The following is a 56,297-nucleotide window of genomic DNA, read 5'->3' on the forward strand; positions in this document are numbered from 1 at the left end:
GCGGGTCGACCGTCGCGGACCGGCCGCCGCCACGCCGCCGTCCGCCCTCCCCGTCGTTCCAGAAGCCGTCGCCGCCGGTGCTGTTCTCTCCCCAGAAATCCGACATCGTTTCCCTCGATCGGCCTTCCGGGGCCCCGGGCAGGCGCTCTCTTCGGTCCGCCGACCACCGGCGCCCGGCTTCCTCGCGGCCCGGGCAGGGCATGACACATCGGCAGCTTTTTTATAAAAAGCCCTATTAGGGCGGCGAGTATACGGGGGGAGCTCCTCTCCGCACCCGTCCACTTCTGTGACAGATAGGTCACTTAATGTGATATGCACCCGATGGGTCGGTCGAACTGTTCTCCCTTTCGAAAAGAGAATTCGACGCGCGCCCGTGCCCCGGCCGCGGGCGCGCGTTCCTCCCGCCGGGCGGGCGCGGTGTGTTGGAGAGGGTCACCGACTGTCTTAAAGTGAGCGTATGTCCACGTCACGCCGGTTGCCCCGGGGGAGGAACGCGCTGCCCCTGGAAGAGGTGGCGCGACTGCAGAGCGAACGGCTGTGCAAGGCCATGGCCGAGGTCATGTCGGAGAAGGGGTACGTCGCCACCTCCGTCGAGGACGTCCTGAAGCGTGCCGGGGTGTCGCGGCTGAGCTTCTACCGGCTGTACGACTCCAAGCTCGACTGCTTCCTGGCGGCCCTCAAGCGTTCGAGCGGGCTGCTCACCGAAGAGGTCCTGGCCGGGATCGAGGCGCTCGGCACGGACGGCGGTCCGCTGGAGCGCTACGAGCGGGCCCTCGCGATCTACTTCGAATGGCTCGAGAAGGAGTGGGCCTCCACCCACATCTGCCTGATCGAGGCCTTCGCCGCGGGCCCGGAGGCCGCCGCCCACCGGCGCGTGATCCAGTCGATGATGGTCGACCTCCACGCCGGCATGCTGGGCGTCACAGACGAGCGGGGCCTGCTGGCCTGCCGTATGGTCGTCGCCGCCCTCCAGAACCTCGTCACCATCCCGGTGGCGGAGAACGACCGGGAGACCCTGCGCGCCGTGGCTCCCCAAATGGTCGCCCATGTGCGTTTCCTCTGGAACTCCGGGGCCTTCGGCGAGGGCACCGGCCCCGCCTGACCGGGCGTTCACGGGGCCGCGGCCCCTTCAGGGATTTCCCGGCATGAACGCGGCCGTCGGGTGTGCCGTGAGTCTCGTCGCCGATTACAGACCGGTACAGAATCAATCGCTCCGTATATGGGCTCCGGGAAGGTAAGGTGTCGCGCTCGGTCGGAACCTCCGGAGGGACACGGTCGAGTGACTTCCCGGGTTCGGCTGAGAACGCACCGTCCATGCCCGGGCGGCGCCGAGTACCTGTATTGCGTCCGGGTCGGACCGGTCTGCTTCACTAGTGCTAAAGACATAAGCTCCTATAGGCCGCGTAAGGACGATCGTGTACGCATCGGGGACCCCGGCGGCATGAACCATTGGACGATGCCCGTCATCGCGCGAGCCGTGTGAAACGAGAGGACGACCGATGCCCCCCGAGCCCGCCTCGGTGTCCTTGCCCCCGGGGCTGCCGCCCGACCTCGCCGACGTGTCGCCCGGCCTGCGGGTGCCGGCGGGCCTGGTCCACGTGCTGCTGGTGGAGGACGACGAGGCAGACGCGGTCCTGGTGGAGGACCTGCTCGAAGACTGCGAGATGGCCGTCCGCCTGACCTGGGTGCGGTCGCTGGGCGAGGCGCGGGCGCACCTGACGGGCAAGGACGCGCCGGACTGCGTGCTGCTGGACCTCCACCTGGGCGACGCCCACGGTGTGAGCGCGGTCACCCGGCTGCTGGAGTGGGCACCCCACGCCGCGGTGGTCGTGCTGACCGGTCTGGCCGAGGCCCAGGCGGGCCTGGCGGCGGTCGCCGCCGGCGCGCAGGACTACCTGGCCAAGGGCCAGGTCGACCCGTTGTGGCTGGGCAGGGTGATCCGGTACGCGGTCCAGCGCCGGCAGGTCCAGCAGACCGCCTCGCAGCTGCAGGCCGAACGGATCAGGAGCGAGGAGAACGCGCGTCTGGAGCGCGGCCTGCTCCCGCGCCCCCTGGTGACCGGTTCCCAGCTGGAAGTGGTCAGCCGGTACCGGCCGGGCCGCGACTACTCGGTGCTGGGCGGCGACTTCTTCGACGTGGTGGAGGCCGACGACGGGGTGCACGCGGTCATCGGCGACGTGGCCGGGCACGGTCCCGCCGAGGCGGCCCTGGGCGTGTGCCTGCGGGTGGCCTGGCGGTCGTTCATCCTGTCCGGCGTGCGGGGCGTCCGGCTGCTGCAGCTGCTGGAGGAACTGCTCATCGCCGAGCGCGACGAGCCCGAGGTGTTCGTCACCGCGACCAGCGTGACGGTCCTCCCCGACGAGCCGGCGGCGCGGGTGATGCGGGCCGGGCACCCCGGCCTGCTGCTGCACACCCCCGGCAGGGTGGAGTGGTACGAGCCGGAGGGAGGCCTGGCCCTGGGCATGATCCCGGGCCTGGACACCTGGAGCGAGCACGTGGTGCCGTTCGACGACGAGGTCGGGATGGCTCTGTTCACCGACGGGCTCTTCGAGGGCCGGATCGACGCGGACGGACAGCGCCTGGACGCCCCCGGACTGCTGGACCTGGCCCGGAGCCACGCCCATCGCAGGAGCAACGACTTCGTGGACTCCCTGATCACCGGGGCCGAGGACGCCTCGGCCCCCTACGGCGGACTGGCCGACGACGTCGCCGTCCTGTACCTGAAACGGAATCGACCATGACCTCTCTCGGCGACACGGATCGGTCGCGCCGCCGTGGTCTGACCGTTCCCTCCTCGTTCCGCCTGGCCCTGACGCTGCTGGCGCTGCTGGTGCTGGCCGCCTCACTGGGCGTGAACGCGCTGCTCGACCGCACCGCCGACGCCTCCGACCGCCTGACCACCCAGATCATGCCGGCGCACGTGCAGGCCGCCCAGCTCCAGGCGTTCCAGCGGGACCAGGAAACCGGGTTCCGGGGATACGTCCTCACCAGCGACAAGCGTTTCCTCTCCCCGTACACGTCGGGGCTGGAAGGCGAGCGGGAGACCCTGGAAACGCTGCGGGAGCTGGTGAAGGACGAGCCGCAGCTGCGCGCGGACCTCGAGCAGGTCGCCGCCACCGCCCAGCGCTGGCGGGAGGAGTACGCCGAACCCGTCCTCGCCCGGGCCGAGGCGAACGGCGGCGCGGTCGAGAAGCCCGACACCGCGAAGGGCAAGACCAACTTCGACGCCCTGCGTGCCACCTGGGACGTCCAGAACCGGAATCTGACGCGCACGCAGACCGAGGCCCGCTCGGACCTGGCCGACACCCGGCAGCTGCGCGACTGGCTGCTGCTGGCCATGCTGGCGGTGTTCCTGATCGTCGGGGTGGCGCTGGCGACCCTGCTCCACTTCACCGTGGTGCGCCCCCTCAACTCGCTGCGCATCGCCTCCCGCCGGGCCGCCGAGGGCGACTTCACCCACCCGATCCCCTCTCACGGACCGGTGGACGTCCAGGACGTCGGCCAGGCGGTGGAGGCCATGCGCGCCCGGCTCGTCGAGGAGCTGGACGCCGCCACCGAACGCGAGAAGCTGCTGCTCAAGCAGGCGTCCGACCTCGACTCCCAGGCGACGGAGCTGCGCCGCTCCAACACCGAGCTGGAGCAGTTCGCCTACGTGGCCAGCCACGACCTGCAGGAGCCGCTGCGCAAGGTCGCCTCGTTCTGCCAGATGCTGGAGCGCCGCTACAACGACCAGCTCGACGACCGGGGCCGCCAGTACATCGCGTTCGCGACCGACGGCGCCAAGCGCATGCAGATCCTGATCAACGACCTGCTGACGTTCTCGCGCGTCGGCCGCATGAACAGCCACCGCCGGCCGCTGGAGCTGGACGAGGTGCTGGACCGGGCGCTGACCAACCTCAACAGCGCCATCACCGACACCGGCGCCCGCATCGAGCGTCCCGAGAAGCTGCCGCAGCTGACGGGCGACCCGACCCTGCTGACGATGCTGTGGCAGAACCTGGTCGGCAACGCCATCAAGTTCCGCAAGCCCGACACCGTGCCCGAGATCAAGATCGAGTGCGAGGAGCAGGAGGCGGGCAGCTGGCTGCTGACCGTCACCGACAACGGCATCGGCATCCCCGCGGAGTACTCCGACAAGGTCTTCGTGATCTTCCAGCGGCTGCACAGCCGCGAGGCCTACTCCGGCACCGGGATCGGCCTGGCCCTGTGCAAGAAGATCATCGAGTACCACGACGGCCGGATCTGGCTGGACACCGACCACGTCGACGGCACCCGCCTGCACTTCACCCTGACCGACGTACCAGAGAACGAGCCGGTCGCCGTACCCGCGGCCGCTGAGGAGAGTGTCTCGTGACCTTTTCCGAGATCCAGCCCATCGAGGTCCTGCTGGTCGAGGACGACCCGGGCGACGAGCTGATGACGCGCGAGGCGTTCGAGACCAACAAGATCGGCAACCGGCTCCACGTCGTCCGCGACGGCGCCGAGGCCCTGGACTTCCTGTTCCGCCAGGGCGACCACGCCGACGCGGTCCGCCCCGACCTGATCCTCCTGGACCTCAACCTCCCCAAGCGCGACGGCCGCGAGGTCCTCGAGCAGATCAAGACCACCCCCGAGCTGTCCATGATCCCCGTCGTGGTCCTCACCACCTCCTCCGCCGAGGAGGACATCCTGCGCAGCTACCACCTGCACGCCAACGCCTACGTCACCAAGCCGGTCGACTTCGACCAGTTCATCGCCGCCATCCACAAGATCGACGAGTTCTTCGTCACCGTCGTCCGCCTCCCCCGCCACCACGACCAGAACTGAGGGGCTCACCCGCCGCACGGCTCAGGGCTCGCGGGCGATCCCGCCGTACTCCCCGAGGTGCAGGCGGCGGGACGCCGTACTCCTGCGGTCTACGGACGGGCGGAGAAGGATCGGTCTCATGGAGGAAGCCGGTCGATCACGGGCTTCGTAGGATGTCGGGCATGGTGAACAGGGCCTTCCGTCCGCGGGGACGCCCGTGGGGGCGCGGGGCGGACGCCTCGGTCGCCGGGCTGGTGTTCGTCCTGGTGGGGCTGGGCAGCATGCGGTCGCTGGTCGGGGCGAGGCTCGAACCCTGGGGGGTCACGGCTTTCGGATGGTCGCTGATCGCGGTGGCGTGCGCGGCGCTGTGCTTCAGCCGGCGCAGGCCGGTCGCCGTCGCGGGCCTCGTGCTGGTGGCCGTCATCTCCTACTACCTCGTCAGCTCCTATGACGGGCCGCTGCTGCTCGCGCTCGTCGTGGCGCTGTACTGGGTCGCCGCCGAAGGGCACCTCCGGGCGGCCGTCGGGCTGGGCTCCGCGACCGTGATCGCGACGGGCGCGGGAACGCTGTGGGGGAACGAGGACGTCAACGGCGTCGCCCTGTTCATGCTGACCGGCTGGCTGGTGGCGGTCGTCGCGATCGGATGGCTGCGGTACGGCAACCAGGCGCACGCGCTGGAACGGGAGCGGCGGGCGGCGACCGAGGAGCGGCTGCGCATCGCCCGCGAACTGCACGACGTCGTCGGCCACCACCTGTCGCTGATCAACGTCCAGTCGGTGGCGGCGCTGCGCCGTCTCGCGAAGCATCCGGAGCGCGGTGTCGCCCAGGCCGAGGAGGCGCTGGAGGCGGCCAAGGACTCCAGCGGGGAGGCGCTGCGCGAACTGCGGGCCACCCTGGGGGTGCTCCGGAAGGCCGGCGAGGAGGCGCCCACCGCGCCCGCCGCGGGACTGGACCGGCTCGGCGACCTGGTGGCGTCGGCCCGCGTCGCGGGACTCGACGTGCGGACGCGCGTCGCCGGCGAGCCCGTCCCGCTGCCGACCCAGGTCGATCTGGCGGCCTACCGCATCGTCCAGGAGTCCCTCACCAACGTCACCCGCCACGCCCGGGCCGGCGGGGTCGTCATCAGCGTCGAGCACGAGCACGGGCTGGTGACGGTGGAGGTCGCCGACGACGGGCGCGGCCCGGCGGAGGACACGTCCGGCACCGGAATCACGGGCATGCGCGAACGCGCCCGCGCCCTGGGCGGAGACCTGACCGCGGGCCCGCGCGAGGGCGGCGGCTTCACGGTGCGGGCCCGCCTGCCCCACGAGAACGGAGCACGTGGATGATCAGGGTGGTACTGGCCGACGACCAGCGCCTGGTGCGCGCCGGATTCCGGTCGATCCTCGAGGACGAGGACGACATCGAGGTGGTCGGCGAGGCGGGGGACGGCGACCGGGTCGTGGCGGTCTGCCGGGAGCTGCGCCCGGACGTGGTCCTCATGGACATCCGCATGCCCGGCACCGACGGCCTGGAGGCCGCCCGGCGCATCGCCGCCGACCCGCGGCTGGACGGCGTCAAGGTCGTCATCCTCACCACCTTCGACCTGGACGACTACGTGTACGGCGCGCTGCGGGCGGGGGCCAGCGGCTTCCTGCTCAAGGACACCGACCCCGACGAACTGCTGCACGCGGTGCGGGTCGCCCACCGGGGAGACGCCCTGATCACCCCGTCGGTCACCCGGAGGCTCGTCGCCGAGTTCGCCGGGCGGGTCAGGCCTCCGGAGGCCGCTCCCGCCGCCCTCAACGCCCTCACCGCGCGGGAGCGCGAGGTCATGGAGCTGGTCGCCGCCGGGCTGACCAACGACGAGATCGCCGCCCGTCTGGTCCTCAGCCCGGCGACCGCCAAGACCCATGTCAGCCGGATCCTGACCAAGCTGAACGTCCGGGACCGCTCCCAGCTCGTCATCCTCGCCTACGAGTCAGGCATGGTGCGGCCGGGCCGGCTCGGCGGCTGACGCCTTCCGGAGTATCCCCCGGGCCGGCATGCGACCGGGGGAGTAGGCCGGGTGACGCCTCCGGGCCGATGCCTCCGGAGGAGCCGTCCGCAGACCCTGGACGGCATGCGCACAACTCAAGTCCATGCCAGGGCCCGGAACGGGCTCGTCGGTCTGCTCGGCGGCGGGGCCGCCGGCTTTCTCCTGCTCGACGCGGTCGCGGCACTCCTCGTGGTCGTCCTCGGACGGCCTCCCGTCGGCGACGGCGAACCGGTCGCCCTGATCGTCGGAGTCCCGTCGGTCTGCGCGGTGCTGGGCTGCCTCGCGGCCCTGCGGGCGACGCGGCGGAAGGAGGGCCGGTAGCCATGGCGACGACGAAGGGCGGACGACCCGCCCGGCTCGCCTCCTGGGCGCAGCGGCACCGCTGGAGCGCCCTCCTCCTGTGGATCCTCACGGTGGCGGTGGTCACCGCAGGCGCGCAGACGGCGGGCGACTCCTACCAGAACGACTTCTCGCTCCCCGGCACGGACTCGCAGGCCGCCCTGGAACTGATGGAACGGCACGGCGCCGTCCAGGCCGGCGCGAGCGTCCAGATCGTCCTCCAGGACGACGGCGGGCTCCAGGACGACCGGACGCGCGTCGAGCGGATGCTCACGACGGTGCGGGGGCTGCCCTTCGTCACCGATGTCCGCGGCCCGTATGACGGCGCGCTGTCGGAGGACGGCACCATCGGATACGCCTCGGTCGCACTGGACGGCGAGTCCGAGGACGTGCCGGCGGAGGACGTCGAGAAACTCATCGACACCGCGCGTTCGGCCGCCGGGGACAGGCTGCGTCTCGAGTTCGGCGGAGGGCCCGTGCAGAACTCGGAGGAGTCGGGCGGCGGGGGCGCCGAAGGGGCGGGCATGCTCGCCGCCCTGGTCATCCTCGTCCTGCTCTTCGGCTCGCTGCTGTCGGCGGCGGTGCCGCTGGTCACCGCGGTCTTCGCGGTGGGCGGCTCGCTCGGCCTGATCGCCCTGGCGTCCCACGTCTTCACGATCGCCGACTTCACCCCGCCCATCATGATGCTGGTGGGGCTGGGCGTCGGCGTGGACTACGCCCTGCTCATCTTCTACCGGTACCGGCACCAGCTCCTCGAAGGCGACGATCCGCGCACCGCCGCCCGTACCGCTCTGGACGCCGCGGGCCGGACGGTCTTCTTCGCCGGATGCACCGTCATCATCGCGCTGCTCGGCCTGGTCGTCCTCGGCCTCGGCTCGCTGCAGGGCGTCGCGCTGGCCGTGGCCCTGACCGTCCTGGTCACCATGGCGGCCTCGCTGACCCTGCTCCCCGCCCTGCTGGCGTTCTTCGGCGGCCGCATCCAGCGCCACGTGCGCAAGAGCGCCGCGAAGGCCGAGGCCAAGGGCAGGCGGGAGGGCCGCCGCTGGCACGCGCTCGCCGCCGCCGTGCAACGACGCCCGCTGGCCGCCCTCCTGGTCTCCGCCATCGCGCTGCTGGCGCTGTCGGCACCGGCGCTGGGCCTGCGTCTGGGCTTCGGCGACGCCGGGAACAACGCGCCGGAGAGCACCACGAGGAAGGCCTACGACCTGCTCGCCGACGGCTTCGGACCCGGTTTCAACGGCCCGCTCGTCCTGGTCGTCCAGGGCGGCGAGGACGCGGCCCGGCACCTGCGGGCCGCCCTGGAGCGGACCGACGGCGTCGCCGCGACCGTCCCGCCGCGACCCACCGAGGACGGGAGGCTGCACACGCTCATCGCCTTCCCCGACACCGCCCCGCAGGACGAGGCCACCGCCGACCTCGTCCACCGGCTCCGCGACGACGTCCTGCCCTCGCTGGCCGCGGAGCACGACGCCCGCTACCTGGTCGGTGGACCGACCGCCGCCACCCAGGACTTCGCGGACGCCGTCGCGTCACGCATGCCGCTGTTCGTGGCCGTCGTCGTCGGCCTGTCCTCGCTGCTCCTGCTGCTGGTCTTCCGCTCGCTGCTGATCCCCGTCAAGGCCGCCGTCCTGAACCTGCTGTCGGTGGCGGCGGCCCTCGGCACCATGGTCCTGGTCTTCCAGCACGGCTGGTTCGGCGTGCCCGAAGGCCCCATCGAGGCCTACCTCCCGGTCATGATCTTCGCGATCGTGTTCGGCCTGTCCATGGACTACGAGGTCTTCCTCATCTCCCGCATACACGAGGAATGGGAGCGCACCCGCGACCACTCCGAGGCCGTCCGCGCGGGCTTGGCCGCCACCGGCAAGGTCATCACCGCCGCCGCGGCCATCATGATCGTGGTCTTCGCCGCCTTCGTCCTCAGCCCCACCCGCATGCTCCAGCAGTTCGGCCTGGGCCTGGCCGCCGCCGTCCTCCTGGACGCCGTCGTCATCCGCTGCATGATCGTCCCCGCCGTCATGCAGCTCCTGGGCGCCCGCGCCTGGTGGCTCCCGTCGCCCCTGGCCCGGCTCCTTCCGAAGGTCGAGCTGGAGCGCAGGGAGACGTCCCCCGCCGCCCGGGTGCCGGCCCCCGCCGAATCCCGCGACCCGGAACCGGAACCCAGAACCTGAGTCCGGTGAAAGGGNNNCCCCCGTCCGGCGTCAGCGCCGAAGGGCGGGCTTGTCGCCGCCGCCGCTGCGGGTCCAGACGTAGACGGCGTTCAGCTCGTACACCGAGAAGGCGAGCTCGTTGCGGCGGTCGCGGTCGAAGTCGGCCACGATCGCGCCGCCCGCCTGGCCGTGCGCCTCGGCCAGCACGTGCGTGGTGAACGTGCCGTTCTTCGCCTGCTCCAGCCAGAACAGGCGCGGGTCGCCGTCGCCCGACACCAGCAGGTCGACGTCGCCGTCACCGTCGATGTCGCCGTCGCCGAACACGCCGGGAGCCGCCTGGCCGGGACGGCCCCGGGAGACGATCCCGCTGGAGACCGCGGTCGGCGTCCAGGCCTCGGTCTCGTCGCGAGGCACGTCGAAGGTGACGATCTGCGACGCCGGGTCGGTGGAGCCGGGCGGGAAGGACGTGTTGGTGTGGTTGGACCCCACCCACACGTCCTTGCGGCCGTCCAGCTTCCTGACCAGCTTGATCTGCATCGACTTGCCCTGCGTGGCGTCGATGACGTGCGGGACGTACTTGCCCTTGCGGCGGGTCTCCAGCCAGACGTAGGACGCGCCGGACTGGAAGTACTGGGCGCTGGCGACGTCCAGGTCCCCGTCGCGGTCGACGTCGGCCACCTCGGGCAGCGCTCCGCCGCCCGGACCGAGGGTGAGGGGGGTGGTGGAGAAACCGCCGCCGCGCACGCCCCTGAAGACCTGGATCCAGGCGTTGGACGGGGCCTGCCCCTCGATCAGCGAGACGGGGCCGGGGAAGGACTCGCCGATCGTGACCAGGTCGAGCCTGCCGTCCTTGTCGAAGTCGACCGGCACGGCGCGGTGGTAGAAGAGCGGCTGGGTTCCGGGCGCGACGAGGTCGTGCCGCTTCCAGTCTCCGGAGGTCTGCTCCCACCAGGTCAGCGAGCCGCACAGCTGCGGTCCGCACTGGAAGAAGCCGCCGGGGACGGCGATGTCCATGTCGCGGTCGCGGTCGAAGTCCGCGACCGCGGGCTCGTTGGGGTAGCGGATCCCGGCTTCGGGCCCGAAGACGCGGGTCTTGGTCCAGGCGTCGATGGAATCGCCGAGGGCGTAGACGGCGACCTCGCCGTACGGGGCGGGAGCGCCGGGGACGATGGTCCCGAAACCGGTGGCGACGATCTCCTTCTTCCGGTTCCCGACGACGTCGGCGGCGACGGAGAACGCCGCGCCGGGCAGTGCGGCGTCGACGGTGTGCCGGGTGAACGAGACCGGCTTCGGGGACTTGTCGCGGTCTTCGGCCAGGGCCGGGATGGCTCCGGCGCATGCGAGGACGCACGCGGTGGCTATGGCGAAGGGACGGATGGAGCGCAAGCTCTCACCTCCAGGAATGTTCCCGTGTAGGAGCCCATTGATACCAGTCGTTTCCCTCAGCGGAATAGTGTTTCCCCTTACCGAATCGGTTGCGGCTGGACCGGGCGCGAGCTGCTCACCGCCGCGACCTCTGTTTCCGGCCTTTCCCGGGTAGGGATCTCCCAGCCGGTGGCGTGGCGCGCAGGGCCGAGGGCCCCGCGCCCGGTCGGCGGGGAACCGAACCAGGGGGACGGACATGAAGATCGTGGTCATCGGGGGCACCGGGCTCATCGGCTCGAAGGTCGTGCGGAGGCTGACCGGGCGGGGGCATGAGGCCGTGGCCGCCTCGCCCCGCACCGGAGTCGACACGCTCACCGGGAAAGGGCTGGCCAAAGCCCTGGAAGGAGCCTCGGTGGTGGTGGACGTGTCGAACTCGCCGTCCTTCGAGGCCGCGGCGGTGCTGGAGTTCTTCGAGACGTCGACGCGCAACATCCTCGACGCGGAGGCCGCGGCGGGCGTCGGCCACCACGTCGCGCTCTCGATAGTGGGAGTCCGTCGCCTGCCGGACAACGGCTACTTTCGCGCGAAGATCGCCCAGGAAGATCTGATCAAGGGCTCCGGGATCCCCTACTCGATCGTCCAGGCGACCCAGTTCTTCGAGTTCGGCAAAGGCATAGCCGACACCGCGGCCGCCTCCGACGGCACGGTCCGGATGCCCTCCGTGCTCTTCCAGCCCATGGCGGCGGAGGACGTCGCCGAGGCGGTCTGCGGGGTCGCCGTGGGCGCGCCCCTGAACGGCACGCTCGAGGTGGCCGGCCCCGAGCGGTTCCGCTTCGACGAGTTCATCCGCGAGGTCCTGAACGCGAACGGCGACCCCCGCGAGGTCGTCGCCGACCCGCACGCCCCCTACTTCGGCTCGGAACTCCGGGAGCGCAGCCTCATCCCCGACGACGGCGCCGCGACCCTGACCACGACCCGCTTCGAGGACTGGCTGCGCGGCTCCGGCCCGGGCGCGTGAGGCTCACGGCATCAGGCCGCCGACGGGCCCGGCGGTTCCAGCATGGGCACGAGGAACCGCCGGGCCAGCTCGGCGAGCTGCTCGTCGTCGTCGAGGTCGACGAGGTGGCTGGGGACGGCCAGGAAGGAGGCGGAGATCCGGACCATCATCTCGGCGACGAGGTCGGTGTCCAGGTCGTCCGGCGCGTTGCCGGCGCGCTGCTCGTAGCGGAGCTGGCCCGCGACGAACTGGCGCACGGTGGCGAGGGTCCGCCCCCCGTCGCTGATCATGGAGGGCACGACCACGTCCGGTTCCGTGGCGATCATGCCGCCGATCAGAGGGTTGCCCCGGATGGCGCGCAGCGAGCTGACGAAGCCCAGGACCACCCGGTCGGCGGCGGTCTCGGCCTGTTCGATCTCGACGAGGAACCGGTCGAAGTAGCGGCGGAACTCCCGGCGCACCACCTGCTCGATCAGCGCGTCCTTCGTGGTGAACCGCCGGTAGACCGTGATCCGTGAGACGCCGGCCCGCCGGGCCACGTCCTCCATGGTGGACCGCTGGATGCCCATCCGGCAGAACTGCTCGTACGCCGCGTCGAGTATGCGCGCGCGGGTCTCGTCGGTGTCGTCGATCCGTTCGACGGCGTCGGTGTACGCGCGCTCGATCAGAGAGTCCTGGCCCTGGTCTGTCGCTAGGAAGGGCAGAGCGGATTCCATGGTCTCCTCCGGAACGGCTGATTCCGCATACATCTCCCACAGCCTCCCACGAATAGGCCTTGTGATGTCCGCCACAGTGTGTTGTCATGAGGGCCACGAGCAATGATACGTGGATGCAAGCAGTGTTTCATAGTATCAGGGCTCTCGGTTCCGAGGAGGAGCAAGGAATGGAGACACCCAGCAGACGAGGATTGTTGATGGCGGGTGGGACGCTCGGCGCGCTCGGCGCACTGAGCGTCGCGACCCCCGCATGGACCTGGTCCCCCATGGGCTCGGTGGTCGGCGCGGGCGCCGGCGCCGACCCGCGGACGGTGTGGGACCCGGAAGCCGACCAGCTGGTCGCCTCGCTGATCCAGCGGGGCGAGGTGCCCAGGGTCAACACGCTGCTGCGGACCTGGACGAAGAACGGCCAGGCGCTGCCGGCCGGGCTGCCCGCGGACCTGAAGGCCTTCATGGAGAAGGCCCGCAAGCTGCCGGCGTGGTCCGACCCGAGCAAGCTCGACACGGCCTTCCGGTTCAACGAGAAGCGCGGGCTCTACCTCGGCGTGCTCTACGGCTTCGCCAGCGGCATGATGAGCACCGTCATCCCCAGGGAGGCGCGCGCGGTCTACTACTCCCAGGGCGGCGCGGACATGAAGGACCGCATCTCCAAGACCGCCAAGCTCGGGTACGACATCGGCACCGCGAACGCCTTCAAGCCCGACGGCTCGATGATCGTCACCTGCGTCAAGACCCGGCTGGCGCACGCCGCGGTGCGCCACCTGCTGCCCAAGTCCCCGTACTGGGACAAGGTCGCCGACGAAGCGGTCCCGATCAGCCAGATGGACCTGATGGTCACCTGGCACAGCCTGCCCACGACCGTCATGCGGCACCTGAAGAACTGGAAGGTGCCGATCCCCGCCAACGAGGCCGCGGCCTTCCTGCACTCGTGGCAGCTGACCGCGTACATGCTCGGCATCAAGGAGGAGTACATCCCCGCCTCCTGGGACGCGGCCGAGTCCCAGGCCAAGCAGTCCCTGGACACGCTCCTGGCCCCCACCCCCGAGGGCATCAAGCTCGCCGACATCCTGCTCGGCCTCGGCGCCCAGATCGACGGCACCATCCTCAGCAAGCCCATCCTCGGCGCGTTCACCCGCTTCCTGCTCGGGGACGAGATCGCCGGATGGCTGAAGATCCCCCGCTACCTGCTGTGGGACAACCTCCTCAAGACCGCCTGGGGCCCGTTCATCGCCGTCCGAGAGGGCCTGCTCCCCTTCCCCCTGGCGCCGGCGGCCTACTGGACCTTCGACGAGTTCCTGCGCAAGTTCGCGCTGCTCTTCCTGTCCGAGGCGCAGGAGATCAGCATCGAGATCCCCGACAGCAACAACCCGAACTACCCGTGACGGCCCCCTGACCCGCCCCGCGGCGGGCGCCCCCGCGAACCCGGGCTCGGAATCCACCGGATTCCGAGCCCGGGGCGTCGCGGCCGTCAGAAGCGGATGACCCCGCGGAGGATGGTGCCGTTGCGCATGTCCTCGTAGCCCTGGTTGACCTCGTCCAGGGTGTACTCCTTGGTGATCATCTCGTCGAGCTTGAGCTGGCCCGTCTTGTAGAGCTCCAGCAGGCGGGGGATCTCGTGGTGGGCGTTGGAGGAGCCGTAGAGCGAGCCGCGGATCTGCTTCTCCAGCATGGTGAGCATGAAGAGGTTGCCGCTCATGTCGGCGTTCGCGAAGTTGGCGACGGCGGTGACGATGACCTTGCCGCGCTTGGTGACCAGGTCGAGGGCCGGGGAGATGTAGGAGCTCTCGGCGCGGTCGGTGGTGATGATGAAGGAGTCGGCCATGTTGCCGCGGGTCAGCTCGACGACCAGCGGGCCGGCCTCCTCGACGCTGGCCACGGCGTGGGTGGCGCCCAGCTCTAGGGCCTTGGTGCGCTTGAACTCCACCGGGTCGATGGCGATGATGTTCCGCGCTCCGGCGATGCGGGCGCCCTGGACGGCGCTGGCGCCGATGCCGCCGATGCCCTGCACGACGACGGTCTCGCCGGCCTTGACCTCGGCGGTCCGCACGGCGCTGCCGTAACCGGTGGGCACGCCGCACCCGAGCAGGGCCGCCTTGTCCAGCGGGGAGCCGTTGTCGATCTTGACCACCGAGGCGATCGGGACGACCGTGTACTCGGCGAAGGCGCCCAGCAGGGACATCTGCCCGATGTTCTGGCCGCGGGCGTGGAAGCGGTAGGTGCCGTCCAGCTGCGGGCCGTTGATGAGGTGCGCGCCCAGGTCGCACAGGTTCTGCATGCCCCGCGCGCAGTACGAGCAGCGGCCGCATGAGGGGATGAAGCTGAAGACGATCGAGTCGCCCTCGGCGACCTCGGTCACGCCGGGACCGGTCTGGACGACGACGCCGGCGCCCTCGTGACCGCCGATGACCGGGAGGGGCATCGGGATGTCACCGGTGACCAGGTGTTCGTCGGAGTGGCACAGACCGGTGGCGACGAGCTTGACCAGGACCTCGCCCTCCTTCGGCGGGTCGAGCTCGACCTCCTCGATCTGCCACTTCTCGTTCTGGCCCCACAGGATCGCGGCCTTCGTCTTCATCGTGTACATCCTCTCTGATGTCTCACACAGGGGGTGGGTCGCCGACCGTGTTTCCCACGGGTTTCATGCAACATACAAATTATGGATGATGTATGGCAATAGGGATCCGGCTGCCATACTGAGGTCATGGCCGGTCGAGGGTGGAAGGGACAGCCTCCGCGCACGGAGGAGGAGGCGCGGCAGCGCATCCTGGAGGCGGCCAACCGCTGCCTGGACCGTTATGGACCGGCCAAGACGAGCCTGTCCGACGTGGCGGCCGAACTCGGGGTGACCCGCCAGACGGTCTACCGGCACTTCCCCAGCACCACGGACCTCCTGCTGGCGAGCGCGGTGGCGTCGGTCGAGCCCTTCCTGGACCGCGTCGCCGAGCACTGCGCCTCGCTCTCCGATCCGGGTGAGATCGTCGTCGCGGGCCTCGTGTACATCCTGAGGCACCTGCCCGAAGACCCCCGCCTGTCCCTCCTGCTGGCCGTGGACCGGGCGGACCTCTTCACCGTCGGGATCACCTCTCCGACCGCGTTCGAGTTCGGCCGCGCCATACTGCGGCGCTACCCCGTCGACTGGGACGCCCTGGGATACGGGGAGGAGGAGTTCGACGAGCTCGTCGAATACCTCCTGCGCCTCGTCCAGTCGCTGATGATCGACCCCGGCCGCCCTCCGCGCTCCCCGGAGGACCTCACCCGCTTCCTCAACCGCTGGCTGGCCCCCGCGGTCACCCGCTTCTCTCCTCGCCCGGAAGAAGGCGCCGCCTCCCCGGGCGCGTGAGTACCGCCGAAGACGCCCGGAAGGACGTGCGGTCAGCGGTCGGCGTGCCGGCCGCTCCACCAGGGCAGAGTCCCCAGCACCCCGGCCAGGCCGGTGCCGGGCGGCATCGGGTGAACGGGAGGCCCGGGAGGCGGGCGAGGCCGACGTTCGGTCTTCGGCCGGGGGCTCCGGGCGAGGCCGCCGTCCGCCTGCGCGGCGGATGCGAATGAAACGGCGCTCCGGGAGGGGAGGGGGCCGGGGAAATGCATCCGGGGACCGGCCGGATCTTCCTTCACATTTTTCTTCCAGAAGGCCGACGGGGTGACGAAAACGGATCCGTCGGGTCTCCCCTTAACACGGGGCGGGCGCCTTGGGGAATTGCCTTTCCGGTGCTCATAAAGTGAGGGTGTTTTTGGCTTGGGCGGCCGAAAAGAACGGTCGATTGGGTGAATTGTTCACTATGTCTATTTTATTCTAGGGTAGTTTTACCAGTATGCCGATGTTGTCGTGATTAATTTACGCGTGTCGGACAGCATTCGAACATTCTTTACGGACACCCCCTTTGACCAGGTAGTCCGTAGGTGGCCACGGGGCTGTCACGGCCGGCCCGGGAGTGCCTACGATGCGACCTGTTCCACATTTCCGGGTACGTGATCGTGAGGAGGCCTCCGCCTGTGACGGATTCACTCGCCAGAATGCAAATAGCGGACGGCGGTTCGGGGAACGGCGAGAAATGGAATTCGGTCGACGGGGATCTGGCCGAGGTGTTCGATCCGCTGAATTTTCACCAGGCCGCCGCGCAGTGCACCCTGAGGCTGTGGCGGTATCTGGACGACTCCGCGGTCAAGGGGCTCGACCTGGTCGAGCCGGCGGTGCTGATGAAGGCCGCACGGGAACTGATGACGGACGAGCGCGAACGCGTCGCCGACTTCGACGAGGGCCGGCTCGGCCAGATCGTCGACCTCTACCTGAACACCGGCATCCAGGTGCACTCGCCCGGGTACATGGGGCGGCAGTTCTCCGGAGTGGTGCCGCTGGCGGGCCTGGTGGACCTGGTGAGCTCGGTGGCCAACCAGCCGTCGTCGTTCTACGAGGCGGGCCAGCTGCCGAACGTCGCCGAACGGCTCATGGCCGAGGAGCTCAACCGCCTCATCGGCTGGGACCCCGCGGAGTTCGCGATGGTGACCACCTCGGGCGGCTCGCTGGCCAACCTCACCGCGCTGCTGGCCGCCCGCAACCGGGCCTTCCCCGGCATCTGGGCCCGCGGCGTCGCGGAGGAGGGCGGCCGTCCGGCCGTCGCGATCAGCGAGGAGGCCCACTACAGCGTGAGCCGTGCCGCCGGAGTGCTGGGCATCGGCGAGGAGCAGATCGTCCGGCTCCCCGTCGACGGGCAGGGCCGTATCCGCCCTGACGGCGTGGTCCCCGTCCTCGACGCCGCCGCCCGGCGCGGCCTGAAGGTGTTCTGCCTGGTCGCCTCATCGGGGACGACCTCGATGGGCGCGTTCGACCCGCTCGACGAGCTGGCCGCGCTGACCCGCCCGCGCGGCATCTGGCTGCACGTGGACGGCGCCCACGGCGCGAGCCTGCTGGTGTCGGAGCGGCACCGCGACCGGCTGCGCGGGCTCGCCGAAGCGGACTCGCTGACCTGGGACGCGCACAAGATGCTGTTCGTGCCCGCCCCGTGCACGCTCCTCTTCTACCGGGACGGCGACGCGGCGCGCGGAGCGTTCCAGCAGCGCGCCAGCTACGTGTTCGACGAGGAGCCGGACGTCTACAGCGACTTCGACAGCGGCGACAAGAACCTCGAATGCACCAAACGCCCGATGATCATGCCGTTGTGGACGCTCTGGTCGGTCTACGGGCCGGCGCTGTTCGCGCGGAAGATCGACCACCTGTGCGCCATGACCGGGCAGGCGCACCGGATGCTGCGGGCCGAGCCGGACTTCACCGTCCTGCACGAGCCGGAGGCGAACATCCTTTGCTTCCGGTACGACCCCGCGGGCCTCGACCGGACGGCCCTGCACCGGCTCCAGCTCGCGATCCGCAACCGCGTGCGCGCCGACGGGCGCTTCTTCATCTCCAAGGTCGACCTCGACGGCGTCGCGGCACTGCGCGTCGTGCTGATGAACCACCGGATCGGAGCCGAACACCTGGCCATGCTCATCACCGAGATCAGAACGACCGGACAGCGGGTGCTGCGCGAGAACGCGGCCCGCGACGACCAGAAGGACGGAGACCAGCGATGACCACGACGATGACGAGACCCGACGCCGCTGAACTGGCCGAGCGGCTGATCCCCGCTGAGGAGCTGAGCCCGCGCTCGGCGGCGCAGGTCGCGGTCCTGCCCCCGTTCGCCGACAAGCTGGAGGAGTGCGCGCGCCTCGTCGGCGCCCCCTACTGCGAGATCCGGCAGGACGTTCAGGACGCGCTGGTGATGCGCCGTCTCCAGCAGATCGTCAACACGGCGCTGCTCAACCCGCTGTGGCGGGAGCGGCTGCACTACTTCGGCGTCACCGAGGCGCCCGCCGACCCGGCGGAGTGGGAGCGGATCCCGCTGTCGGACAAGACCGTCCAGCGCGACATGTTCATGGGGGCGCGCGCGGGCATGGTCGTGCCGATCGAGCACGGCGGGTTCGAGGTGGTCGCCAGCGGGGGCACCAGCGACGGGCAGCCGCTGGAGATCGTCTACTCGCTGCGGGAGCTGCGCGACACCTACCGGATCTCCGGCGCGTTCATGGGCGCCTACCAGCTCAGCCGCTACCTGGGCGGCGCCGGACCCCGGTGGCTGTACACCACGCTGGCCGACTACCAGATGTGGAGCAGCGGGACGATGGTCGGCGGCGTCCTGGCGCAGGTGCCCGGCATCAACTACATCGGGGCCGGGCCGGTCACCGCGCCGGTGCTGGAGCACATGTTCTCCTATCCGGGCTCCAAGGCCCTGATGGGCATCTCCGCGGGCATCGGGTTCCTCAGCGAGCTGGGCGCGGGCATGCCCGCGCACGCCCGCGAGAGCTTCCGGGTCGCCATGTACGGCAGCGGCCTGATCCCGCAGCGCAAGCAGGAGGAGCTCCGCGCGGTCTACCCGAACGTCTCGATCCTCAGCTACTTCGCCGCCACCCAGGCCGAGTGCGTCGGGCTGCAGCTCGACCACGAGCGTCCCGAGCTCTCCACGGTCCCGGGCCTGCACCTCGTCGAGATCGTCGACGAGCACGGCCGGGCGGTCGCCGAGGGGGAGGAGGGCGAGCTGGTCGTCACCCGCCTGCACGCGCACGAGACCCCGCTGCTGCGGCTCAAGCTCGGCGACCGGGTGGTCCGCAGGGCGCCGCTGGACGGGCAGGGGCTGAAGACGGGCCGGTTCGAGTTCGCCGGGCGCAGCGGCGACACGCTGCACCTCAACGACAGCCAGTACTCGGCGGTGGTCGCCCAGGCGTCGCTCCGGGCCGAACTGCACCGGGTCGCCGGCGTCGACCTGGACCGGGTCGCCCTCGACGTCCAGTTCGTCAACCACCGGGGGAGCAGGCTCCTCGTCCTGCTGGTGGCCGCCGACGACGCCGAGCGCCTGGCCGAGAAGGCGGAGTCGGCCCTCGGCCCCGGCGGATGGCGGGGCTTGTTCGCCGCCGCGCTGCCGCGCTCCCTCTCGCTGTTCAACGACCGCGAGGCCACCCCGGAGTCGATCGAGGCCTCCGGATACGACTTCCGCGTGACGTTCGTGCCCCGCGGCTCCCAGGAGATCGAGCGGACGTCCGTCGGCAAGGTCCCGCTGGTCCGGGACCGCATGTGACCCCATCCCTCGCAGTTCCCGACCCGAATGGGAGACGCAGTGAAACCGAAGATCAGCATCGTCGTCATGGTGGACGCCGTCGGAGCGCTGTCCGACCGGACGCTGCACGACGGCAACCTGTCGCTCGTCGACGACAGTGACCTCGGCAGCCGGCACCTCGGCACGCCCGACCTGATCACCGCGGTCCTCCCGGGCCAGGTCGTCCACTGGACCCCGATCCACATCGACGTGCAGACGCCGGTCGAGATCCTGAACATCGAGTTCCTCGGCGCGGACGCGGCGGCCGTCCCGGCGCCGGCGCGGCCGGAGCCCGCGGCGGTACCCGGCTACGCGGCGGTGCCCGTCTACGCGGCGGTGCCCGTCTACGCGGGCGACGCGACCGCCACGGCGACCGACGTCCGGGCCGCCCCGGCGGCGGCGCCGAGCGCCCTCGACTCCAACGGGTTCGAGAACCACGACCTGCTGGTCTGGGAGGGCGTCGTGCCCGACACCATGGCGCCGGGCGTCCCCTACCGGTACCGGCTCTCCATCAAGGTCCACGAAGGCCCCGACAGCGTGCTGCACATCGACTCGCCCGCGCTGCTGCGCGTGTGAACCACCCGACCCGGAAGGCGGATTCATGGCCCAACAGCATGGGATCATCGTGCTCATCGACGTCGACAACGCCCTCCAGGAGCGTTCGCTCGACGGGAACGCTTACTGGTTCGACAACATGAAGTTCCTCGGCTCGACCGGAGTCGGCACCGGGAACCTGGCGACCGCCGTTCCCGGCGCCTACTTCCTCGACGGCTCCCAGGCGACCGAGCAGGTGCTGAACTGGCTGCCCGCCGCGCTCGGCTCGGTGCCCCCGACGGTGCCGCGCAACTACCTCGCCGAGCAGGCGAGGCAGACCGACCGGGAGGCCCTGGCGGGTCTCGCCGCCCTCGATCCGGCGGACGGCGCCGGGGCGGGGCGCATCCAGGAGCAGGTCGGCCGCAGGGCCAGGCGGTCCAGCGGCATCCGCGGCCTCACCACGGGCAAGGTGCTGGACGCCACCGGCCAGGTCGCCGGGGCGGACGCGGCGAACACCTACAACTACCCGGCTCCGGTGATCACGGACATCACCGGTCCCGCCGTCACGGAGAAGATCATGTACCCGGCCCAGTACGGGTCGCCCGACATGGTCTACGACGGCTGGTACTGGGCGGCGACCGTGGACACCAGCCGGCCCGGGATCTACCCGTACACGATGCACGTCCAGCTGCACGAGCTGGTCGAGCGCGACGACGAGCTGGTCTGGGAGTCGGTGGACCTCGTCTGCGAGTCCGCCCTCAAGATCACGAGCGACCCGAAGCGGAACGCCTTCACCGGCGCCGGGCTGGGCCCGCTGCCGATCCCGGCGTTCCCGCCCGTCCTCTGAACGTGATCGAGCCGAGCACACCGAAGCGGAGGAGCACCATGCCCCCAACGACGAACCCGGAACCACGCGCCGCCCGGCCTGTGACGATCACCTCGGTGGTCGACCCCGTCGCCGCGCTGGCGTCCGGGAACCTGGACGAGAACCTGTACCTCTACGACACCAACCGGACCTCGGGCTCGACCGGTTTCGGCACCACGGAGCTGCGGACCGGGGTGCGCAAGGGCGACGTCCTGCTGTGGAACGTCATCCCGCTGGAGTGCGAGACGTTCGTCGCCCTCGCCGGCATCGACATCGACCGGCGGGTCGCCGACCCCGTCCAGAAGGTCTACCCCGGCACCGACATCGTCTTCTGGACCGCCACCGTCAAGCGGGACCTGGTCAAGCCGGTCTCCTACCGCCTGTCCTTCCTGCTGGGGGGCGTGGCCGAGCCGTACACCGCCGACGCGTCCTCGTTCCTGGTCGGCGCCGCCCAAGCGAAGGAGCCCGTGAAGTGACCCAGTCGTACGCAGCCGAGGACTTCTCCGGCCGTGGCCAGCTCAACTCGGTGCAGCTCAACGTCGTCACGCTGATCGACATGGAGAAGGCCGCCGCCCAGGAGTCCCTCGAGGGCTGCCTGTACATGATGGACAACAGCATCGGCGGCGTCGGCCAGGGCACCGACCACCTGGAGACCGTCTGCAAGCAGGGCCAGGTGATCAACTGGATCATCCGCCCGATCGACATGCACCGCCGCCCCGACGGTTCCTGGCCCCCCATGCCGAAGATCAACAACCTGGTCTTCCTCGACATCGAGAAGGGCGACGAGGACGACGTCGCCGAGCGCCGCATGATGACCGAGCTCAAGATCTACGGCGCCCCCGACCGCATGCGCCACAAGTACACGGCCGTCTACTACTACTGGGCCGGCGCCGTCATGAGCACGGCCCACCCGGGCCTGTACCGCTACCGCTTCGTCCTCGAACTGGAGAAGGAGCACAGCACCGAGAAGCTCTACCTGAACTCCCCCCGCTACCCCGCCCTCCGGGTCCTGCCCGTCTGACGGCCACCGACCCCGCGTGCCGCGGGCACGGCACGCGGGGCCCTCTCCCCTGGCGCGTTCGTCAGGGGAGAGGCGGGAAGACGGGGCCGCCGCCGAACATCTTCCGGGGCGAGATCGGTGTTCCGCCGCCAGGTTCGGAGAGTTCGTACTCGACCGCCGCCTCCGCGCTGATGACGACCTGCCCGGTGCGCCGGTGGATGTCGGGGTCGGCGGCGAGGGCGGCTATCACCCTTCCCTGGAGTTCGGGGGTCTCGGTGTCCTTGATGGAGACGCCGAAGACCGTCTCCCTGCCGCTGGCCAGCAGTTTCTCGGTGCGGATCAGGCCGGGCCACAGGGACAGCACCGTGACTCCGTGCTTTCGCAGCTCCAGAGCGGTGTCGTGGGTCATCTTGTCCAGCCCGGCCTTGGAGATGCCGTAAAGGGTGGAGTGCAGGTAGGCGCGGGTGCCCACCGACGAGATGTTGACGATCATCCCCGCGCCCCGTGCGACCATCCCGGGCGCGACGGCGCGGCTCGCCACGTAGTGGGCGCGCAACCCGATCCCGATGAGCGGCTCCCAGTCCGACACGGGCCGCTCCCAGAACGGCTCGGGCCGTTCGTGGTCCACGTCCGCCGGGGCCGCCCAGGCGTTGTTCACCAGCAGGTCCAGCCGTCCGTGCTCCTCCTCGACGCTCCGGATCAGCGCTTCGACCTGCGCGTCGTCGGCGTGGTCGCAGACGACCGCCCGCCCGCGCCCGCCGGCCTCCTCCACCCGCTCGACCGTGCGGGCCAGCCGCCTCTCGTTCCGCCCGGAGACGACGACCGTCCAGCCGGCCTCGCCCAGCCCGACCGCGATGCCCTCCCCGACGCCGCGGCTCCCGCCGGTGACCAGCGCGACCCGTCCTTCACCCGCGACGCTCATGCGTGACTCCCTTGAAAAGAGGTTCCTTCGGCCAGCGGGCGGATCATCTCCCACAACACCGTCACGCGGGAAGACCGGATCTTCCACCGCCCGTCTTCCAGTTCGTAGCGGTCGTCGTACTCGATGGCGCTGACCTTCTCGGTCCGCGCGACCCTGTCGACCTGACGGAACCGCAGGCTCCAGGCGCCTTCGGCCCGGCCCTCACCGAGCAGTTCGATGACCGGGTTCATCGCGTGGTGCATGTCGAGGACGGCGTACCGCCCGTCCCCGTCCCGTCCCAGCGCGATCCGCTCGAAGACCCGGGTGAGCGCCTCGGCGCCTTCGAAGGCCCCGAGCGGCCCGTAGTCGAGCACGGCCCCCTCGGTGACGAAGCACTCCCGGAACCCCTTCGGGTCCTTGCGGTCGCACGCCCGCAGGTAGCGGTGCTTGACCGTTTTGATCGCCTCGATCGCTTCGAGTGCCGTGAGGCGCTCCTCCACGGTGCGGGCCGCCTCGCCCGAGATCGACTCCATGCGCCGACGCTAAGCCTCCCCGCTCCGGACGGCCACCCTCCCTCCCGCCCAGCGGAACCACGCCTGGAGCGGAGGACCGGCAACCCGTCCGAGCGCCATTGCGCACGCCGCTGCGCGTACTAAGGAACGCGCACAAGGAAGAAGGGGCCCGCCGCGAACGCGACGAGCCCCTTCTTCCTTGTGCTCAGTGCAGCGGCATGACGTCGACCTTCGTCTCCGGGCGGTGCCGCGGCAGCAGCAGCGCCGGGATGAAGGCCAGCGCGAGCAGGGCCAGCGCCCACCAGAAGGTGGTGCTGAACGCCTCGGCCATCTTCGGGGCCAGCTGCGCCATCACCTCCGGCGGCACCTCCTCCGTCGAGCCGAGGCCGCCGCCCGAGCCGGGCAGCCGGTCGGCGAGCTCGGTGGTGAGGATCACCGAGATGGCCGCGGTGCCGATCGACCCGGCGACCTGCTGGATGATGTTCAGAGCGGTGCTGGCCCGCGGCACCTCGTCGTGGCTGAGGGACTGCATCGCGGCCGACATGGTCGGCATCATCGTCAGGCCCATGCCCAGACCCATGACGAACAGCGCGACGCCCAGCACCGCCTTCGAGGTGTCGACGTCCATCTGGGTGGTGAAGCCGATCATGCCCCCGACGATGAGCACCAGCCCGGCCAGGACCACCCGGCCCGGACCGATCTTGTCGGTGAGCTTCCCGCCGATCGGCATCGTCACCATCGCGCCGAGGCCCTGCGGGATCAGCAGCAGGCCGGTGTGGAAGGCGCTCTCGCCCCGCACCAGCTGGTAGTACATCGGCATCAGGAACATCGCGCCGAAGAACGCCAGGCCGAACAGCACCATCGTCCCGGACGCCGCGGCGACCGAGCGGCGCTTGAACAGCCGCAGGTCGATCAGCGGCACCTCGGCGCTCAGCGCCCGCACCACGAACCCGGCCACCAGGACCGCGCCGACCGCGGTGAACCCGATCACCTCGGCGGAGTCGAACGCGCCCTTCTCCGCGCCGGTCGCCAGACCGTAGATCAGCGCGGCGAGGCCGGGCGAGAGCAGCAGCAGGCCGAGCAGGTCGAGCTTCTCGCCGGGCTGCGGCGTGTCACGGTCCAGGATCCTCCAGGCGAGGAACAGCGAGATGATGCCGACCGGCACGTTGATGTAGAAGATCCAGCGCCACGAGACGTCGTCGACCAGCCAGCCGCCGAGGATCGGGCCGCTGATCGGGCCGAGCAGCATCGGGATGCCGACGACGCTCATCACCTGGCCGACCCGCTGCGGGCCGGCCTTCTGGGTCAGGATCGTCATGCCCGCGGGCATGATCATGCCGCCGCCCAGGCCCTGCAGCACCCGGAAGGCGATCAGCGACTCGGCGGACCAGGCCATGCCGGCCAGCGCCGAGCCGAGCACGAACAGCCCGAGCGAGATCATGTAGAGCCGCTTGGTGCCGAACCGGCTGGCCGCCCAACCGGTCACCGGGATCACGGTGGCCAGCGCCAGCGTGTAACCGGTCGCGACCCACTGGATCTGCGACAGCGGCGCGCCGAACTCCTGGGACAGGGCGGGGACGGCGATGTGGACCACGGTGACGTCGAGGATCGACATGATCGCACCGAGGACCACGACCATGGCGACGGCGAGCACGCCGCGATCGAGGCCGCCGCCGTCCGGTCCGCCGCCGTCCGATTTGCTGACGGGGGCGCTACCGGCCTCCGGGGGGGCTGAAGAACTCAACTTCGTTGATCCCATCTTGTGTGCCCGGACGTGCGGGCTGAACGAGCATCGGCACCGGGGGCCGGCGCCTTCTGATCAGCGGTGGGGTGGACCGCTCCTATTCCGCCTCGGGAACGTTTCCTGACCGGTGGTCCAGGTGTTCGGCGGGCCCGCCTGCCCAGAGCCCGCCGGCCGTCCGTCCGCGGCGACCTACCTATGATCCCTCCTCTCCGTAGTGGTGATGAACCGGGGCGGCCCTCCGGCGGAAGGAGCGGACGCGTCCGACCGCGGCGTCCAGGACGATGAACGCGGCCAGCGGGTAGCCGAACATCGGAACCAGCCCGCCGGCGAGGACGGCGCCCCCGACCAGCGGGGCCAGGGCCCAGAGCGGGACGGCTCGCCAGGCGCCGCGCGGGACGGGACGGCCGAAGCCGTGCCTGCCGCGCCGCCACCACATCAGGTATCCCCACATGATGAGGAGGACGAGACCGAGGGCGAGGGCGGCGAGGAGGAGCTGGTTGGCGAGACCGAACAGCTGGCCCATGTGCGCGGAGACGCCGATGGAGGTGAGCTTGGCGAACAGGGGGTAGTCGGCGAAACGCAGGGTGCCCGTGACCTGACCGGTGGTCGGGTCCACCGCGGCGGAGTCCTGGCGCAGCGGCACGGTGGAGTCGATCTGCTTGACCACGAACGCCTTGCCGGGCTCGGCCGGGTAGACGATCTCGACCGGGCCGTCCAGGCGGGTCGCGGCCAGGATCCGGTCGACGCCCATGCCGGTGACGGCGTCGGTGGCGGCGTGGTGGTCGTGGTCGTGCGAGGCGCCGTCATGGTGGCCCACGGAGGTGCCGGGCAGTGTGGGGGCGGAGCTGTTCAGCGCCTTCTGGATCTCGTCGATGCGGGCTCCGGCGTTGACCGACCACGTCAGGCCCGTCGCGGACAGGAACATCAGGCCGGCCACGGACCAGATGCCGACCGTGCCGTGCAGGGACAGGGTCCCGCGCCGCCCCGGCTTCTTGAAGTCGGGCACCAGCAGGTCACGGCGTCGTCTGCGCCCGCGCGAGACCCACAGGACGAGCCCGCCTCCGGCCACGACCCACAGCCAGCTGGCGGCGAACTCGCTGTAGTTGCGGCCCGCGTCGCCCAGGTGCAGATGGGCGTGGAACCGCGACAGCCACGCCCGTACGGGCAGCGCCTCGGAGCCGCCGTAGACGGTCAGTTCGCCTTTGACGTCTCCCCGGTAGGGGTCGACGTAGACGGCGAGCTTCTCGGATTCGTCCAGCCCGTCGGCGCTCATCAGCACCCGGGTCGTCGCGCCTTTCTCCACCGAGGGCCGCACCGCCAGGACGGTCCCGTCGGGCCGGACGGCCCGGGCGGCCTCGACCTGCCGGGCCAGCGGCAGGCGCTCGCCGGAGGCGGGAACCCGCAGCTGCTCGGCATAGATGATCTTCTCGGCCTGCCAGGAGCAGGCGTACAGCAGCCCGCTGATCGCGGCGACCAGCAGGAAGGGCGCGACCAGCACGCCCGCGTAGAAGTGCAGGCGCAGCACCAGCGCCCGCAGCCCGCTCCTGGCGGACCTGCCGGGCTTGTCGGACCGTTCGGCCGCAGGGGGCCGTCCGGGAGGGGATTGCACGGACATGTCGAACACTCCACGACGAACTCTCATGGCACGCGGCCATGGACCTTCGGCGATGCGCCGAAGGCTTGACGGAAAAGAAGGTCAGAGAGAGTTCGCCGCAGGCGGTCCGCGCCGCCCGACGACCGTGACGACCGACATGGGGACCAGCACCCGCACCGCCGCCGTGACGACCGGCCCGGGCACCTCCCGGGACGGCACGAGGACGCACCGCAGGAGCCGCAGGATCCGCGCTGCCGTCCGCCGTACCAGGGAGCAGAAGAGCTCCTCGCCGCACCGCAGCCAGGCGGCCGTCAACAGCGCGACGATCAGGTGGCCGATCAGCATCGGCAGGCCGGAGTGCTCCGTCTGCGCCATGGTCGGCAGGTCCCGGTCCACGATCGCCGGGGCTTCGGGCGCGACCTGCCCGAAGAGCACGTGCAGCCCGTACTGGGCGGCCAGCACCGCGGGGAGGACCACCCGCATGCTCCGCTCACGCCCGCCGAGTAGGAACGCGCCCACGGACGTCAGCGCGATCGCCGCCGCCAGCCCACCGGGCCCCACCAGGGACCCGCCGCCGAACCAGTGCGCGGCCGCGGACACGAGCGTGCACACCGCTCCGAAACCGGCGGCGCGCACCGTCCGCAGGCTCCAGTCGGGCGTCACCCGGCAAGTATGCGGTCTTCACCCCTCCTACCTGCAAGAGGGGCATGTACAGCCGTCCGCACCACCTTTTCCTTTCCCGGCATCCTGGACCTTCACGTCTTCCGCGTCGTCTTCCGGTGGAAGAGCCCCGGTGACACGAGCCGCTCATGCCACCGGGGCGGGGGCCGGGAGGGTCAGAAATCCTCGTCGAAGGTCACGGAGCCCTCGACGGCCACCTGATAGGCCGAGACGCGGCGTTCGAAGAAGTTCGCCAGCTCCTGGACGTCCTGGAGCTCCATGAAGGCGAACGGGTTGGCGGTGCCGTAGCGGCGGGGGAAGCCGAGGCGGGCCAGGCGCTGGTCGGCCACGTACTCCAGGTAGGAGCGCATGTCGGCGGCGGACATGCCGGGCAGGCCGTCGCCGCACAGGTCGCGGGCGAAGGCGAGTTCGGCCGCGACGGCCTCCTCGAGCATCTCGGTGACCTGGGCGACCAGCTCGTCGTCGAACAGATCGGGTTCCTCGGCGCGGACGGTGTCCACGACCGCGAAGGCGAACTCCATGTGCATGGACTCGTCCCGGAACACCCAGTTCGTGCCGGAGGCCAGGCCGTTGAGCAGGCCGCGGGAGCGGAGCCAGTAGACGTAGGCGAACGCGCCGTAGAAGAACAGCCCCTCGATGCAGGCGGCGAAGCAGATGAGGTTGAGCAGGAAGCCCCGCCGGTCCTCCCGGGTGGAGAGCTCATCGAGGGAGGAGATCGAGCCGATCCACTTGAAGCAGAAGTCGCCCTTGGCCCGGATGCTCGGGATGTGCTCGATCGCGGCGAACGCCTCCCTGCGCTCCCCGTCGTCCTGGAGGTAGGTGTCCAGCAGCGTCAGGTAGAACTGGACGTGGACGGCCTCCTCGAAGAGCTGCCGGGAGAGGTAGAGGCGGGCCTCCGGGCTGTTGATGTGCTTGTACAGGTTGAGCACGAGGTTGTTGGCGACGATCGAGTCGCCGGTGGCGAAGAACGCGATGAGGCGCTTGACCAGGTGCAGTTCCTCGGGCGTCAGCCTGGCCAGGTCGGACAGGTCGGAGGCGAGGTCGACCTCCTCGACCGTCCAGGTGTTGCGGATCGCCGCCTTGTACCGCTCGTAGAAGTCGGGGTAGCGCATGGGCCGCAGGGTCAGGTCCATGCCGGGATCGAGCAGAGTGCCGTTCTTGACGGGGTTCTCGACGGAAGCGGTCACTGGCACGCCTCGCAGATCTCGGGGTTCTCCAGGGAGCAGGCGACCGCGTCGTCGTCGGCGACCGGCAGGCTCCCGCCCAGGGAGGGGACGGTGGTCTGGGCGATGCGCGTCGCGGGCCGCGAGCGCAGGTAGTAGGTGGTCTTCAGACCGGCCTTCCAGGCGTAGGCGTACATCGAGGACAGCTTGCCGATGGTCGGGGCGGCCATGAAGAGGTTCAGCGACTGGGACTGGTCGATGAACGGGGTGCGGGCGGCGGCCAGGTCGATGAGCGCCTTCTGCGGGAGCTCCCACGCGGTGCGGTAGAGCAGTTTGAGGTCGTCGCCGAGGACCGGGACGTCCTGGACGGAGCCGTCGGCGCGCTTGACGGCGTCGCGGACCTCGGGAATCCACAGGCCCCGCTCGCGCAGGTCGTCGACCAGGTATTTGTTGATCTGGAGGAACTCGCCGGAGAGGGTCTCGCGCTTGAACACGTTGGAGACCTGCGGCTCGGTGCACTCGTAGCAGCCCGCGATGGACGCGATCGTCGCGGTCGGGGCGATCGCGGTGAGCAGCGAGTTGCGCAGGCCGGTGCGTGCGACCCGGGCACGCAGCGCGTCCCACTCGGGCTTCCTGCCGTCGCCGACGGTGAAGTGGTCGGGGTGCAGGACGCCGCGGGCGGCGCGCGTCCGCGCATAGGACGGGTGGACGCCGAACTCCTCGGCCAGGTCGGCGGAGGCCCCGTAGGCGGTGAGGGCGATCTCCTCGGCGATGTCGGTGGACAGCCGCAGCGCCTCGGGGGAGTCGAACGGCAGCCGCAGGGTGAAGAACACGTCCGCCAGGCCCATCACGCCCAGGCCGATCGGACGCCACTTCTTGTTGGCGGCCTCCGCCTCGGACGTCGGGTAGAAACCGCGGTCGATCGTCCGGTCCAGGAAGCGCACGGCCGTCCGCACCGTCTCGCGCAGGCGGGCGAAGTCGAACCCGTCGGCGGTGACATGGCGGGCCAGGTTGATCGAGCCGAGGTTGCACACGGCCGTCTCCGCCTGACTGGTCACCTGGAGGATCTCGGTGCACAGGTTCGACAGGTGGACGACGTTGCCGGGCTCGGCCGTCTGGTTGCAGGTGCGGTTGGAGATGTCCTTGAACGTCATCCAGCCGTTGCCCGTCTGGGCGAGGGTGCGCATCATCCGGCCGTAGAGCTGACGTGCCGGGATCTGCTTCGTGTACTTCCCGGCGGACTCGGCGGCCCGGTACGCCTCGTCGAACTCATCACCCCACAGGTCGACCAGCTCGGGGACCTCCTTGGGGTCGAACAGCGACCACGCCGCGTCGGCCTCGACCCGGCGCATGAACTCGTCGGGGATCCAGTTCGCCAGGTTCAGATTGTGGGTCCGGCGCTGCTCCTCGCCGGTGTTGTCGCGCAGTTCCAGGAACTCCTCGACGTCGGCGTGCCACGGCTCCAGGTACACGCACGCCGCGCCCTTGCGCCGGCCGCCCTGGTTGACGGCCGCCACCGAGGAGTCCAGGGTGCGCAGCCACGGCACGATCCCGTTGGAGTGGCCGTTCGTCCCGCGGATCAGCGAACCGCGCGAACGGATCCGCGACCAGGAGATCCCGATGCCGCCGGCGTACTTCGACAGCCGCGCGACCTGTCCGTACCGCTCGTAGATGGACTCCAGCTCGTCCTTCGGCGAGTCCAGCAGGAAGCAGGACGACAACTGCGCGCGACGGCCGCCGGAGTTGAACAGCGTCGGTGACGATGGCAGGTACTCCAGCCGCGACATCAGCCCGTACAGCTCCGCCGCCTCGGCGGACGTCTCGGCGAGCCCGCACGCGACGCGCAGCATGAAGTACTGCGGACGCTCGATCACCTTGCGGGTGCGCGGGTGGCGCAGCAGGTAGCGGTCATAGACCGTGCGCAGGCCGAAGTACTCGAACCGGCCGTCGGCGGCCTCGTCGACGAGCGCGTCCAGCTCGGCCGCGTGCGCGGCGACGAACGCGGCGGTGGCGTCGTTCAGCAGACCCTCGGAGTGCGCGAGGGCGATCGAACCGGAGAACGAGACGACGCCCTCGCCCGCGGCCTCGTCTCGGATCAGCTCCGCGAGCAGCCCGGCGGCGACCCGCGACTGCGCGGGGTCGACGCTGACCTTCGCCGCGGTCTCCCGGATGAGGAGCTCACGGTCGGATACGGCGGGTGCGGTGACGGTCAACGACTCTCCCTCGTGCTCGGCCTTCCGGGAACACGCGGAAAGCAGCACACGGGACCATGACGGCTCCGCGCCCGCCCACCGGCCTTCCCACGAGGCTCATGGACATCTCGAAAGCGCCGGCAGGTCTTCGGACTCAGGGGCGCGACGCACACTCCTACCGGCCGTCGCTTCCCGGGCCCGCGGGCCCAGTGCTTCGTTGACGGCTTTCGTTCCCCATCACCGCTGCGGGGCAGTCCCGGATTTCCACCGGGTTCCCTCTTGCGCCGCTTCGACCCTGACGGGCCGAAGCGGACCAGCGCTGCGGGAGACTCTACATCTAGTGGCACCGGCGAATGAACAAGCTAGATGTTGTAGGCGTGTCCGCCGCGGTCGCCGCGACGGCGAACGCGCCCGGCATGGCATGATGGCCGGTGAAGGCGAGCGGGGACGGTGGTGGACATGCCTCGTACGCGGCGTCGTACGACCTCGCCGCACGAAGCGAGACGTGATCCATGAGCTCTCCCGGCCAGGCGATCGCCGACGTCTCGCGGATCGGCGGCTACTTCCACCTCTACACCGACGACGCACCTCCCGGGCCGTGGCGGCCGCTGCGACGGCTGCTGACCGACGAGGCGGCCTTCGCCCATCGTGTCGCCGTCACCGCCGAGCGGCTCGGCACCGCCGAAACCAGGGTCGCCGCCTCCATCCTGCACCTGGGCATCGCCACCCGCCTCTGGTCGCCCGTGCTGGGCGCCGCGGTGGTCCACCGGGTGCTCCTGGACTGGACGGCCGACACCCTGGAATGGAAGGACGCCCCTGGCGGGCCGCTGCCGCTGCGCCTGCCCGCGCCCTCGGCACGGCCGGTCACCGACCTCGTCCAGGCCGCCGAACCTCTCTACCGGACGGTGTCGGCACTCCTGGAGCCCCTCGCCGGCCTCGTCCTCGGCCAGGTCGAGATCGCGCCCCGGCTGCTGTGGGGCAACGCCGCCTCCGCGCTGGCCGGTGGCATCCGCGAACTGGCCCGCGACCGCCCCGGGCACGCGGCCGACGCACTGGCCCTCGGCGACGCGCTGCTCGGGCTCGGCCACCTGAAGTCCACCGGCCACTTCACCGAACCCGCACCCGGCCGACCGTTCTTCACCCGCACCACCTGCTGCCTGTACTACCGCGTTCCCGGCGCGGGCAAATGCGGCGACTGCGCCCTGCTGGCCCCTTCTGCCCGGCAGGCTCAATGGGCCCGGGAGCTGAGGGGGAACCCGTGACCCGCATCGCCGGCCGCGGAATCCGATGGGCGCGGCCCGCCGGCGTCGTGGCGGGTCGTTTTCCCTGAGTGCCAGATCTTGCTGAGAACCCCGTTCGTGCTCTAGAAAGACATTAAAGTATATCTGATTTCGGGCAGGGCATACGACGCCGGCGCGTTCGTGTCGCCGTCAAGGAGGAGCCGGTGGCTCAGCGAGACCTCGCGACGAATGACGACCCGGTCCCCGAACGCGTCATGGAACTGGCCGCAGGCAAGCGCCTGGGCTGGCTCCGCGCGCAGTACCAGCCGCGGCAGCGACGGGTGTTCACCCGCTGGAACGACTGGCGGCTCTACTTCTTCGAAGAAGGATTGATCGTCACCAGTCCCGAGGGGCTGGAGATGGATTTCCGGTGGGAGTCCACGACGGTCTTCCAGTGTCTCAGCACGCTCGATTCCACGGTGCGCGACGCCGCCTACACCCTGGTCGGCCCCGATCTGGAGGCCATCGCGATCGGCCGGGGGACGTCCGCGCTCCTGCGGGTCACGGTCGACGGGCGGCGGGTTCCGTCGGTCGTGCGCGGCGCGCCGTTCGTCCACGAAGGCGTGTGGGGCCCCGAGATCCAGAAGGGCGTGACCAGAATGCGGCTGCCCGAGGTGCTCGGCCGCATAGGCCGGGGCGAGACCTTGGACTTCAACAGGTTCACGGTGACCGCCGAGTCGGTGTCGGTCAAGAACAAATCCCTTCCCTGGGCGGAGGTGACCGGCGTCGATGTCTCCAACGGCCTCGTCTCCATCTCCAGAGGACACAGGACGCTGCCGCCCGTCCTCGCCAATGAGGTCCCGAACCTCCAGCTCGCCCTCGTGCTGATGGAGCTGCTGCGGAAGGAGTCCTCCCCACCGCCGCGCGGAGGACCGTCGGCCCGGCCCGGTGAAGGACGATGAGGGGCTCCCGCCGCTCCCTGGACGGGGTGCCGGTCCTGCTCACCGGGGCTTCCAGCGGAATCGGCGAAGCGACGGCGGCGGCGCTGGCCGAGCGGGGCGCCAGGCTGGCGATCGCCGCCCGGCGCCGGACGAACCTCGAAGAGGCCGCCGACCGGATCGCCGAGGCCGGGAGGATCCGGCCGGTGGTGCTCGAAGCCGACCTCTCCCGTCCGGGCGCCGCCGCCGAGCTCGCGCAGCGGGCGCTCGCCGCGCTGGGGACGGTGGGCGTTCTGATCAACAACGCCGGGGTCGGGCTGGTCGGCGCGCAGGGCGCCGTGGGCGACGACGCCGAGGCGCGGGCGCTGTTCGAGACCAATCTGTGGACGCCGCTCGCCCTGACCCGGCACCTGCTGCCCTCTCTTCGAGCCGAGGGCGGCCTGGTGGCGAACGTGACCTCCAGCCTGCAGTCGGTTCCGCTCCCGATGCTCGGCTACTACGGGGCGTCCAAGGCCGCGCTGGCCCATCTGACCCGCACGCTCCGCCACGAACTGCACGGCACCGGTGTGAGGGTGCTGGAGATCGTCCCCGGCGGGACCGACACCGCGGCGCGCGACGTCGACCTCCTGCCCTGGCGGAAAGGCCCGATGCGCACCCCGCCGCCGGTCTCGACCGGGTCTGCGGCGCGGGCGATCGTGGACGCGATCGAACGCGGGCGGCGGCGCCGCGTCCACCCGCGAAGCTCCCTGCTCCCCCTCGAGATCCCGGCGACCGGCCGGCTCATCGCCTCCATCGTGACCCGCCGCGTCGACACCGACCGCTGACCTCCGACGCCGGAGTTCCTCTCGCAGGAAGGAACGGGACCACGAACGTGGATAAGGACAGAGAATGGGCCAGGGACCGGGCCAGGGCCAGGGCCGCTCGCAGGAGAACGGAACGGGATTACACGTCAATAGGGTGCTTTCCGGCGCTCGTGGTCTGGGTCGGGGGCATCGCCGCGGCCCAGGTGTTCCTGCCCGACACGGTGTCGAAGGCCGTGGTCTTCGTCGCGGTGCTGGTCGGGGTGGGGATGATCGCGATGTTCGTCGCCCTCACGGAGGCGGGCTGTGCGGGGGCGCTGGCCGGAGTCGTCCTGCTGGCCGTGCTGCTGGCGACCCTGCCGTCCGCGGTGACCCACCAGGTCCTGGCGTCGGGAGGGCGGACCGGCTGGTGCGAGACGGTGCGGAGCACCGACATCGAGGTCGGTTTCGGCGACGGGACCATGCCGCTGAAGGAATCGGAGGTCATCTGCGCAGGCCGCCGCATGACCGTTCCCTACCAGGCGTTGGAGGAGCCCGGCGCCGTCCTGCGGTACCACCCCGGAGGACGGGTGCCGCCGGTGACGGAAGCGGAGTGGAGAGGCCTGGGAACCGAGTGGTGGGTGGCGGTGATCGACCTCGTGTTGTGCCTGGCCCTCGCGCTTTTCCTGACCGCCCGCGCCACCGGGTACCGGCTTCCGGTTCGCCGGAGCGGTGATCGGGGCGGGCCGGGCCCGGGCCGCCACTGATCGTGACTCCAGGTAACCGATACGTCACCTTGGCGTGATGCCAAGGGCGCTGTGAGGCCAGTGTGCCCTCCCGGGAATGCGGGGACGACCGGGGCATGGCGAGTTCTTTTCAACGAGACAAGGTCCGGTTGGTCTTCGACGCCCTGGACGGCGACGGGGACGGCACCCTCCGGGAGGGGGATTTCGAGGCCCTCGCCCGCCGGTGGGCGGCGGTCCGGGTCGCGGGCGACGGGGAGCGGCTCCTGGCGGTCATGCGCGGCTGGTGGGACGCGCTGGCCGCGCACTCCCGGACGACCGGCGCGGTCGCGATCGAGGACGTCCTGACCGTCGTCGACCTGCTCGGGACCATGCCCGAGGCGGTCACCGCGACCGCCGACGCGATGTTCGAGGCCGTGGACGAGAACCGGGACGGCCTCGTCTCTCCCGCCGAGTACCGGCGGATGATCGAGGCGTGGAGCGGGGGCCCCGCCGACACCGGCGAGACCTTCGCCCTGCTGGACCTGGACGGCGACGGCACGATCTCCCGGGAGGAGTTCGCCGCCCATTGGTACGAGTTCTGGGCAGGGAACGACCCCGCCGCCCCGGGCAGCCGGGTCTTCGGCCGCGTCCCCGGTTGACCGCCCGCCTCAGGGCCGGATGAGGACCTTGAGCGCCTCGCGCCGGTCCATGGCCCGGTAGCCGTCGGGGACCTGCTCCAGGTCGACGGTGCGGTCGAAGACCCTGCCCGGCTGCACGGCGCCCTCCAGCACGCCCGGCATCAGTTCCTCGATGTAGGCGCGGACGGGCGCGGGCCCGCCGGTCAGGGTGATGTTCGGGCCGAACAGACTGGAGAACCCGACCGGGGCCTCGGCGTACTGCGGCACCCCGACCCGGGAGATCACCCCGCCGGGCCTGACCACGCCGACGGCCTGCTCGTAGGCGGGCATGTGGCCGACCGCCTCCAGCACCCTGGCCGCACCGTGGCCGCCGGTCAGCCGGCGGACCTCCTCGATCCCCTCGTCCCCGCGTTCGGCGACCACGTCGGTGGCGCCGAACTCCCGGCCCAGGTCGGTGCGGGCCTTGTGCCGGCCCATCAGCACGATCCGCTCCGCCCCGAGCAGCCGGGCCGACAGCACCGCCAGCAGGCCGACCGCCCCGTCGCCTATCACGACGACGGTGTCGCCCGGGCCGACGTTCGCGCGCTTGGCGGCGTGGTAGCCGGTGCCGTACACGTCCGAGAGGGTCAGCAGCCCCGGCAGCAGTTCGGAGTCCTCCTTCACGGGCGCCTTGACGAGGGTCCCGTCGGCCAGGGGGACGCGCACGGCCTCGGCCTGGCACCCTCCGACCCCGTCCTCGTTCCAGAAACCGCCGTGCAGGCAGGAGGTCTGCAGACCCTCCCTGCAGAACTCGCAGGTGCCGTCCGACCACGCGAACGGCGCGATCACCAGATCGCCGCTCCGCACGGTGGAGACCTCGGAACCGGTCTCCTCCACGACGCCGACGAACTCATGGCCTATCGAAACGCCCTCGGAGGAGGCCGGCATGGTGTGGTACGGGTGCAGGTCCGATCCGCAGATGCAGCTCCGCACCACCCGCACCAGCGCGTCGGTGGGCTCTTTCAGGACCGGGTCGGGAACCGTCTCGATCCGCACGTCCCCCGCCCCGTGTATGAAAGCCGCTCGCATACCGTCATCCCTCAGGTAGGTCATCGCTTCTGATGGCCCCTACCCGGCAGGCCGGCGGTGGGAGCGGCTCAAGCCGTCAAAACGGCCCATATCCAGCAAATGTTCTTTTGTCGGCCGGGGTCCCGTGCCGTGTCCATGCCGCGGGGCCCCGGCGTTCCGCCGGGGCCCGGTGCCGCGGCTTCGCTACTGCATGGCGAAGCGGATCAGGCCCTGGCGGTCGCCCTGCTTGATCTTGCCGGTGCGGTTGAGGACCTCCAGCTGCCAGGTGTTCCCGTTGCGGAAGGCGCGGCAGATGGCGTTGGCGTTGTCGGCGCCGAGCAGGGACGGCCAGACGTCGGCCACCTGGGTGCTGGAGCCGCCCGTCGCGTCGTAGACCTTGAACGAGACGTTGTTGGCCTTGTCGAACGAACTGCCCCGCTTGAACGCGGAGGCGATGAACACGATGGACGTGATCGCGGCGGGGATGTCGGCGAAGGTGACGTGGACGGTCTCGTCGTCGCCCTCGGCCGCGCCGGTCTGCTCGTCGCCGGAGTGCTTGACGGAGCCGTTGCCGAGCGGGTCCAGGGAGTCCAGTCCGGCGAACCGCACCGGTTCCGCTCCCTGCATGAGGACCGCGATCAGGTCGAGGTCGACGCCCTTCTTCCGCCGGGCCAGGCCGAGGATCCCGCCGCTGGCCCCCGCGGAGGGGTCCCAGGCGACGCCGACGGACATGTGGGTGACGCCGGTGAGGTCGGCCGCTCCGTCTTCCTTGGTGAGTGTGATCGCCATGATTTCTCCGTTCGTTCGTGTTCCCGCAGCCCCGATCGCAGACCACAGGACCCGAAGAGACGGTAACTGCTTCTACTACAAATGTCATAGTAGGGAGGCGTGGATCCCGGCCCTGTTCTGGTGCGCGGAGGAGGGGGCCGTCATGAGCTTCAAACGCCTACCAGGCGTTTTTAGTGCCAGATGGCCATGATTATGCATGTCACAGCACATATGTGGATGAACTCGGCGGAGTCGGGTCGAGCCAGCGGATTCCCTCGTCCCGGAAGGGGATCTCGGCCTCGAGCCGGCACAGGACCGCGATGGCGACGCCGATCGCCCGCTGGGCCTGGACGAGGTCCGGGGGGAAGGCCAGGCCGAGGCCGACGGACATCGAGTCGGTGAGTCCCCCCAGCGTGTCGCGCAGGTAGGCGGCGTCGAACTTGAAGAGGTCGGCGCGCACCGGGGCGCCGGTCCGGTCGAAGAGGTCCTTCAGGCGTCCGGCGTCCACGCGTACGTCCGGGGAGAGGAACTCCAGCTCGCGCAGGACGCGCAGCAGTTCCTCGGGGTCTTCCGCGAGGTGGACGCGCATCCACTTCTGGAGAGGGGGCTCGGTGCCGGGCCGGTGGCGGTGGACGGCGCCGAAGTCCAGGACGCCCAGACGGCCGTCGTCGTCCAGTCGGAAGTTCCCGGGGTGGGGGTCGCCGTGCATGAGGCCGCATCGGGGGATGCCCGAGAACATGAGGCGGGTGAGCAGCAGGCCGGCGCGGTCGCGCTCCGCTTGGCCGCCCGACGAGATGATCTGCGCCAGCGGCGTGCCGCCGATCCATTCGGAGACCAGGACCCGGCCGTCCTGCCGGACGACTTCGGGGATGCGGAAATCGGGATCGTCGGCGAAGCCGGAGCGGAAGGCGGTCTGGGACCGTGCCTCCTGCGCGTAGTCGAGCTCTTCGGCGATCCGGTCCATCAGTTCTCCGGCCAGTGCCCTGCCGTCGAGCTCGGGGGCGACGAGCGAGGTGAACCAGCGCATCGCGAAGACGAGCAGGTCGCGGTCGCCGAGGAGCTGCTCCCCGGCGTCGGGGTACTGCACCTTGACCGCGACGGGGCGGCCGTCGTGCCACACGGCCCGGTGCACCTGGCCGAGCGACGCGGCCGCGGCGGCGTCGAACTCGAAGGAGGCGAAGAGGTCCTGCCAGTCGGGGCCGATGTCCTGCTCCATCACGCGGTGGACCATCTCGGCGCTCTCCGGGCGGGCCGCTTCCTGCAGGAGGACCAGCCGCCGCCGGTAGACGTCGGAGATCGAAGGCGGCAGCACAGCCTCGTACACCGAGAGCACCTGGCCGAACTTCATCACTCCGCCCTTGAGGCCGCCCAGCACCTCGAAGAGCTGGTCGGCCGTCTGCTCGTGCAGCTCCAACGCGGATTCGTCGGTGAGCCTGCCGAGGACCTTCAGCCCGCCCGCGAGCCCGGCCCGTCTGGCGACGCCCAGCGGGAGTGCCGACATCCGTACCATGCGGTTCAGCGCCTGGAATCTCATGACGTCAGTGTCTGCGGCGGGCGGGCGTCACCACATCGGCCGCCGGTCGTCCGCGCGGCTGCCACCGTGGTCGGATCCGATCCGACCGCGGTCTGATGACGACGCGGCCGCGTGATGCTTAGGATCTGGCCATGGGACGGATCCATGCCGTTTTCCTGAGTGGTGCCCCTCCGAGACCTCTGCTGCGGTTCATCTCCTTGGTCGGGGTGTCGTGGGCGGTTCTGGCGGTCGTCCTCTCCCCGCTTCCCGCCGCCCGGACCGCGCTTGTCGCCGGGTTCGTCCTGATCTGGGGTCTTCAGGCAGCGCGGCCGTGGCGGCCTCCGCCCGTGCGGGTGCCGTTCCTCGCGATCGCGGCCCTGACGCCGCTGCTCCTGGCTCCGGCGGCCGTCGACGATCCCGGCGGGCTCTGGCCCTTCCCCTTCACCGAGGGCGGCTACGCGGACGCCGCCCTGGCGGTGGCCACGGCGCCCGTCTGGATCCACCTGGCGGTCCTGGGCCGAGGGCGTGATCTTGCCTGGTGCGTGCCGGTGACGCTCCTGCTCGCCCCGGCCAGGCACCTGCTCGCCGGTGACTTCCCCCTCTGGCCGGCCTGGTTCCTGTGGGAGGTCGGGTTCCTCCTGCTCGGCTCGGTCTTCAGGGTCCACGGCATGCTCTACGAGGCGCGCCTGCGGCTCGACCGCGAAGCCCTCGCCGAGGAGCGCCGGAAGATCGCCCGCGAGGTCCACGACCTGGTCGGGCACGGTCTGGGCGCGGCGCTGCTGAACATCGGCGCGGCCCGCCTCGCCGCCTCCCGGGAGGACACCCGGGCGGTGATCGAGGCCCTGGAGGAGGCGGAACGGGCAGGCCGGCAGAGTGTGCGCGACGTCCATCGCGGGCTGATCCTGCTGCGCGACCCCGTCCGGGCGGAGAGCGCGACGGCCCGGGCGCTTCCGGCCGCCGAGGACATCGGCGGACTCGTCGAGGAGCTCCGCTCCGGCGGCCTCGCCGTCGACCTCGCCACCCGCGGCGACCTGGGCTCCGTCGACCCCGTGACCGGGCTCGCGATCTTCCGGGTCGTGCAGGAGGCGCTGTCCAACACCGCACGGCACGCACCGGGCGCGGCCGCCTCCGTCACCGTGGACGTCGGGAAGAGGCTCGCCCGCGTGACCGTCACCGATCAGGGTTCCACGGCCGCCGGGGGACGTCCGGCGGGCGGCGGCCTGGGCCTGGTCGGCATGCGGGAACGGGTCACGGCGCTCGGCGGCGCCCTGCGGGCCGAACCGGAGGGGCCGGGCTGGACGGTCCAGGCGACGATCCCCGTGGGAAGGGCCGCCAGATGACCAGACTGCTGCTCGTGGACGACCAGCAGCTCGCGCGCTCCGGTCTCATCCGGATCTTCGACGGCGAACCCGGCCTCGAGGTCGTGGGGGAGTGCTCGGACGGGGACGAGGTCGAGCGGGCCGTCACGCGCGACCGTCCCGACGTCGTGCTCATGGACGTGCGCATGAGGCGCATGGACGGCGCCGAGGCGACCCGTCTGCTGCGCCGCCGCCCCGAGGCGCCCGCGGTCCTCATCCTCACGATGTTCGACGACCCGGACGTCATCGCCGCCGCGCTCACGGCCGGTGCGGCCGGCTTCGTCCTCAAGGACGCCCCCTGCGAGCAGATCATCCAGGCGACGCGGGAGGTGGCCGAGGGAAAGGGCTGGCTGGACCCCGCCGTCGTACCGCAGGTCTTCGCCGCCTACCGCTCGGACCTCCGCCCGCGGCGGGCAGCGGAAACGGTCCTCATCACCGGACTGTCGCAGCGGGAGCGCGAAGTGCTCTCCTTGATCGGCGTCGGCGCCACCAACACGGAGATCGCCTCCCGCCTGAACATCGCCGAGGGAACCGTCAAGACCCACATCGGCCGCGTCTTCACCAAGCTGGAGCTCCGAGACCGGGCCGCGGCCGTCATCTTCGCCCTCCGCCACGGCCTCGCCGACTGACCGCGGGCTCGCGCGTGCCGGTCGAAGCCCCCGCTCGTGACGGCGCCGTCGGCCTCCAAGCACCTGCGGGGGTCCGGGCAAGCCTTGGGCAGCCGGAGTGAAGTCTTTCCAGCTGGGGTGTGGGAGGAGCCAATCCGGGCAAACCGGGACGGTGGAGGTCATGACCACACGAAATACGAGGGAAGGAGCGGAAGATGTCCGAAGAGACCGAGTCTGAACGGGCCGGGGCCGCCGAGCGGGACCGGCGGGAGCCGCACGGGGAAGAGCGCCAGGGCAAGGACCGGCTCGTCCCGGAGGGCGACCCGGCAGACCGCGGGCCAGGCTCGCACTCGGGCCTGGAGGAGCGGCCCCGCCCCCGCGTGATCCCCGGCACCGCCGGCGCCGCCGAGGGGTACGCCGCCGAGGCTCCCGGCCCGGAGGGCGGCACCCGCCAGGGCGACCCTTTGAAGGGCAGGGAAGCGGACGAGGCCGAGGACCCGCCCCGCTGAGCGCGGGGAGCGACCGCGCCCACGGCCCGGACCTCCAGGTCCGGGCCTTCCGCGTTCCCGGCCCGAACGGTTCATCCGTGTGTCGCCGGTGCCAGGGAGACATTCCAGAAATCGGCGTAACGGCCGCCGTGGTGCAGCAGTTCGTCGTGGCGGCCCTCCTCCACGATCCGGCCGCCGTCCAGGAAGACGATGCGGTCGGCGCGTCGGACGGTCCGCATGCGATGCGCCACCATCACCACCGTCCGGCCCGCCATCAGGCGCTCGATGCCCTCGTGGACGGCCGCCTCGTTCACCGGATCCAGTGCGGAGGTCACCTCGTCCAGCAGCACGACGGGCGCGTTCTTCAGCAGCGCCCGCGCGATCGAGACACGCTGGCGCTCACCGCCCGACAGCAGTGCGCCGCCCTCGCCGACGTTCGCCGCCCATCCGCCGGGGAGCCGTTCGATCACCTCGTCCAGCCGCGCGGCGGTCGCCGCCGCACGCACCTCGGCCTCGTCGGCGTCGGGGCGGCCGAGGCGTATGTTCTCCTCGATCGTGCCGTCGAAGAGGTAGACGTCCTGGAAGACGATGGCGATCTGCGCCATCAGCACCTCCGTGCTGATCGCGCGCACGTCCACGCCGCCCACGCGCACCGCGCCCGCGTCCACGTCGTAGAACCGCGCGAGCAACTGGAGCAGGGTGCTCTTGCCTCCGCCCGACGGTCCGACGACGGCGAGCCGCTGCCCTTCCGGCACGGACAACGACACGTCGTCGATCACCGTGCGGTCGCCGTGCCGGAAGGTGACGGACGCGAACTCCAGTCCGTGGCCTGCGGGCTGGACCGGTTCGCGGGGTTCCGGCAGCGGCTCGGTGCGCAGCACCGCGTCGAGTCCGGCCAGTTCGGAACGGGCGCCACGGAGCTTGCCGCCGATATCGGAAAGCGACAGCAGCGGATCGGCGCAGCGGGCGGCCAGCACCAGGATCGCCAGAACCTCCGCCGCGCCGATGTCCCCGCCGAGCGCGAGGCGGGCACCCAGGACCAGCAGCACGGTGAACGTCGCCTGCACCGCGAGCGCCAGGCCCACCATGCCGGGCAGTGCCGAAAGCACGGTGCGGCGGGACGCGCGCTGGACTTCACGCAGCGAGTCGTCGAGCGACCGGAAACGTTCGGCGGTCCGGCCGCCGGCACGCAGCACCGGCTGGGCCTGGAGGTATTCGACGACCCGTCCGCCGGCCTCACGGTCGCGTTCGTGGCGCTCCGCGTCGGCGGCGGCCATCGAGCGCCCCGTCCAGATCTGGATCGCCGCCACGACCGGGGCGGCGACCAGAGCGGCCAGCCCCATGCGCCAGTCGAAGGCGAGCATCACGGCGATGATGGTCAGGGGGGTCACGCAGGCGGAGACGAACGGGGCCAGCAGGTGCGCGATCACGCCCATCGCCTGCAGGACGCCGCGGCTGGCCATGACCGACACCTCTCCGACACGGCCTGCGTCGTACCAGCCGAGGGGCAGGCGGGCCAGGTGATCGCCGAGCCGGTGGTAGACGCCGCGCAGCAGCGTGGTCCCGACGCGGAAACCGGACAGATCGCTGACGTAGCGCAGCACCGCGTAGACCGCGACCGCGGCTCCGAACGCGACCAGCCACGGCCGGGCGTCCGCGGGCGTGCCCCCCAGCAGCGCGTAGGAAAGGCCCTCGACCACGGCGGTCGTCGTCATCAGGGCCACGGTGCGGCGCACCGGCCGGGCGTACTCGTGGCCCAGCACACGCAGCAGCATGCGAATCATCGGGGCTCGTCTCCTCGCGTCACGCCACCGTGGTTTTCGGTCTCGTCGGCGACCGCCGATCGATGGGATCGCCAGAACGCGGCGAACTTCCCGTTCTGTGCCAGCAGCTCCGCGGGCCTGCCGTGTTCGACGATCGACCCGTTCTCCAGCATCACGACGGTGTCGGCGTCGGCGACCGTCTCCAGGCGGTGGGCGATGACCAGGATCGTCCGGTCGCGGCCCAGCGTCGTCAGGGCCCGGCGCACCGCCTGTTCGGTGTGCGGGTCGGCGAAGGCGGTCGCCTCGTCGAGCACCAGGACGGGCGTGTCGGCCAGCAGGGCGCGGGCGAGCGAGAGCCGCTGCGCCTCGCCGCCCGACAGGCCGGCCTCTTCGCCGATCACCGTGTCGTATCCGCGCGGCAGCTCGAGGATCCGGTCGTGGACGTTCGCCAGCCGGGCGGCGCGGACCACGTCGTCGAGGCCGGCGTGCGGTACCGCCAGCGCGATGTTGTCCGCGACCGACGCGCGCAGCAGACGGACGTCCTGGAAGACGAAGGAGACCGTCCGGTAGAGCTCACGGCTGCCGAGCTCGCGCAGATCGACACCGCCCAGGACGACGGAACCATGGGTCGGGTCGAAGAACCGCGGCAGCAACCGGACCAGCGTGGACTTTCCGCTTCCCGACGGTCCCACGATCGCGGTGACCGTCCCCGGCTCGAGCACCAGGTCGATTCCGCGCAGCACCTCGTGACCGGCTTCGTAACCGAACCGGACGTCACGCAGCTCCATCCGATGCCCCCGCGGCGCGACCGGGTGCGCGGGCTCGGGCAGCGACGGCACCGCGAGCACGTCCCGGATCCGGCCGACCGCGCGCCGGGCCGCCTGCAGATCGTCGAAGCCGTGGCCCAGAGCCGCCACCGGAGCGGTCAGCCCCAGCCCGAGCAGCAGGAAGGGCAGCAGATCGGCCGCGGCCAGGGAACCGTTCGTGATCAGGACCGTGCCGCCGATCAGCACGGCGAGCAGCACGAACGGCGGTGACAGCGCCACCTGCATCCCGGCGGCGGGCACGGAGAGCCCGCGCACCATCCGGAGGAAGACGTCGGCGAAATCGTCCGTGGACGTGCGGAACCTGTGGTGGGAGCGCTCGGAGCCGCCGAACGCCTTGACCACCGAGATGCCCTGGACGAACTCGACGACCGAACTCGCGATCCGTCCCATGGCCGCGTCGAACTCCTCCTGCTCACGCAGCCGGGCCGGGGTCATCATGAAGGGGACCAGCGCCACCGCCAGCAACACCGGTGCCAGGGTGATCAGCGTGAGCCGCCAGTCGACGGTGAACAGGTAGACCAGCGACACCAGCGGCACCACGAAGGCGGCGACGAGCTCGCCGGGGGCGTGGGCGATGAACGGGTGCACGGCGCTCACGTCCTCCCCGACGAGTTTGGCCAGCTCGCCGGTCCGGCGCCGGGAGAACCAGCCGATCGGCACGCGCCCCAGCCGCGCGGCCAGCCGACGGCGGAACGCCAGCTGCACCTGGTCGTCGAGAACATGCCCGATTCCGGACGACGCACCTGTGAACAGCAGCCGGACGAACAACCCGACCGCGCCCGCGGTCACGACCATCCAGACATGATCGTGATCGATCGGGCCGGACGACAGCAGGGCACGGCCCAGTTCGACGACCGCCAGCAGTGGCGCCAGACCCGCGACGGCGCCGATCACCTGCAGGGTCACAACGGCGGCGAAACTCCACCCGTAGGGGCGCAGCATCCCTGCCGTGCTCGGTCCCGCCTCGGGAACGGCATCCGGTGGCGGTGCGGGCCGCTCCCTCTCTTCGGCAAGGTCGGTGGTGGTCATCGCTCTCCCGTCTTCATCAATTTCGTCTTGACCGGGCCCATGGCCGAGCCGATGATCTGAACACGACCCGGCAGGCCGAAACCGTCACCCGGTGAGGGCCCCTCGGAGGAACTCGGCGATCTCCGCCCGCGCGGCCTTCGCCTGCGGCACCACGCCCGGCATGCTGAGGAACGAGTGCGTCGCTCCGGGATATTCGGTGAGCCGCGCAGGCGTTCCGGCCGCCCGCAGCCGTTCGGCGTAACAGCGGCCGTGATCGGCGAGCGGGTCAATGGTCGGCACCACCACGAGCGCAGGGGCCAGCCCGCTCAGGTCATCGGCGTACAGCGGCGACACCGCACGAGGGTCCGTTCCCGGCGGAACGGCGAGCCGCTGGAGCAGCCGCATCTGCGGCATGGTGAGGGTCGGGCTGTCGGCGTGCCGGATCATCGAGGCGTGCTCGAACCCCGCCGAGGTCAGGTCGACAGGGGGGTTGACCAGCACCTGTGCCCGCAGGAGCAGGCCGGTGCCCCTGGCCCGGATCGCGGCCAGGGCGGTGACCATCGCGCCGGTGCTCTCACCGAAGACGGCGGTTCGCGTCGGGTCGGCTCCCCACTGCGCGGCGTGCCGCACCACATGCTGGAGAACGTCCCAGCCGTCGTCGGCGGCCGCGGACAGTGGAGTCTCCGGGTCGAGGAGGCGGTGCTCGACCGAGACGACGACCGCGGGCAGCCGTGCGGCGAGGTGGCTGTTCACCCAGTCGCTCTGCACCGCCGTGCCCACGAATCCGCCTCCGTGCACGTGAAGCACGAGCGGCAGGCCGGCCCGGTCGGCGCCCCCGACGCCGCGCCCGGCCGAGGGCCGGTACACCCGGACCCGGAGGCTGCGGTCGGGCAGTGCCACTTCCCGCCACCGGGTCGTGGCGCCGCGATCAGGAAACCCGGTGATCAGCCGCGCCGGACGGGATGCCCGCTTGCGGTTCGCCGCGTCGCGGAAGGCGACCAGTTCCCCGGCCGTCATCGCCGACCAGTCCGGCTTCCTTTCCAGGACACGCACCAACCGGATGCCCAACGGTGGCCGCTCCGTGGCGGTGCTCTCGCTCATGTCCTCTCCTCGGTCCGCTTTTCCAGCCGGATGCCGCGCGGCGGAGTGACGGCCATGATGTTGCCGAGAGTGTTCGACTCGATGCGGTGCCATCGCCCGCGCGGGACGATGGCGGCGGTTCCGCTCGTGGCGGATCTCGATACAGGGGGACGGTGGTTCTCCGGGCTCGTGGAGGGGAACCCGCGCTGGGCTCGGATCGTGTACATGCCGGACATCGTGGCTTTCGGCCCGGTCGGTGGTCGTCGTACCGGGAGAGGCTCTTCCGCCTGTCACCCGGGAAGCAGGAACGGCCGTCCTACACCGTGGGGAGTAGTGATTTCTTACGCCGGGCGGCGGAGGACTCCAGGCGGAAAACCTCCTAACCTACGCGAATGAGCTTCATGGACCGGTGGAGGCCGCTCGCCCAGGACGGCCTGCTCGCCGCGGGGATGGCCCTCCTGGTGTCGGTCGTCGTGTTCACCACGCCGCGCGCGGGCGCGGTGGAACTCGTGGCCGCCCTCGCCGGCTCGCTCGCGCTCGTCGCCTGGCGGCGGGCGCCCCTGGTGTCGCTGCTCGTCAGCACGGTCTGCATGATCGTGGTCGCGGGACACGTCCAGTCGGGCCCGACGGCCGCCTTCCCCATGATGGTCGCGGTGTTCGCCGCGATCAGGGCCGGCCGTCTGCTCGTCGCGGTGCTGGCGAGCGCGCTCTTCCTCGGCGTCGACCTGGTGGCGAACCTGCCCGGCGCCGACGGCTCCCTGCAGAACCTCCCGAGCACCGTGCTGCTGCTCGGCTGGTTCGTGGCGGCGGGCGTGGCGGCGACGGTGACCCGGCACCGGCAGGCGTACCTGGAGGAGGCCGAGCAGCGGGCCGCCGAGGCCGAGCGCACCCGCGAGGAGACGGCCAGGCGCCGCGCGGGCGAGGAGCGGCTGCGCATCGCCAGGGAACTGCACGACTCCCTCACCCACAGCATCTCGGTCATCAAGGTCCAGGCCGGGGTGGCCGTCCACCTGGCACGCAGGCGAGGTGAGGAGGTGCCCCCCGCGCTGCTGGCCATCCAGGAGGCCAGCGGCGACGCCATGCGCGAACTGCGCGCCACCCTTGAGGTGCTGCGCGAGCCCGACCGCTCCGACGGCGACGCCCTGCCCAGCGGCCTCGACCGCCTCGACGGCCTGGTGGAGCGGGCCCGCTCGACCGGACTGCCGGCCACGGTGACGATCTCCGGCACGCGACGGGAGCTGCCGTCCGAGGTGGACCGGGCCGCGTACCGGATCGTCCAGGAGGCGCTCACCAACGTCTCCAGACACGCCGGCGAAGCGGCTGCGGCAGTACGCATCGACTACGCGGACGAGGGGCTGGTCGTCCAGGTCGACGACGACGGCGAGGCCGATCCGGACGCGCCGCCCGTCCCCGGCACGGGCCTGCTCGGCATGCGCGAGCGCGTCGCGGCACTCGGCGGCCGCCTGCGGGCCGAGCCCCGCCCCGAAGGCGGCTTCACCGTCCGCGCCGAGCTTCCCCTGGGAGACCCCTCATGATCCGCGTACTCCTCGTGGACGACCAGGCGCTCATCCGCGGCGGATTCCGGGCCCTGCTGGAGATCGAGGACGACATCGAGGTGGTGGCCGAGGCCGCGAACGGCGAGCGGGGCGTCGCACTCGCCGTCGAGCACCGTCCCGACGTCGTCCTCCTCGACATCCAGATGCCGGTGATGGACGGCATCGAGGCGACCCGGCTGATCGCCGCCGACGAGCGGCTGAGCGGCGTCCACGTCGTGATCCTCACCAACTACGGCCTCGACGAGTACGTCTTCAACGCCCTGCGCGCCGGAGCCTGCGGCTTCATGGTCAAGGACACCGAGCCGACCGACCTGCTGCAGGGCGTCAGGGTCGCGGCCCGAGGCGACGCTCTGCTGTCCCCCGCGATCACCCGCCGCCTGATCGGCGAGTTCGTCGCCCGCCGCCCCGAGCCCACCCCCGAGGGACTCGACGTGCTGACCAACCGCGAACGCGAGGTCGCCGCCCTGGTGGCCCGCGGCCTGTCCAACGACGAGATCGCCGCCCACATGGTGATCAGCCCCACCACCGCGAAGACGCACGTCAGCAGAGCGATGACCAAACTGCACGCCAGGGACCGCGCCCAGCTCGTGGTGTTCGCCTACGAATCCGGCCTCGTCACCCCCCGCCGCGGCTGACCGCCCGCCGCTCGACCGTCGGGAGCCCGCCACGCCGGATACCGCTCGTGGAGCCGTGCGGGGGCGTGGCGGGCGGAGAGGACGGGTCAGCCGCAGTTGCCCCACGACTTGGTACGGCCGCCGGTGGCCTTGTTGACGCCGTTCTTGCTCCAGAGGATGGCCTGGTACTTGACGCAGTGCTTACCCGCCTTGAGGGTGGCGGGGCCGCCCCAGGCCGCACTCGCGGAGGAGGGAACGCTCAAGGCGGCGGCAGTGGCGGCGAGGGCGACCGCTGACGCGGCGACGAGACGCTGCACGACGGGGAGCTTGGATCGCATCGGACATCCTTTTCCGGCGATGCGGGCACGACACTTGCCTGGTGCGTGATCATGGCAAGAATCGACCCGACGTGCGAAGCCGGACGTATAGATGGCTCGTCGGCGGTATCGGGATCAACGCCGCTCACGAACGGGGGCACAAGAAGGATCCGGTGGAGCGCCGGCTGCCGAAGATCGTGAGGAACGGCCCGGATCGCGTCAAGCCGTGGCTCGCAGGTGCTTCCGTGTCCATTCCTCGAAACCGGTGATCGGGATGCCGAGTGCCCGCGCGTATTCCGGGCGAGCGGGCTGGCCCGCCACGTTCAGCCATTCGTGCCCGGCGCCCATGGCCGGCATTCCGGCGGCGGTGGCCTCCTCCAGGGTCATGTCGGGTGCGGTCAGCTCGGTTCCCAGGCTGCGGGAGAGGATCTCGGCGATGTCGTTCATCGTCAGGTAGTCGCCGGCCAGTTCCAGTTCGACACCGTCGAACAGTTCGGGTGCGGCGATGGCGGAGGCGGCCGCCCTGGCGATGTCGTCGACCGCGACGAGGGACACCCGCGTCTCGGGCTTCAGGACGCTCGCCAGGCCGCCCTCGACGCCGCGGGGGATCAGGAACGCCTCGGAGGGCAGGAGGTTCTCCATGAAGAAGCCCGGCTTGATGAGCGTCCAGTGCCGGAAGCCCGCTTCACGGACCCGGTCCTGGATCCCGGCCTTGGTGGCGAAGTAGGGCTCCATCGAGACCCAGCGGCCTTCGGCCCAGCCCGGGGCCTCGGTGTGCCGCCCGGCGCCGGAGACGGACGAGTGCACGAACTGCGGCACGCCTGCGGCCAGCGCGCCCTCGATCAGGTTGACGGCCTGGGTCAGTTCGCCTTCGAAGAGGCGTCCGTTCATGTCGGGCATCTGCACCGAGAAGACGGCGCGGGCCCCTTCGGCGGCCCGGGTCACCGAGTCGCGGTCGTAGAGGTCGCCGGTGACCAGTTCGGCGCCGAGTGCTTCGACGGCCCTGGCCCGGTCGGCGCCGGGGTCGCGGACCAGCGCCCGCACGGGAACACCCGCCGCTCGCAGGGCGCGGGCGGTGGCGCCGCCCTGCCGGCCTGTGGCGCCGACGACCAGGACGGGTGCGGCTTCTGTGGACATGGCGCTCCTCATGTAGGCGTGGAGACGAAACGGCGGGCCCCGCCATTTCCCTTTCGGTACGATACGGAGGACCCCGCCACTTGGCAACCCGGAGGAGACGCCATGTCCACCCAGCGCGCGGACGCCCGGCGCAACTACGCGCGCATCCTCGCCGTGGCGGAGGAGGAGGTCGCCGCACACGGCGCCAACGCCTCCCTGGAGCAGATCGCCCGCACGGCCGGAGTCGGCTCGGCCACCGTGCGCCGGCACTTCCCCACTCGGCGCGCGCTGCTGGAGGCGGTCTTCCACGAGCGGATCGAGGTCCTGTGCGCCCGCGGGCGCGACCTGGCCGACGCGGCCGACACGCGGGCCGCGCTGCTGGAGTGGCTGAGCGCCCTCACGGCGTACGCCGCGTCCACCCGGGGACTGGCCGCCGCGCTGATCCCCGAGGGGGCGGCCGGCTTCGATCCGCAGGACGTGAACACCTGCGCGGCGCAACTCTCCGAAGCGGGCCGCCCGCTGCTGCTCCGTGCCGCGAAGGACGGGGCGGTGGCACCGGGCATGACCATCGAAGACCTGATCACGCTGGTCACCGGCATCGTCCTGGCCACGGAGCACCACCCGGATCCCGGCACCGAGGCGGAGCGGCTCCTCGGCCTGGCCGTCGCGGGAGTCAGCCCGCAAAGGTGAGGGGAGGAACCGGCCGCGGCCCGCGGGCGCTTCTCGAAAAATTCGGTGGCACGATCCGGCGGCCGGGTGTTGTCTGACACCCGCTGGATCAACAGGTGAGCCGGCTCGCCCATGGCAAGGGACAACCACATGATCGTCATCTCCGCGGCCGCCGGCGCGTTCGGCCGGCTGGTCATCGAGCGGCTCCTGACCCGGATGCCCGCCGGGGAGGTCGTCGCCGCCGTACGCGACCCCGTCCGGGGCGCCGATTTGGCCGCGCTCGGCGTTGACGTACGGCACGGGGACTACGACGATCCGGCGAGCCTGCGGTCGGCGTTCCGCGGTGCCGAGCGGCTATTGCTGATCTCCTCGCCCGAACTGGCTCCGGACCGCCGGATCCGGCAGCATCTCGCCGCGATCGACGCGGCCGGCGTCGGCGGCGTCCAAGCCATCGCCTACACCAGTTTTCTCGGTGCCGACCGGAGCGGCGAGGGCATGAACGCCGCCCACCACGCCACCGAGCGGGCGATCATCGACAGCGGACTCGGATACACGATGCTGCGGCACCCGTTCTACAGCGAGGCGTTCATCGGCACCGGGCTCCGCGACGCGGTCGAGTCCGGCGACCTCGTCAGCGGCACGGGTGGGCGCGGCCTCAACACCGCGCTCCGGGCGGACCTGGCCGAGGCCGCCGCTAACGTCCTGACCGAGGACGCGCACCTGGGGCGCGGCTACGACCTGACGGGGCCGCTGTGGACATATCCGCAGCTCGCCGAGGCACTCGGCGAGGCCACCGGGAAGAAGATCGAATATCGCGAGGACGCCGACGGGCCTTCGGGACCGATGGGCTTCCTGATGGGGCTGGCCCGGTCCGGGGCGCTGGAGCGGCAGACCGACGACCTGCGCCGCGTCCTCGGCCGCGCGCCGACGAGCCTGCGGCAGGCCGTGGCGAGCGCGCTCGGCCAAGGCTGAGCGGCCGGCGTCGGTCATGTGAAGAGATCCAGGGTTCTGGTCCGCCCCGGACCGCTTCACGCGGCCTCGGCCGCGCGGTCAGCGGCGGGTGGCGCGCAGGAGCAGCAGGCCGGAGGCGAGCACCGCCGCGGACGTCGCGCCGTGGATGCCGAACGCCGCCGCCGTCGAGCCGTGGTGGGCGAGGATCGTCAGCATGTCCCCGGCGGGGATCGTCGCGAACGCGAGCATCACCCAGCCGAGCGCCTCGCGCTTGCCTGCGGCCAGCAGCGCGAAGACGGTGAGGCCGGTGCCGAGGTCGCGGACGCCCTTGATGTTCAGCCACGCGGCTTCGTCGCCGGTCGGCCAGGCTGGAAGGCCGAAGCCCGACGCGGTGCCCACCGGGTCGAGAAGGTAGCTGAGCCCGACGTAGGTGATGCCGGCGCCGGTGAGGGCGGCGATGACGGTGCCGGTGCGGGACGTGCGGACGTCCTCGCGGAGCCGCCTCATCCGGGCCGCGTGGTGGCGTTCCCCGTAGAGCCGCCAGATCGCGCGGGCCGGGGCGGGCAGCCCGGCGAGGAACTCCGCGCGCTCCTGCGGGGTCGCGTCTTCGAGGACGACACCGAGCAGCGTCAGGATCTTCGTCTTGGGGGTGTGCTGGACGAAGTGCTCGCCCTGGGCGTTCCATTCGGCCTCGGTGAGGTGGCGTTCGGCGAGCGGCAGCAGGTGCGCCTCCTCGTCGTCCAGGTGCTCGACCAGGACGGCGCGGTGCTCGGCGAGCGCGGAGACCAGGGCGTCGCGGAGGGCGGCGTCCGCCGACCGCGTCCACGGCCCGATGAGGCCGCGGAGCCGTTCGATGGTCGCGGCGACCTTCTCGTGCTGGGCTTCCATCCGCAGGACGACGTCGGCGTCCAGGTCCACCCGCGACAGCAGCAGCGGCCAGATCAGCTCGTCCTCGCCGTGGTGGTGGTTGTGCAGGCCGATCAGGTAGTCCGACAGGTGCGCGGCGAGCGCGCGGGCGCGGCGGCGGTCACCGGGCCGGGTCGCGCCGACCAACTCGGCCAGCAGGCGCGACTCGCGGCGCATGCCGCGGTGGATGACGACCATGGAGTGGGTGAACGGGTGGGCGGCGCGGATCGTGTCGGTGCTCATGTCGTTCATGTCCTTAAGGCTGCTCCGGGCGTCATGGAGCCGACTTGGAAAGCGACTTGGAGATCGGCGAGGACATTACGATGAAGCCGCGATGGTACGAATTCGGGTGTTCGGGGCGTTCGAGGTCGAGGTGTCGGGCGCGCGGGTGGCGCTGGGCGGGCCGAGGCAGCGGGCCGTGCTGGCACTGCTGGTCGCCGCGCACGGCCGGGTCGTCTCGGTGGACCGCATGATCGAGGACCTGTGGCACGGCGAGCCCCCCGCCCGGGCCGTCACCTCTTTGCAGGCATACATCTCCAACCTGCGCAGGCTGCTGGAACCCGAGCGCCCACCGCGCGCCCCGGCACGGGTACTCGTTTCCGCCGCGCCCGGCTACGCGCTGCGCCTCCCCGACGACGCCGTGGACGTCTGGCGCTTCGACGCGCTCGTCCGGGATCCCGAACGGCCGGCGGAGGCCTTGGCGCTGTGGCGCGGTCCGGCGTTCGAGGAGTTCGCCGACGAGCCGTGGACGCAGGCCGAGATCAGCCGCCTGAACGAACTGCGCCTGACCGCCCGCGAGCAGCACGTCGCGGCCCTGCTGCGCGCGGGTGACGCCGCCGGGGCCGTGCCCGAGGCCGAACTCCTCACCGGCGACGAGCCGCTCCGCGAGGAGGGCTGGCGCATGCTGGCGCTGGCGTTGTGGAACTCGGGCCGCCAGGCCGACGCCCTCACCGCTCTCCGCGAGGCCCGCGCCATGCTCGCCGACGAACTCGGCCTCGATCCGGGTCCCGCGCTGACCGACCTGGAGACGGCGATCCTCCAACAGTGCACCGGCGTCTTCGGACACCCCTCGCCCGTCTCCCTGCCGGCCCCCGCACCCGTCCCCGACCGCGAGCTCTTCCTGGGCCGCGACGACGAACTGGCCGCGCTGACCGGACTGGCGGGCGAAGGCGGCGGCCTGCGCGTGGCACTCGTCACCGGCGAGGCCGGACTGGGCAAGACCGCACTGCTGACGCGACTGGCCGACGTCCTGGAACGGAACGGCCGGCTCGTCATGACCGGCCGCTGCCCGGAGAGCGAGAGCGCGCCCCCGGCATGGGCTTGGACGGAGGCCCTCACCGTCCTCGCCCGGCACGTCCCGGCCCCCGAGGCGGTCGCGCCGCTGCTACGGGACACGTCCACCACAGGATCCCGCGACACCACGGCCGGCCGGTTCCGTCTCCACCGGGCCGTCTGGAACTGGCTGAACGACGCGGCCCGGCAGCGCCCCCTGGCCGTCATGCTCGACGATCTGCACTGGGCCGACGCCGAGACCCTCACGCTGCTGGCCGCCCTCTCCGGCGACGCGCCCCTGCTCGTGGTCGCCGCGTTCCGGGCCGACGAGATCGGCGCGCGACTCACCGACACGCTGGCCGTCCTGGCCCGCCGCTCCCCGCTGCGCCTGCCCCTGCGCGGCCTGCCCGAGCCGGCGGTCGCCCGGCTCATCGCCGCCGAATGCGACACCGGCGTGGACGCCGCCACGGTCGCCGCGCTCGCGGAACGCACCGGCGGCAACCCCTTCTACGTCCGGGAGAGCGCGAGGCTGCTCAGCAGCGAGGGCGCGCTCGTGGCGACTTCGGAGGTCCCCGAGGGCGTGCGCGACGTGCTGCGCCGCCGTCTCGCACGCCTGCCCGAGCCCGCCGTCACCGTTCTGCGCCTGGCCGCGCTCGCGGGCCGCGAGGCCGACGTGGACGCGCTCGTCATGGCGGCCGACACCGACGAGGACGGGGTGCTGGACGCGCTCGACGCCGGGCTCGTCGCCGGACTGCTCACCGAGCGGGCGCCGGGCCGGATCCGGTTCACGCACGCGCTCGTCCGGGACACGATGACCGCCGACCTCAGCGCACTGCGCCGCGCCCGCATGCACGCCCGGCTGGGCGCGGCTCTGGAACGCCTCGCCCCCGACGACGCGCCGACGCTGGCGTACCACTTCCACCGCGCCGCCTCCGCCACGACCGCCGCCAAAGCGATCGAGTACGCCGTCCGAGCCGCAGACCTGGCCGAGAACCGCTACGCGCACGAAACGGCGGTCGAACTGCTCACCCAGGCCCTGGAGTCCTTCGAACGCCTCCCGGACCGGGACGACACCACCCGCATCGACCTGCTGGGCCGGCTGCTCCGCGCCCAGGCGCGCGCGGGCGCGGTCCAGGACGCCCGCGCCACCCGTCGACGCACCGTCGACCTGGCGGAGAAGGCCGGGCGCGACGACCTGCTGCTGGCCGCCTTCACCGCGTGGACCGAACCCGCCCCCTGGCTGCTTCGCCCCTACGGAGTCGTCGACGACCATCTCGTAGGACTGCTCTCCCGCCTCTTGGAACGCGACGGCCTCGCTCCGGACGTCCGGTGCCGCCTCCTCGACGCCTACGCCGCCGAACTGTCAGGCACCGGCGACGCGAGCGCACGAGCCGCCGCCGAAGAGGCCGTTGGCATCGCGCGGAGCCTGGGCGACCTGAAGCTGCGCGTACTGACGCTCTTCACGCTCGGCCGTGAACACGACTACCGTGAGACCGGCCCTCAGACGGAACACGCCCACGAGCTGCGCGCCCTGGGCACCGAACACGACATTCCCGCCGCTTCGTGGTCAGGCACGTTCAACCTCGCCGGAGCCGCCGTGCGGGGGCAACGCCCCGGCGAGGCGCACGCCCTGATCTCCGAGGCGGCGGAACTGGCCCGCCGTTACCGGATGCCCGAAGCGACCGCCGTCTGCGAGAACGCCCGAGCCGCCCTCGCCCACGCCGGGGGACGTCTGGACGACGCGGAACGCCACTACGCCGTGGCGACCGGGGCGATGGCCGAGCAGGGTTCCCTGCACACCGTCGGATTCAGCCTGCTCACGCGCGCGACTCTGGCGGTGTCACGCGGCACGCCGGCCGGCTTCACCGCCGAGATCGCTACCGCCCCACCCGAGCTGTTCCCCTTGTTCGCCGAAGTCTTCGCCGCCGCGAACGCCGCCGCGGGCCGGCTCGACGAGGCACGCCGCCTCCACGAGTCCGCCGCACCGATCCAGCCGGACTTCTTCTTCACGATGTTCTGCACCTTCCGTGCCATGACCGTGATCGCCTTGGGCGACGAACGGGAGGCCGCAGAACTGTACGAGACCCTGCTGCCCCACCGCGACGGCCCGCCCGCCGGTCTGGAGAGCCTGGCGGTCGCCATGCAGCCGCCCGCCCGCACCCTGGGCGAGCTCGCCCGCCTCCTCGGAAGGGATCCTGCCCCGCACTTCCAGCGCGCCACCGAGATCACCGCCCTGTGGAGCGCTTCCCACGGAACACCCGACGCCTGACAGCGCCCGGGCCTTGCGCTCCGCCGCCGCATGCCCGGTTGATCGGCACCTGGTGTCGCAGGTGCCGAAGCACGGCTTGAGCGGAAGGCTCCGCACCCGAGCCGGACGGTCGCCCGTGCCTGCTTCGCGGCCCGGTGGCTTCGGAGGTTCAGGGCCGTGCGGGGGGACGGGGGCGCTTGGTGTCGACGTTGCCCGTCAGGGTGTTGAGGAGGCCGGGGAGTTCGGCCGCGGTCCGGGCGGGCAGGCCGGCCACGGTCTCCTCCGCCAGGGCGCACCATAGCTGTTTGACCTGTTCGGCGAGCGTCTTGCCGCTCTCGGTGAGTTCGACGATGCTGGCGCGCCTGTCGTCGGGGGCGGGTGTGCGGCGGATGTGGCCGGCGGCTTCGAGCTTGCGGGCCATGAGCGTGACGCTGGGCGGCTCCACGCCGAGCGCCTCGCTGAGCTGGGCCCCGATCATCGGGCCGGTCCGGGCGAGTTCGAGCAGCAGCGCCTCCTGGCCGGGGTGCAGGCCGAGCGGGGCCAGCAGTGCGGCGATCCTGGCCCGATGGCGGAGGCTCAGCAGCCGGATGGCCTGGTTGACGGCGTCGGCCTGGTCGAAGTCCACGGACCCTCCTTGACAAGTTGGTTATGCGGATAATTATTATGCGGCTAACGTTATCCGCATAACTAACTCTATGCGACCTCGAAGGAGTCCGCATGACCGTGAAGATCGCCGTCATCTACTACAGCGCGACCGGCACCGTCCACGCGCTCGCGCAGGCCGTCGCCGAGGGCGCCGAATCGGCCGGAGCCCGGGTGCGGCTGCGGCGGGTCGCCGAGCTGGCGCCCGACAGCGCCATCGACCAGAACCCGCGGTGGCGGCAGCACGCCGACGCCACCGCGGCGATCACCCGGGCCGCGGTCGAGGACCTGGCGTGGGCCGACGCGTTGGCGTTCGGAACGCCGACCAGGTTCGGCACGCCGGCCGCGCAGCTCAAGCAGTTCATCGACCAGGCCGGCGGGCTGTGGCAGGAGGGCGGCCTGGCCGACAAGCCGGTGACCGCCTTCACCTCGGTGTTCAACCGGCACGGCGGCGCCGAGGCCACGCTCCTGTCGCTGGCCAACGTGTTCTACCACTGGGGCGCGCTGATCGTCCCGCCCGGATTCACCGACCCGACCGTGTATGCCGCCGGCGGCAACCCCTACGGCACGGTCGCC

The 56,297-nt window shown here is 71.2% G+C and carries 51 protein-coding genes and 1 riboswitch (1 of these 52 cut by a window edge); of the genes, 31 read left to right on the forward strand and 20 right to left on the reverse strand.

Translation table 11 applies throughout. From position 1 onward, the window contains the following. The first annotated feature begins 457 nt into the window (after window positions 1-457). The 8 genes from ABD327_RS18215 (at window position 458) to ABD327_RS18250 (ending at window position 9,309) form a co-directional block, all read left to right on the forward strand. A complete protein-coding gene (locus tag ABD327_RS18215; protein WP_344451643.1) occupies window positions 458-1,102 on the forward strand; it encodes a TetR/AcrR family transcriptional regulator in 645 nt (214 codons plus the stop codon). A gap of 397 nt (window positions 1,103-1,499) precedes the next feature. After that, complete coding sequence (locus ABD327_RS18220) at window positions 1,500-2,741, forward strand: PP2C family protein-serine/threonine phosphatase (RefSeq protein WP_344451644.1); 1,242 nt, start codon at window positions 1,500-1,502, stop codon at window positions 2,739-2,741. Next, window positions 2,738-4,354: a sensor histidine kinase gene (locus ABD327_RS18225; protein WP_344451645.1), complete on the forward strand. Its 1,617-nt coding sequence runs from the start codon at window positions 2,738-2,740 to the stop codon at window positions 4,352-4,354. Before ABD327_RS18220 ends, ABD327_RS18225 begins: the two co-directional genes overlap by 4 nt. 62 nt (window positions 4,355-4,416) lie before the next feature. Then, the gene (locus tag ABD327_RS18230; protein ID WP_425547153.1) at window positions 4,417-4,806 is read left to right on the forward strand and encodes a response regulator; all 390 of its coding nucleotides are present in this window, start codon (window positions 4,417-4,419) and stop codon (window positions 4,804-4,806) included. Between the two features lie 161 nt (window positions 4,807-4,967). Beyond that, window positions 4,968-6,113, forward strand: a complete 1,146-nt coding sequence (locus ABD327_RS18235) for a sensor histidine kinase (protein ID WP_344451647.1) — start codon at window positions 4,968-4,970, stop codon at window positions 6,111-6,113. Next, on the forward strand, window positions 6,110-6,781 hold the full coding sequence (locus ABD327_RS18240) for a response regulator transcription factor (protein WP_344451648.1): 672 nt from the start codon (window positions 6,110-6,112) through the stop codon (window positions 6,779-6,781). The genes ABD327_RS18235 and ABD327_RS18240 overlap by 4 nt, the downstream gene beginning before the upstream one ends. A gap of 105 nt (window positions 6,782-6,886) precedes the next feature. After that, a complete protein-coding gene (locus ABD327_RS18245) occupies window positions 6,887-7,123 on the forward strand; it encodes a hypothetical protein (RefSeq protein WP_344451649.1) in 237 nt (78 codons plus the stop codon). 2 nt (window positions 7,124-7,125) lie between these two features. Next, complete coding sequence (locus tag ABD327_RS18250; RefSeq protein ID WP_344451651.1) at window positions 7,126-9,309, forward strand: MMPL family transporter; 2,184 nt, start codon at window positions 7,126-7,128, stop codon at window positions 9,307-9,309. Between the two features lie 30 nt (window positions 9,310-9,339). Here the strand turns inward: ABD327_RS18250 and ABD327_RS18255 are convergent, their stop codons facing one another. After that, on the reverse strand, window positions 9,340-10,674 hold the full coding sequence (locus ABD327_RS18255) for an FG-GAP repeat domain-containing protein (protein ID WP_344451653.1): 1,335 nt from the start codon (window positions 10,672-10,674) through the stop codon (window positions 9,340-9,342). Window positions 10,675-10,909: 235 nt separating this feature from the next. On the opposite strand from ABD327_RS18255, the gene ABD327_RS18260 reads away from it, so the two are divergent. Then, entirely contained in the window at window positions 10,910-11,671 is a 762-nt protein-coding gene (locus ABD327_RS18260; protein ID WP_344451654.1) for an SDR family oxidoreductase, read from the forward strand. Window positions 11,672-11,682: 11 nt separating this feature from the next. On the opposite strand, the gene ABD327_RS18265 is transcribed toward ABD327_RS18260, so the two are convergent. Further along, a complete protein-coding gene (locus tag ABD327_RS18265; protein WP_344451655.1) occupies window positions 11,683-12,366 on the reverse strand; it encodes a TetR/AcrR family transcriptional regulator in 684 nt (227 codons plus the stop codon). A gap of 197 nt (window positions 12,367-12,563) precedes the next feature. Between ABD327_RS18265 and ABD327_RS18270 the strand changes: the two genes are divergently transcribed. Further along, the gene (locus ABD327_RS18270; protein ID WP_344451656.1) at window positions 12,564-13,748 is read left to right on the forward strand and encodes an oxygenase MpaB family protein; all 1,185 of its coding nucleotides are present in this window, start codon (window positions 12,564-12,566) and stop codon (window positions 13,746-13,748) included. Window positions 13,749-13,834: 86 nt separating this feature from the next. Here the strand turns inward: ABD327_RS18270 and ABD327_RS18275 are convergent, their stop codons facing one another. Further along, window positions 13,835-14,941: an NDMA-dependent alcohol dehydrogenase gene (locus tag ABD327_RS18275; RefSeq protein WP_344451657.1), complete on the reverse strand. Its 1,107-nt coding sequence runs from the start codon at window positions 14,939-14,941 to the stop codon at window positions 13,835-13,837. 126 nt (window positions 14,942-15,067) lie between these two features. On the opposite strand from ABD327_RS18275, the gene ABD327_RS18280 reads away from it, so the two are divergent. From ABD327_RS18280 to ABD327_RS18310, 7 genes are all read left to right on the forward strand, one after another. After that, complete coding sequence (locus ABD327_RS18280) at window positions 15,068-15,706, forward strand: TetR/AcrR family transcriptional regulator (protein WP_344451658.1); 639 nt, start codon at window positions 15,068-15,070, stop codon at window positions 15,704-15,706. A gap of 674 nt (window positions 15,707-16,380) precedes the next feature. Beyond that, window positions 16,381-17,931, forward strand: coding sequence for a pyridoxal phosphate-dependent decarboxylase family protein (locus ABD327_RS18285; protein WP_344451660.1), 1,551 nt, complete (start codon window positions 16,381-16,383; stop codon window positions 17,929-17,931). Next, window positions 17,928-19,466, forward strand: coding sequence for a phenylacetate--CoA ligase family protein (locus ABD327_RS18290; protein ID WP_344451661.1), 1,539 nt, complete (start codon window positions 17,928-17,930; stop codon window positions 19,464-19,466). The genes ABD327_RS18285 and ABD327_RS18290 overlap by 4 nt, the downstream gene beginning before the upstream one ends. 39 nt (window positions 19,467-19,505) lie before the next feature. Beyond that, window positions 19,506-20,060 (forward strand): hypothetical protein, encoded by a 555-nt coding sequence (locus tag ABD327_RS18295; RefSeq protein ID WP_344451662.1) that lies wholly within the window; start codon window positions 19,506-19,508, stop codon window positions 20,058-20,060. Window positions 20,061-20,085: 25 nt separating this feature from the next. Next, window positions 20,086-20,865, forward strand: a complete 780-nt coding sequence (locus tag ABD327_RS18300; protein WP_344451663.1) for a hypothetical protein — start codon at window positions 20,086-20,088, stop codon at window positions 20,863-20,865. A 38-nt stretch (window positions 20,866-20,903) separates the two neighbouring features. Continuing rightward, on the forward strand, window positions 20,904-21,359 hold the full coding sequence (locus tag ABD327_RS18305; protein ID WP_344451664.1) for a hypothetical protein: 456 nt from the start codon (window positions 20,904-20,906) through the stop codon (window positions 21,357-21,359). Further along, the gene (locus ABD327_RS18310) at window positions 21,356-21,904 is read left to right on the forward strand and encodes a hypothetical protein (RefSeq protein ID WP_344451665.1); all 549 of its coding nucleotides are present in this window, start codon (window positions 21,356-21,358) and stop codon (window positions 21,902-21,904) included. The genes ABD327_RS18305 and ABD327_RS18310 overlap by 4 nt, the downstream gene beginning before the upstream one ends. Window positions 21,905-21,965: 61 nt before the next feature. Here the strand turns inward: ABD327_RS18310 and ABD327_RS18315 are convergent, their stop codons facing one another. The 7 genes from ABD327_RS18315 to ABD327_RS18345 form a co-directional block, all read right to left on the reverse strand. Beyond that, window positions 21,966-22,805, reverse strand: a complete 840-nt coding sequence (locus tag ABD327_RS18315; RefSeq protein WP_344451667.1) for an SDR family NAD(P)-dependent oxidoreductase — start codon at window positions 22,803-22,805, stop codon at window positions 21,966-21,968. Next, entirely contained in the window at window positions 22,802-23,317 is a 516-nt protein-coding gene (locus ABD327_RS18320) for a nuclear transport factor 2 family protein (protein WP_344451668.1), read from the reverse strand. Before ABD327_RS18320 ends, ABD327_RS18315 begins: the two co-directional genes overlap by 4 nt. A 184-nt stretch (window positions 23,318-23,501) precedes the next feature. Further along, window positions 23,502-25,040, reverse strand: a complete 1,539-nt coding sequence (locus ABD327_RS18325) for a DHA2 family efflux MFS transporter permease subunit (protein ID WP_344451670.1) — start codon at window positions 25,038-25,040, stop codon at window positions 23,502-23,504. A 193-nt stretch (window positions 25,041-25,233) separates the two neighbouring features. After that, complete coding sequence (locus tag ABD327_RS18330) at window positions 25,234-26,655, reverse strand: PepSY-associated TM helix domain-containing protein (RefSeq protein ID WP_344451671.1); 1,422 nt, start codon at window positions 26,653-26,655, stop codon at window positions 25,234-25,236. An 81-nt stretch (window positions 26,656-26,736) separates the two neighbouring features. Beyond that, complete coding sequence (locus ABD327_RS18335; protein ID WP_344451672.1) at window positions 26,737-27,297, reverse strand: hypothetical protein; 561 nt, start codon at window positions 27,295-27,297, stop codon at window positions 26,737-26,739. A 173-nt stretch (window positions 27,298-27,470) separates the two neighbouring features. After that, the gene (locus ABD327_RS18340; RefSeq protein ID WP_344451673.1) at window positions 27,471-28,502 is read right to left on the reverse strand and encodes a ribonucleotide-diphosphate reductase subunit beta; all 1,032 of its coding nucleotides are present in this window, start codon (window positions 28,500-28,502) and stop codon (window positions 27,471-27,473) included. Further along, window positions 28,499-30,691 carry a ribonucleoside-diphosphate reductase subunit alpha gene (locus ABD327_RS18345; RefSeq protein ID WP_344451674.1) on the reverse strand — a complete coding sequence of 731 codons (2,193 nt, stop codon included), beginning with the start codon at window positions 30,689-30,691 and terminating at the stop codon, window positions 28,499-28,501. The genes ABD327_RS18340 and ABD327_RS18345 overlap by 4 nt, the downstream gene beginning before the upstream one ends. Window positions 30,692-30,792: 101 nt before the next feature. Continuing rightward, window positions 30,793-31,003: riboswitch (cobalamin riboswitch) on the reverse strand. A gap of 179 nt (window positions 31,004-31,182) precedes the next feature. On the opposite strand from ABD327_RS18345, the gene ABD327_RS18350 reads away from it, so the two are divergent. From ABD327_RS18350 to ABD327_RS18370, 5 genes are all read left to right on the forward strand, one after another. Beyond that, window positions 31,183-31,932, forward strand: a complete 750-nt coding sequence (locus ABD327_RS18350; protein WP_344451675.1) for a (2Fe-2S)-binding protein — start codon at window positions 31,183-31,185, stop codon at window positions 31,930-31,932. A 182-nt stretch (window positions 31,933-32,114) separates the two neighbouring features. Then, window positions 32,115-32,852 (forward strand): DUF6585 family protein, encoded by a 738-nt coding sequence (locus ABD327_RS18355; protein ID WP_344451676.1) that lies wholly within the window; start codon window positions 32,115-32,117, stop codon window positions 32,850-32,852. Next, window positions 32,849-33,652, forward strand: coding sequence for an SDR family NAD(P)-dependent oxidoreductase (locus ABD327_RS18360; protein ID WP_344451677.1), 804 nt, complete (start codon window positions 32,849-32,851; stop codon window positions 33,650-33,652). Before ABD327_RS18355 ends, ABD327_RS18360 begins: the two co-directional genes overlap by 4 nt. Window positions 33,653-33,801: 149 nt before the next feature. After that, window positions 33,802-34,374, forward strand: a complete 573-nt coding sequence (locus tag ABD327_RS18365) for a hypothetical protein (protein WP_344451679.1) — start codon at window positions 33,802-33,804, stop codon at window positions 34,372-34,374. A gap of 95 nt (window positions 34,375-34,469) precedes the next feature. Then, on the forward strand, window positions 34,470-34,991 hold the full coding sequence (locus ABD327_RS18370) for an EF-hand domain-containing protein (RefSeq protein WP_344451681.1): 522 nt from the start codon (window positions 34,470-34,472) through the stop codon (window positions 34,989-34,991). A gap of 9 nt (window positions 34,992-35,000) precedes the next feature. Here ABD327_RS18370 and ABD327_RS18375 read toward each other — a convergent pair whose 3' ends face one another. From ABD327_RS18375 to ABD327_RS18385, 3 genes are all read right to left on the reverse strand, one after another. Continuing rightward, the gene (locus ABD327_RS18375; RefSeq protein ID WP_344451682.1) at window positions 35,001-36,038 is read right to left on the reverse strand and encodes a zinc-dependent alcohol dehydrogenase family protein; all 1,038 of its coding nucleotides are present in this window, start codon (window positions 36,036-36,038) and stop codon (window positions 35,001-35,003) included. A 183-nt stretch (window positions 36,039-36,221) separates the two neighbouring features. Then, on the reverse strand, window positions 36,222-36,806 hold the full coding sequence (locus tag ABD327_RS18380) for a TerD family protein (RefSeq protein WP_344451683.1): 585 nt from the start codon (window positions 36,804-36,806) through the stop codon (window positions 36,222-36,224). A 199-nt stretch (window positions 36,807-37,005) separates the two neighbouring features. Further along, window positions 37,006-38,319, reverse strand: a complete 1,314-nt coding sequence (locus ABD327_RS18385) for an ABC1 kinase family protein (RefSeq protein ID WP_344451684.1) — start codon at window positions 38,317-38,319, stop codon at window positions 37,006-37,008. A gap of 131 nt (window positions 38,320-38,450) precedes the next feature. Between ABD327_RS18385 and ABD327_RS18390 the strand changes: the two genes are divergently transcribed. The 3 genes from ABD327_RS18390 (at window position 38,451) to ABD327_RS18400 (ending at window position 40,773) form a co-directional block, all read left to right on the forward strand. Continuing rightward, window positions 38,451-39,638, forward strand: coding sequence for a sensor histidine kinase (locus ABD327_RS18390; protein WP_344451685.1), 1,188 nt, complete (start codon window positions 38,451-38,453; stop codon window positions 39,636-39,638). Further along, complete coding sequence (locus ABD327_RS18395) at window positions 39,635-40,285, forward strand: response regulator (RefSeq protein WP_344451687.1); 651 nt, start codon at window positions 39,635-39,637, stop codon at window positions 40,283-40,285. Before ABD327_RS18390 ends, ABD327_RS18395 begins: the two co-directional genes overlap by 4 nt. A 194-nt stretch (window positions 40,286-40,479) precedes the next feature. Continuing rightward, entirely contained in the window at window positions 40,480-40,773 is a 294-nt protein-coding gene (locus ABD327_RS18400) for a hypothetical protein (protein ID WP_344451688.1), read from the forward strand. 71 nt (window positions 40,774-40,844) lie between these two features. Here ABD327_RS18400 and ABD327_RS18405 read toward each other — a convergent pair whose 3' ends face one another. From ABD327_RS18405 to ABD327_RS18415, 3 genes are all read right to left on the reverse strand, one after another. Continuing rightward, a complete protein-coding gene (locus ABD327_RS18405; RefSeq protein WP_344451689.1) occupies window positions 40,845-42,536 on the reverse strand; it encodes an ABC transporter ATP-binding protein in 1,692 nt (563 codons plus the stop codon). After that, the gene (locus ABD327_RS18410; RefSeq protein WP_344451691.1) at window positions 42,533-44,371 is read right to left on the reverse strand and encodes an ABC transporter ATP-binding protein; all 1,839 of its coding nucleotides are present in this window, start codon (window positions 44,369-44,371) and stop codon (window positions 42,533-42,535) included. Before ABD327_RS18410 ends, ABD327_RS18405 begins: the two co-directional genes overlap by 4 nt. Before the next feature lie 84 nt (window positions 44,372-44,455). Further along, the gene (locus ABD327_RS18415) at window positions 44,456-45,451 is read right to left on the reverse strand and encodes an alpha/beta hydrolase (protein WP_344451693.1); all 996 of its coding nucleotides are present in this window, start codon (window positions 45,449-45,451) and stop codon (window positions 44,456-44,458) included. A gap of 371 nt (window positions 45,452-45,822) precedes the next feature. Here ABD327_RS18415 and ABD327_RS18420 point away from each other — a divergent pair, with 371 nt between their 5' ends. Together ABD327_RS18420 and ABD327_RS18425 are read left to right on the forward strand one after the other, a co-directional pair. Next, window positions 45,823-46,965, forward strand: a complete 1,143-nt coding sequence (locus ABD327_RS18420) for a sensor histidine kinase (RefSeq protein WP_344451695.1) — start codon at window positions 45,823-45,825, stop codon at window positions 46,963-46,965. Beyond that, window positions 46,962-47,621 carry a response regulator gene (locus ABD327_RS18425; protein WP_344451696.1) on the forward strand — a complete coding sequence of 220 codons (660 nt, stop codon included), beginning with the start codon at window positions 46,962-46,964 and terminating at the stop codon, window positions 47,619-47,621. The genes ABD327_RS18420 and ABD327_RS18425 overlap by 4 nt, the downstream gene beginning before the upstream one ends. A gap of 86 nt (window positions 47,622-47,707) precedes the next feature. Here ABD327_RS18425 and ABD327_RS18430 read toward each other — a convergent pair whose 3' ends face one another. Both ABD327_RS18430 and ABD327_RS18435 read right to left on the reverse strand, forming a co-directional pair. Continuing rightward, a complete protein-coding gene (locus ABD327_RS18430) occupies window positions 47,708-47,938 on the reverse strand; it encodes a hypothetical protein (protein WP_344451697.1) in 231 nt (76 codons plus the stop codon). 198 nt (window positions 47,939-48,136) lie between these two features. Further along, window positions 48,137-49,054, reverse strand: coding sequence for an NmrA family NAD(P)-binding protein (locus tag ABD327_RS18435; protein ID WP_344451699.1), 918 nt, complete (start codon window positions 49,052-49,054; stop codon window positions 48,137-48,139). A 102-nt stretch (window positions 49,055-49,156) separates the two neighbouring features. Here ABD327_RS18435 and ABD327_RS18440 point away from each other — a divergent pair, with 102 nt between their 5' ends. Next, window positions 49,157-49,723: a TetR/AcrR family transcriptional regulator gene (locus ABD327_RS18440; protein ID WP_344451700.1), complete on the forward strand. Its 567-nt coding sequence runs from the start codon at window positions 49,157-49,159 to the stop codon at window positions 49,721-49,723. A 129-nt stretch (window positions 49,724-49,852) separates the two neighbouring features. Continuing rightward, on the forward strand, window positions 49,853-50,674 hold the full coding sequence (locus ABD327_RS18445; protein ID WP_344451701.1) for an NAD(P)H-binding protein: 822 nt from the start codon (window positions 49,853-49,855) through the stop codon (window positions 50,672-50,674). Between the two features lie 78 nt (window positions 50,675-50,752). Here ABD327_RS18445 and ABD327_RS18450 read toward each other — a convergent pair whose 3' ends face one another. Further along, on the reverse strand, window positions 50,753-51,802 hold the full coding sequence (locus ABD327_RS18450; protein ID WP_425547154.1) for a DUF4267 domain-containing protein: 1,050 nt from the start codon (window positions 51,800-51,802) through the stop codon (window positions 50,753-50,755). A gap of 91 nt (window positions 51,803-51,893) precedes the next feature. Here ABD327_RS18450 and ABD327_RS18455 point away from each other — a divergent pair, with 91 nt between their 5' ends. Continuing rightward, entirely contained in the window at window positions 51,894-55,100 is a 3,207-nt protein-coding gene (locus ABD327_RS18455) for an ATP-binding protein (protein ID WP_344451704.1), read from the forward strand. Window positions 55,101-55,248: 148 nt separating this feature from the next. Here the strand turns inward: ABD327_RS18455 and ABD327_RS18460 are convergent, their stop codons facing one another. Next, window positions 55,249-55,704 (reverse strand): MarR family winged helix-turn-helix transcriptional regulator, encoded by a 456-nt coding sequence (locus ABD327_RS18460; RefSeq protein ID WP_344451705.1) that lies wholly within the window; start codon window positions 55,702-55,704, stop codon window positions 55,249-55,251. A 92-nt stretch (window positions 55,705-55,796) separates the two neighbouring features. On the opposite strand from ABD327_RS18460, the gene wrbA reads away from it, so the two are divergent. Beyond that, on the forward strand, window positions 55,797-56,297 hold the 5' portion of the coding sequence (wrbA, locus tag ABD327_RS18465; protein WP_344451706.1) for an NAD(P)H:quinone oxidoreductase. Its footprint extends 165 nt past the window's final position; the window shows 501 of its 666 coding nt (coding positions 1-501); the start codon lies at window positions 55,797-55,799; its stop codon lies off the right edge, out of view.

The organism is Actinocorallia aurantiaca (genome assembly GCF_039533685.1).
In the GTDB taxonomy this organism is placed as follows: domain Bacteria; phylum Actinomycetota; class Actinomycetes; order Streptosporangiales; family Streptosporangiaceae; genus Actinocorallia; species Actinocorallia aurantiaca.

Excerpts from the sequence above, each read along its gene's own strand:
- ABD327_RS18420 (WP_344451695.1), top strand. The coding sequence starts at position 45,823 with ATGAGCTTCATGGACCGGTGGAGGCCGCTCGCCCAGGACGGCCTGCTC.
- ABD327_RS18215 (WP_344451643.1), top strand. The coding sequence starts at position 458 with ATGTCCACGTCACGCCGGTTGCCCCGGGGGAGGAACGCGCTGCCCCTG.
- ABD327_RS18370 (WP_344451681.1), top strand. The coding sequence starts at position 34,470 with ATGGCGAGTTCTTTTCAACGAGACAAGGTCCGGTTGGTCTTCGACGCC.
- ABD327_RS18415 (WP_344451693.1), bottom strand. The coding sequence starts at position 45,451 with ATGAGCGAGAGCACCGCCACGGAGCGGCCACCGTTGGGCATCCGGTTG.
- ABD327_RS18270 (WP_344451656.1), top strand. The coding sequence starts at position 12,564 with ATGGCGGGTGGGACGCTCGGCGCGCTCGGCGCACTGAGCGTCGCGACC.
- ABD327_RS18285 (WP_344451660.1), top strand. The coding sequence starts at position 16,381 with ATGCAAATAGCGGACGGCGGTTCGGGGAACGGCGAGAAATGGAATTCG.
- ABD327_RS18265 (WP_344451655.1), bottom strand. The coding sequence starts at position 12,366 with ATGGAATCCGCTCTGCCCTTCCTAGCGACAGACCAGGGCCAGGACTCT.
- ABD327_RS18230 (WP_425547153.1), top strand. The coding sequence starts at position 4,417 with ATGACGCGCGAGGCGTTCGAGACCAACAAGATCGGCAACCGGCTCCAC.
- ABD327_RS18375 (WP_344451682.1), bottom strand. The coding sequence starts at position 36,038 with ATGCGAGCGGCTTTCATACACGGGGCGGGGGACGTGCGGATCGAGACG.
- ABD327_RS18455 (WP_344451704.1), top strand. The coding sequence starts at position 51,894 with ATGGTACGAATTCGGGTGTTCGGGGCGTTCGAGGTCGAGGTGTCGGGC.
- ABD327_RS18225 (WP_344451645.1), top strand. The coding sequence starts at position 2,738 with ATGACCTCTCTCGGCGACACGGATCGGTCGCGCCGCCGTGGTCTGACC.
- ABD327_RS18390 (WP_344451685.1), top strand. The coding sequence starts at position 38,451 with ATGGGACGGATCCATGCCGTTTTCCTGAGTGGTGCCCCTCCGAGACCT.
- ABD327_RS18300 (WP_344451663.1), top strand. The coding sequence starts at position 20,086 with ATGGCCCAACAGCATGGGATCATCGTGCTCATCGACGTCGACAACGCC.
- ABD327_RS18405 (WP_344451689.1), bottom strand. The coding sequence starts at position 42,536 with ATGATTCGCATGCTGCTGCGTGTGCTGGGCCACGAGTACGCCCGGCCG.
- ABD327_RS18400 (WP_344451688.1), top strand. The coding sequence starts at position 40,480 with ATGTCCGAAGAGACCGAGTCTGAACGGGCCGGGGCCGCCGAGCGGGAC.
- ABD327_RS18330 (WP_344451671.1), bottom strand. The coding sequence starts at position 26,655 with ATGTCCGTGCAATCCCCTCCCGGACGGCCCCCTGCGGCCGAACGGTCC.
- ABD327_RS18280 (WP_344451658.1), top strand. The coding sequence starts at position 15,068 with ATGGCCGGTCGAGGGTGGAAGGGACAGCCTCCGCGCACGGAGGAGGAG.
- ABD327_RS18275 (WP_344451657.1), bottom strand. The coding sequence starts at position 14,941 with ATGAAGACGAAGGCCGCGATCCTGTGGGGCCAGAACGAGAAGTGGCAG.
- ABD327_RS18320 (WP_344451668.1), bottom strand. The coding sequence starts at position 23,317 with ATGGAGTCGATCTCGGGCGAGGCGGCCCGCACCGTGGAGGAGCGCCTC.
- ABD327_RS18435 (WP_344451699.1), bottom strand. The coding sequence starts at position 49,054 with ATGTCCACAGAAGCCGCACCCGTCCTGGTCGTCGGCGCCACAGGCCGG.
- ABD327_RS18350 (WP_344451675.1), top strand. The coding sequence starts at position 31,183 with ATGAGCTCTCCCGGCCAGGCGATCGCCGACGTCTCGCGGATCGGCGGC.
- ABD327_RS18410 (WP_344451691.1), bottom strand. The coding sequence starts at position 44,371 with ATGACCACCACCGACCTTGCCGAAGAGAGGGAGCGGCCCGCACCGCCA.
- ABD327_RS18235 (WP_344451647.1), top strand. The coding sequence starts at position 4,968 with ATGGTGAACAGGGCCTTCCGTCCGCGGGGACGCCCGTGGGGGCGCGGG.
- ABD327_RS18360 (WP_344451677.1), top strand. The coding sequence starts at position 32,849 with ATGAGGGGCTCCCGCCGCTCCCTGGACGGGGTGCCGGTCCTGCTCACC.
- ABD327_RS18440 (WP_344451700.1), top strand. The coding sequence starts at position 49,157 with ATGTCCACCCAGCGCGCGGACGCCCGGCGCAACTACGCGCGCATCCTC.
- ABD327_RS18430 (WP_344451697.1), bottom strand. The coding sequence starts at position 47,938 with ATGCGATCCAAGCTCCCCGTCGTGCAGCGTCTCGTCGCCGCGTCAGCG.
- ABD327_RS18250 (WP_344451651.1), top strand. The coding sequence starts at position 7,126 with ATGGCGACGACGAAGGGCGGACGACCCGCCCGGCTCGCCTCCTGGGCG.
- ABD327_RS18385 (WP_344451684.1), bottom strand. The coding sequence starts at position 38,319 with ATGAGATTCCAGGCGCTGAACCGCATGGTACGGATGTCGGCACTCCCG.
- ABD327_RS18220 (WP_344451644.1), top strand. The coding sequence starts at position 1,500 with ATGCCCCCCGAGCCCGCCTCGGTGTCCTTGCCCCCGGGGCTGCCGCCC.
- ABD327_RS18245 (WP_344451649.1), top strand. The coding sequence starts at position 6,887 with ATGCGCACAACTCAAGTCCATGCCAGGGCCCGGAACGGGCTCGTCGGT.
- ABD327_RS18425 (WP_344451696.1), top strand. The coding sequence starts at position 46,962 with ATGATCCGCGTACTCCTCGTGGACGACCAGGCGCTCATCCGCGGCGGA.
- ABD327_RS18315 (WP_344451667.1), bottom strand. The coding sequence starts at position 22,805 with ATGAGCGTCGCGGGTGAAGGACGGGTCGCGCTGGTCACCGGCGGGAGC.
- ABD327_RS18290 (WP_344451661.1), top strand. The coding sequence starts at position 17,928 with ATGACCACGACGATGACGAGACCCGACGCCGCTGAACTGGCCGAGCGG.
- ABD327_RS18445 (WP_344451701.1), top strand. The coding sequence starts at position 49,853 with ATGATCGTCATCTCCGCGGCCGCCGGCGCGTTCGGCCGGCTGGTCATC.
- ABD327_RS18305 (WP_344451664.1), top strand. The coding sequence starts at position 20,904 with ATGCCCCCAACGACGAACCCGGAACCACGCGCCGCCCGGCCTGTGACG.
- ABD327_RS18395 (WP_344451687.1), top strand. The coding sequence starts at position 39,635 with ATGACCAGACTGCTGCTCGTGGACGACCAGCAGCTCGCGCGCTCCGGT.
- ABD327_RS18450 (WP_425547154.1), bottom strand. The coding sequence starts at position 51,802 with ATGAGCACCGACACGATCCGCGCCGCCCACCCGTTCACCCACTCCATG.
- ABD327_RS18380 (WP_344451683.1), bottom strand. The coding sequence starts at position 36,806 with ATGGCGATCACACTCACCAAGGAAGACGGAGCGGCCGACCTCACCGGC.
- ABD327_RS18260 (WP_344451654.1), top strand. The coding sequence starts at position 10,910 with ATGAAGATCGTGGTCATCGGGGGCACCGGGCTCATCGGCTCGAAGGTC.
- ABD327_RS18240 (WP_344451648.1), top strand. The coding sequence starts at position 6,110 with ATGATCAGGGTGGTACTGGCCGACGACCAGCGCCTGGTGCGCGCCGGA.